53 protein-coding genes, 1 pseudogene and 1 riboswitch (1 of these 55 running past the window's edge) are annotated in these 57,671 nt (G+C 52.5%); of the genes and pseudogenes, 8 read left to right on the top strand and 46 right to left on the bottom strand.

Annotation, left to right across the window (positions count from 1 at the left end):
- From G5B42_RS04435 to G5B42_RS04370, 14 genes are all read right to left on the bottom strand, one after another.
- Positions 1 to 227 carry the 5' portion of a hypothetical protein gene (locus G5B42_RS04435; protein ID WP_331274039.1) on the bottom strand. The gene continues 211 nt to the left of window position 1, outside the view, so only the first 227 of its 438 coding nucleotides appear in the window; it begins with the start codon at positions 225 to 227; its stop codon lies off the left edge, out of view.
- A gap of 14 nt (positions 228 to 241) precedes the next feature.
- Positions 242 to 1,324, bottom strand: coding sequence for a M50 family metallopeptidase (locus tag G5B42_RS04430; RefSeq protein WP_181339246.1), 1,083 nt, complete (start codon positions 1,322 to 1,324; stop codon positions 242 to 244).
- Between the two features lie 46 nt (positions 1,325 to 1,370).
- Entirely contained in the window at positions 1,371 to 2,546 is a 1,176-nt protein-coding gene (locus G5B42_RS04425) for a 1-deoxy-D-xylulose-5-phosphate reductoisomerase (RefSeq protein WP_181339245.1), read from the bottom strand.
- A gap of 2 nt (positions 2,547 to 2,548) precedes the next feature.
- Positions 2,549 to 3,649, bottom strand: coding sequence for a sporulation integral membrane protein YtvI (gene ytvI / locus G5B42_RS04420; protein WP_181339244.1), 1,101 nt, complete (start codon positions 3,647 to 3,649; stop codon positions 2,549 to 2,551).
- A gap of 14 nt (positions 3,650 to 3,663) precedes the next feature.
- On the bottom strand, positions 3,664 to 4,461 hold the full coding sequence (locus G5B42_RS04415; protein ID WP_231133231.1) for a phosphatidate cytidylyltransferase: 798 nt from the start codon (positions 4,459 to 4,461) through the stop codon (positions 3,664 to 3,666).
- A gap of 23 nt (positions 4,462 to 4,484) precedes the next feature.
- On the bottom strand, positions 4,485 to 5,216 hold the full coding sequence (locus tag G5B42_RS04410) for an isoprenyl transferase (protein ID WP_331274043.1): 732 nt from the start codon (positions 5,214 to 5,216) through the stop codon (positions 4,485 to 4,487).
- A 72-nt stretch (positions 5,217 to 5,288) separates the two neighbouring features.
- Positions 5,289 to 5,810, bottom strand: coding sequence for a ribosome recycling factor (gene frr / locus G5B42_RS04405; protein ID WP_181339302.1), 522 nt, complete (start codon positions 5,808 to 5,810; stop codon positions 5,289 to 5,291).
- Between the two features lie 44 nt (positions 5,811 to 5,854).
- Positions 5,855 to 6,577: a UMP kinase gene (gene pyrH / locus G5B42_RS04400; RefSeq protein WP_181339242.1), complete on the bottom strand. Its 723-nt coding sequence runs from the start codon at positions 6,575 to 6,577 to the stop codon at positions 5,855 to 5,857.
- A gap of 81 nt (positions 6,578 to 6,658) precedes the next feature.
- Positions 6,659 to 7,618 carry a translation elongation factor Ts gene (tsf, locus tag G5B42_RS04395; RefSeq protein ID WP_181339301.1) on the bottom strand — a complete coding sequence of 320 codons (960 nt, stop codon included), beginning with the start codon at positions 7,616 to 7,618 and terminating at the stop codon, positions 6,659 to 6,661.
- Positions 7,619 to 7,875: 257 nt separating this feature from the next.
- Positions 7,876 to 8,682: a 30S ribosomal protein S2 gene (rpsB, locus tag G5B42_RS04390; RefSeq protein ID WP_181339241.1), complete on the bottom strand. Its 807-nt coding sequence runs from the start codon at positions 8,680 to 8,682 to the stop codon at positions 7,876 to 7,878.
- A 156-nt stretch (positions 8,683 to 8,838) separates the two neighbouring features.
- Entirely contained in the window at positions 8,839 to 9,654 is an 816-nt protein-coding gene (locus G5B42_RS04385) for an ABC transporter ATP-binding protein (RefSeq protein ID WP_181339240.1), read from the bottom strand.
- Positions 9,655 to 9,669: 15 nt separating this feature from the next.
- Positions 9,670 to 10,650 (bottom strand): FecCD family ABC transporter permease, encoded by a 981-nt coding sequence (locus G5B42_RS04380; protein ID WP_181339239.1) that lies wholly within the window; start codon positions 10,648 to 10,650, stop codon positions 9,670 to 9,672.
- Complete coding sequence (locus tag G5B42_RS04375) at positions 10,647 to 11,540, bottom strand: ABC transporter substrate-binding protein (protein WP_181339238.1); 894 nt, start codon at positions 11,538 to 11,540, stop codon at positions 10,647 to 10,649. Before G5B42_RS04375 ends, G5B42_RS04380 begins: the two co-directional genes overlap by 4 nt.
- A gap of 53 nt (positions 11,541 to 11,593) precedes the next feature.
- The gene (locus G5B42_RS04370; protein ID WP_181339237.1) at positions 11,594 to 12,502 is read right to left on the bottom strand and encodes a quinate 5-dehydrogenase; all 909 of its coding nucleotides are present in this window, start codon (positions 12,500 to 12,502) and stop codon (positions 11,594 to 11,596) included.
- 156 nt (positions 12,503 to 12,658) lie between these two features.
- Here G5B42_RS04370 and G5B42_RS04365 point away from each other — a divergent pair, with 156 nt between their 5' ends.
- Both G5B42_RS04365 and G5B42_RS04360 read left to right on the top strand, forming a co-directional pair.
- A complete protein-coding gene (locus tag G5B42_RS04365) occupies positions 12,659 to 12,862 on the top strand; it encodes a hypothetical protein (RefSeq protein ID WP_181339236.1) in 204 nt (67 codons plus the stop codon).
- An 85-nt stretch (positions 12,863 to 12,947) separates the two neighbouring features.
- Positions 12,948 to 13,364, top strand: coding sequence for a C40 family peptidase (locus G5B42_RS04360; RefSeq protein WP_181339235.1), 417 nt, complete (start codon positions 12,948 to 12,950; stop codon positions 13,362 to 13,364).
- A gap of 40 nt (positions 13,365 to 13,404) precedes the next feature.
- Here G5B42_RS04360 and G5B42_RS04355 read toward each other — a convergent pair whose 3' ends face one another.
- The gene (locus G5B42_RS04355) at positions 13,405 to 15,309 is read right to left on the bottom strand and encodes a type I glutamate--ammonia ligase (protein ID WP_331274037.1); all 1,905 of its coding nucleotides are present in this window, start codon (positions 15,307 to 15,309) and stop codon (positions 13,405 to 13,407) included.
- Between the two features lie 346 nt (positions 15,310 to 15,655).
- Here G5B42_RS04355 and G5B42_RS04350 point away from each other — a divergent pair, with 346 nt between their 5' ends.
- Positions 15,656 to 16,576: a cation diffusion facilitator family transporter gene (locus G5B42_RS04350; protein WP_181339233.1), complete on the top strand. Its 921-nt coding sequence runs from the start codon at positions 15,656 to 15,658 to the stop codon at positions 16,574 to 16,576.
- A gap of 24 nt (positions 16,577 to 16,600) precedes the next feature.
- Here the strand turns inward: G5B42_RS04350 and G5B42_RS04345 are convergent, their stop codons facing one another.
- From G5B42_RS04345 to G5B42_RS04300, 10 genes and pseudogenes are all read right to left on the bottom strand, one after another.
- Positions 16,601 to 17,203 (bottom strand): P-loop NTPase family protein, encoded by a 603-nt coding sequence (locus tag G5B42_RS04345; RefSeq protein ID WP_181339232.1) that lies wholly within the window; start codon positions 17,201 to 17,203, stop codon positions 16,601 to 16,603.
- Between the two features lie 207 nt (positions 17,204 to 17,410).
- Positions 17,411 to 18,274 carry a peptide chain release factor N(5)-glutamine methyltransferase gene (gene prmC, locus G5B42_RS04340; RefSeq protein ID WP_181339231.1) on the bottom strand — a complete coding sequence of 288 codons (864 nt, stop codon included), beginning with the start codon at positions 18,272 to 18,274 and terminating at the stop codon, positions 17,411 to 17,413.
- Positions 18,271 to 19,353 (bottom strand): peptide chain release factor 1, encoded by a 1,083-nt coding sequence (gene prfA / locus G5B42_RS04335; protein WP_181339230.1) that lies wholly within the window; start codon positions 19,351 to 19,353, stop codon positions 18,271 to 18,273. The genes prmC and prfA overlap by 4 nt, the downstream gene beginning before the upstream one ends.
- A 20-nt stretch (positions 19,354 to 19,373) precedes the next feature.
- Positions 19,374 to 20,282: a DUF1385 domain-containing protein gene (locus G5B42_RS04330; RefSeq protein WP_181339229.1), complete on the bottom strand. Its 909-nt coding sequence runs from the start codon at positions 20,280 to 20,282 to the stop codon at positions 19,374 to 19,376.
- A 183-nt stretch (positions 20,283 to 20,465) separates the two neighbouring features.
- Positions 20,466 to 20,672: a 50S ribosomal protein L31 gene (gene rpmE, locus G5B42_RS04325; protein WP_181339228.1), complete on the bottom strand. Its 207-nt coding sequence runs from the start codon at positions 20,670 to 20,672 to the stop codon at positions 20,466 to 20,468.
- 92 nt (positions 20,673 to 20,764) lie between these two features.
- Positions 20,765 to 21,949 (bottom strand): methionine adenosyltransferase, encoded by a 1,185-nt coding sequence (gene metK / locus G5B42_RS04320; protein ID WP_181339227.1) that lies wholly within the window; start codon positions 21,947 to 21,949, stop codon positions 20,765 to 20,767.
- Positions 21,950 to 22,004: 55 nt separating this feature from the next.
- Positions 22,005 to 22,107, bottom strand: a riboswitch (SAM riboswitch).
- Between the two features lie 76 nt (positions 22,108 to 22,183).
- Positions 22,184 to 23,183: pseudogene (pfkA, locus tag G5B42_RS04315) on the bottom strand (6-phosphofructokinase).
- 36 nt (positions 23,184 to 23,219) lie between these two features.
- Positions 23,220 to 24,188 (bottom strand): acetyl-CoA carboxylase carboxyltransferase subunit alpha, encoded by a 969-nt coding sequence (locus G5B42_RS04310; RefSeq protein WP_181339226.1) that lies wholly within the window; start codon positions 24,186 to 24,188, stop codon positions 23,220 to 23,222.
- The gene (gene accD / locus G5B42_RS04305) at positions 24,185 to 25,084 is read right to left on the bottom strand and encodes an acetyl-CoA carboxylase, carboxyltransferase subunit beta (protein WP_181339225.1); all 900 of its coding nucleotides are present in this window, start codon (positions 25,082 to 25,084) and stop codon (positions 24,185 to 24,187) included. Before accD ends, G5B42_RS04310 begins: the two co-directional genes overlap by 4 nt.
- Positions 25,085 to 25,188: 104 nt before the next feature.
- Positions 25,189 to 25,395 carry a putative signal transducing protein gene (locus tag G5B42_RS04300; protein ID WP_331274042.1) on the bottom strand — a complete coding sequence of 69 codons (207 nt, stop codon included), beginning with the start codon at positions 25,393 to 25,395 and terminating at the stop codon, positions 25,189 to 25,191.
- Positions 25,396 to 25,660: 265 nt separating this feature from the next.
- On the opposite strand from G5B42_RS04300, the gene G5B42_RS04295 reads away from it, so the two are divergent.
- The gene (locus tag G5B42_RS04295) at positions 25,661 to 26,713 is read left to right on the top strand and encodes a lysylphosphatidylglycerol synthase transmembrane domain-containing protein (RefSeq protein ID WP_181339223.1); all 1,053 of its coding nucleotides are present in this window, start codon (positions 25,661 to 25,663) and stop codon (positions 26,711 to 26,713) included.
- On the opposite strand, the gene ylqF is transcribed toward G5B42_RS04295, so the two are convergent.
- The 11 genes from ylqF to G5B42_RS04240 all read right to left on the bottom strand — a co-directional run bounded on the left by ylqF (position 26,688) and on the right by G5B42_RS04240 (position 39,340).
- Positions 26,688 to 27,533: a ribosome biogenesis GTPase YlqF gene (gene ylqF / locus G5B42_RS04290; RefSeq protein WP_181339222.1), complete on the bottom strand. Its 846-nt coding sequence runs from the start codon at positions 27,531 to 27,533 to the stop codon at positions 26,688 to 26,690. The genes G5B42_RS04295 and ylqF overlap by 26 nt on opposite strands.
- A gap of 132 nt (positions 27,534 to 27,665) precedes the next feature.
- On the bottom strand, positions 27,666 to 28,553 hold the full coding sequence (gene xerD, locus G5B42_RS04285) for a site-specific tyrosine recombinase XerD (protein ID WP_181339221.1): 888 nt from the start codon (positions 28,551 to 28,553) through the stop codon (positions 27,666 to 27,668).
- 133 nt (positions 28,554 to 28,686) lie between these two features.
- A complete protein-coding gene (spoIIM, locus tag G5B42_RS04280) occupies positions 28,687 to 29,325 on the bottom strand; it encodes a stage II sporulation protein M (RefSeq protein ID WP_181339220.1) in 639 nt (212 codons plus the stop codon).
- A 102-nt stretch (positions 29,326 to 29,427) separates the two neighbouring features.
- A complete protein-coding gene (locus tag G5B42_RS04275) occupies positions 29,428 to 29,964 on the bottom strand; it encodes an NUDIX domain-containing protein (protein WP_181339219.1) in 537 nt (178 codons plus the stop codon).
- A 27-nt stretch (positions 29,965 to 29,991) separates the two neighbouring features.
- The gene (locus tag G5B42_RS04270; protein ID WP_181339218.1) at positions 29,992 to 31,101 is read right to left on the bottom strand and encodes a DUF3866 family protein; all 1,110 of its coding nucleotides are present in this window, start codon (positions 31,099 to 31,101) and stop codon (positions 29,992 to 29,994) included.
- Between the two features lie 186 nt (positions 31,102 to 31,287).
- On the bottom strand, positions 31,288 to 33,996 hold the full coding sequence (gene ppdK, locus G5B42_RS04265) for a pyruvate, phosphate dikinase (protein ID WP_181339217.1): 2,709 nt from the start codon (positions 33,994 to 33,996) through the stop codon (positions 31,288 to 31,290).
- Between the two features lie 241 nt (positions 33,997 to 34,237).
- Complete coding sequence (folD, locus tag G5B42_RS04260; protein WP_181339216.1) at positions 34,238 to 35,107, bottom strand: bifunctional methylenetetrahydrofolate dehydrogenase/methenyltetrahydrofolate cyclohydrolase FolD; 870 nt, start codon at positions 35,105 to 35,107, stop codon at positions 34,238 to 34,240.
- A 27-nt stretch (positions 35,108 to 35,134) separates the two neighbouring features.
- Complete coding sequence (locus G5B42_RS04255; RefSeq protein WP_181339215.1) at positions 35,135 to 36,808, bottom strand: formate--tetrahydrofolate ligase; 1,674 nt, start codon at positions 36,806 to 36,808, stop codon at positions 35,135 to 35,137.
- Positions 36,809 to 36,826: 18 nt separating this feature from the next.
- Positions 36,827 to 37,636, bottom strand: a complete 810-nt coding sequence (murI, locus tag G5B42_RS04250; RefSeq protein WP_181339214.1) for a glutamate racemase — start codon at positions 37,634 to 37,636, stop codon at positions 36,827 to 36,829.
- Positions 37,637 to 37,811: 175 nt separating this feature from the next.
- On the bottom strand, positions 37,812 to 37,955 hold the full coding sequence (locus G5B42_RS04245) for a hypothetical protein (protein ID WP_181339213.1): 144 nt from the start codon (positions 37,953 to 37,955) through the stop codon (positions 37,812 to 37,814).
- A 62-nt stretch (positions 37,956 to 38,017) separates the two neighbouring features.
- Positions 38,018 to 39,340, bottom strand: a complete 1,323-nt coding sequence (locus G5B42_RS04240) for an MFS transporter (protein WP_181339212.1) — start codon at positions 39,338 to 39,340, stop codon at positions 38,018 to 38,020.
- 206 nt (positions 39,341 to 39,546) lie between these two features.
- On the opposite strand from G5B42_RS04240, the gene G5B42_RS04235 reads away from it, so the two are divergent.
- Positions 39,547 to 41,601 carry a SpoIID/LytB domain-containing protein gene (locus G5B42_RS04235; RefSeq protein WP_181339211.1) on the top strand — a complete coding sequence of 685 codons (2,055 nt, stop codon included), beginning with the start codon at positions 39,547 to 39,549 and terminating at the stop codon, positions 41,599 to 41,601.
- A 79-nt stretch (positions 41,602 to 41,680) separates the two neighbouring features.
- Here the strand turns inward: G5B42_RS04235 and G5B42_RS04230 are convergent, their stop codons facing one another.
- The 7 genes from G5B42_RS04230 to G5B42_RS04200 all read right to left on the bottom strand — a co-directional run bounded on the left by G5B42_RS04230 (position 41,681) and on the right by G5B42_RS04200 (position 49,820).
- Positions 41,681 to 44,143 (bottom strand): FlgO family outer membrane protein, encoded by a 2,463-nt coding sequence (locus G5B42_RS04230; protein WP_231133230.1) that lies wholly within the window; start codon positions 44,141 to 44,143, stop codon positions 41,681 to 41,683.
- 169 nt (positions 44,144 to 44,312) lie between these two features.
- Positions 44,313 to 45,374, bottom strand: coding sequence for a tetratricopeptide repeat protein (locus G5B42_RS04225; protein WP_231133229.1), 1,062 nt, complete (start codon positions 45,372 to 45,374; stop codon positions 44,313 to 44,315).
- A 47-nt stretch (positions 45,375 to 45,421) separates the two neighbouring features.
- Entirely contained in the window at positions 45,422 to 46,297 is an 876-nt protein-coding gene (locus G5B42_RS04220; protein ID WP_181339208.1) for an LPP20 family lipoprotein, read from the bottom strand.
- A gap of 1 nt (position 46,298) precedes the next feature.
- Positions 46,299 to 47,360, bottom strand: a complete 1,062-nt coding sequence (locus tag G5B42_RS04215) for a hypothetical protein (RefSeq protein ID WP_181339207.1) — start codon at positions 47,358 to 47,360, stop codon at positions 46,299 to 46,301.
- Positions 47,361 to 47,584: 224 nt separating this feature from the next.
- Positions 47,585 to 48,040, bottom strand: a complete 456-nt coding sequence (locus G5B42_RS04210) for an Hsp20/alpha crystallin family protein (RefSeq protein WP_181339206.1) — start codon at positions 48,038 to 48,040, stop codon at positions 47,585 to 47,587.
- A gap of 335 nt (positions 48,041 to 48,375) precedes the next feature.
- Complete coding sequence (locus tag G5B42_RS04205) at positions 48,376 to 48,819, bottom strand: GNAT family N-acetyltransferase (protein ID WP_181339205.1); 444 nt, start codon at positions 48,817 to 48,819, stop codon at positions 48,376 to 48,378.
- Between the two features lie 98 nt (positions 48,820 to 48,917).
- Positions 48,918 to 49,820 (bottom strand): putative RNA methyltransferase, encoded by a 903-nt coding sequence (locus tag G5B42_RS04200; RefSeq protein WP_181339204.1) that lies wholly within the window; start codon positions 49,818 to 49,820, stop codon positions 48,918 to 48,920.
- Positions 49,821 to 50,175: 355 nt separating this feature from the next.
- On the opposite strand from G5B42_RS04200, the gene polX reads away from it, so the two are divergent.
- Positions 50,176 to 51,915 (top strand): DNA polymerase/3'-5' exonuclease PolX, encoded by a 1,740-nt coding sequence (gene polX / locus G5B42_RS04195; RefSeq protein WP_181339203.1) that lies wholly within the window; start codon positions 50,176 to 50,178, stop codon positions 51,913 to 51,915.
- Positions 51,916 to 52,016: 101 nt separating this feature from the next.
- Entirely contained in the window at positions 52,017 to 52,787 is a 771-nt protein-coding gene (locus G5B42_RS04190) for an alpha/beta hydrolase family protein (protein ID WP_181339202.1), read from the top strand.
- On the opposite strand, the gene G5B42_RS04185 is transcribed toward G5B42_RS04190, so the two are convergent.
- From G5B42_RS04185 to G5B42_RS04175, 3 genes are all read right to left on the bottom strand, one after another.
- Positions 52,784 to 52,999, bottom strand: coding sequence for a hypothetical protein (locus tag G5B42_RS04185; protein WP_181339201.1), 216 nt, complete (start codon positions 52,997 to 52,999; stop codon positions 52,784 to 52,786). The genes G5B42_RS04190 and G5B42_RS04185 overlap by 4 nt on opposite strands.
- Entirely contained in the window at positions 52,947 to 53,405 is a 459-nt protein-coding gene (locus G5B42_RS12330) for a LiaF transmembrane domain-containing protein (RefSeq protein WP_407926902.1), read from the bottom strand. Before G5B42_RS12330 ends, G5B42_RS04185 begins: the two co-directional genes overlap by 53 nt.
- Positions 53,406 to 53,592: 187 nt before the next feature.
- The gene (locus G5B42_RS04175) at positions 53,593 to 55,107 is read right to left on the bottom strand and encodes an FGGY-family carbohydrate kinase (protein ID WP_181339199.1); all 1,515 of its coding nucleotides are present in this window, start codon (positions 55,105 to 55,107) and stop codon (positions 53,593 to 53,595) included.
- Between the two features lie 334 nt (positions 55,108 to 55,441).
- On the opposite strand from G5B42_RS04175, the gene G5B42_RS04170 reads away from it, so the two are divergent.
- Positions 55,442 to 57,493 (top strand): methyl-accepting chemotaxis protein, encoded by a 2,052-nt coding sequence (locus G5B42_RS04170; RefSeq protein WP_181339198.1) that lies wholly within the window; start codon positions 55,442 to 55,444, stop codon positions 57,491 to 57,493.
- Positions 57,494 to 57,671 lie beyond the last annotated feature (178 nt).

The raw sequence follows: 57,671 nt of genomic DNA, 5'->3' as shown, positions 1-57,671 counted from the left end.
GCTTTCACTTCGGTGGGGGCAAACCGGCCGCAACCAAGGCAGACCCAGTTCCGTTCTTTTTTCCTGATCATCTCTTGGACACAGAATTCACAAAGATTATACGCTTTTAAAATCCTGGTTTGCTGAACGGTATTCCCGCAACGGGCACAATACCGTTTTCCGCGCCTGCCCTTCGCCCGGCCTTCTTTGTTCGGGTCCAGCCACGGACTTTTTCGTTTTCCGGCCACGGTCAAAACCTCCTTTAACCCTTCGGCAGCAAACGCCGGAGCATACTGTTGAGGTCGGCACCAACCACCGTAAGATAAAAGGCCATAATCAAGACCAATCCGATGACTTGTGCCACGATTTTATGTTCCGCTTTAAACTCCCTTCCTCTTAACCCCTCCAGCAGAAAGATGACAATCCAACCGCCGTCCAGCAAGGGTAAAGGAATCGGCAACAAATTGAAGATCCCGAGAAAAAGATTGAAACTGGCCACCATGGTGAAGAACAGGTATAAACCGGACTTTAAAGCCTGGTCGATCATCCCCGCCATCCCGATCGGCCCAATAAACTGCGGCCGCATCTGACCGGCCAGCATCCTAAGGATACTGACCGGAATCGCCACCAGCTGCTGAGCAGTGATGGTCACCCCGTACCGGACGGCGGCAGGCCAGGGAAGTTTTTCTACGGCATAAGCCGGGTAAATGCCGATCCGGGCCACCTCCAAGGTGGCATCGTAGATAGGCATAAGCTCCCGGACAAAATGCTGTCCTCCTCTTACAAACTCGATCCTTAACCTTTGGTTGGCGGCCCGGTGGATCAAACCGGCCAGCTGCGTCCACTTCGTAACCGGTTGCCCGTTGATGGCAACAATCTCATCCCCGGCCGCCAGCCCGGCTTCGTAAGCCGGCGAATTCGGCTCCACAAAACCGATAACGGCCCGCTCACTTTGGAGCTGGGTGGGCAAGCCTAAGACCGCCGCAATGAAAATAAAGGTCAAAAGGGCGCAAAGGATATTGCTCAAGGGGCCGCTGAGCATCATCAAGATCTTCTTTCCATAGGAAAGGTCCCTGAAGAGGCGTTCGCCGGGCTGTGGTTTAGCCGCTTTCCCTTCCAGGACAATCTCCATCCCCGCCACTTTGACATAACCCCCGAAGGGGATCAGGCGTAAAGAATAGACAACCCCTTTTCGTTTGGTGCGGAAGACGGCTGGTCCCATGCCAATGGCAAACTCATGAACCGTGACCCCGAACAAACGGGCACAAAAAAAGTGGCCTCCTTCGTGAATCAGGACGATAAACCCGAAAAGAAGGATAAAAACCGGTATTGTCGTCCACGACAAACCAATTTGCCCCCTTTATCAATAGTCGCCCACGCCGGCAACCGTCCTAGCCTGATTCCCTGGCTATAAACTGCCTGGTTAACCGGCGGGTCCAAGCATCCACTGCCAATATGGTATCCAGATCAAGGCTTTGGCTACTCCCCCGCTCATAGGCGTTCATCGCGCGCTCGATCAGGCGGGGAATGGCCAAAAAACCAATCCGTCTCCCCAGAAACGCGTAGACCGCTTCCTCATTGGCGGCGTTTAAGACCGTCGGCAAGACACCCCCCGCTTTGCCGGCGGCGTAGGCCAGCTCCAGACAGGGAAACCGTTTAAAGTCGGGGGGATAGAACTGGAGATCGGAAAGCTGATACAGATCAAGCCGGGAAAAGGGGTTCGCTTTCCGCTCCGGATAGGTCAAAGCATATTGGATCGGCAACCGCATATCAGCCGGTCCCAGTTGGGCAAGGAGACTCCCGTCGACCAACTCGATCAGCGAGTGGATAATGCTTTGCGGATGGATGACCACTTTAATCCGGTCATAGGGCAGACCGAATAACCAGTGGGCTTCGATCACTTCCAATCCCTTATTCATCAACGTGGCCGAATCGATGGTGATCTTCCCGCCCATCCGCCAAGTGGGATGGGCCAGGGCCGCTTCAGGAGTAACGGTCTTCATTTCTTCCACTGTCCAGCGGGCAAAGGGCCCCCCTGAAGCGGTGAGGTGCACTTGTTTTAGATCCGTTTCCGTGACGGCTTGAAGGCATTGGAAGATGGCGCTATGTTCACTGTCCACCGGAATCAGCTCCGCCGAACTTTCCCCCTTGAGCGCGGCCATAATCAATTCCCCGGCCGCGACCAGGCTTTCCTTATTCGCGAGGGCTACTTTTTTCCCGGCTTGCAGGGCGGCAAGCGTCGGTTGGATGCCGGCGGCCCCTACCACCGCGGAGACGACTACATCCACCGCCGGGTCGGTCACCAATTCAAGCAGGCCGTCGGGGCCGGACAAAAGCTCCCCTTCCCAACCGGCCGTTGCGGCCAAAACTTCCTCGTACTGCTCGCTGTTGGTCACCACCGCTTTGCGGGGAGAATGTTTCCTGATCAGTTCCGCCAAGCGATCCCCCCGGTTGTGGGCGGAAAGGCCATAAACCCGAAAGTCGGCGGCCAGAACCCGGGTCACCACGTCCAGGGTTTGCTGCCCAATCGACCCCGTGGCACCCAGAATAACCAAGTTTTTTTGCATCTTTAATCACCTTGATTCAAGCCTAAAACGTTTTTCAGATTGTAGGTAAACAGACCTTGATACAAAGTACGAATCAGCACACAAAAGATGGACCCAAATAATAGCCCGCCAACCCCTAAGGTCTTAACCCCAATGTACAATGAGGCGAGGACCAGCAACGGATGGAGACCCAAGGTCGCCCCGACCAGCCGAACCTCGAGCAGTTGCCTGATGCCCAAGGTAAAAAGGAAAAGACACGTCAAAAAGCAAGCGCTCCTCATCTTTCCCACCGCCAGTTGCCATCCAATCCAAGGCAGGTAAACCAGGGCCGGGCCCACCAGGGGGAGAAAATCCAAAAGGCCGAGGAGGCTTCCGACCACCCAAGGTTTCGTAAAACCCAACACCGCCAAGCCCACCATCGAAAGCAGTCCGGTAATCATCGCCAGCAATAGCTGGGTTTTGAGGAAGCGCCACCCAGTCGCCAGGGTTTGCCGGTGGAGGGTGCTGATCGTCTGTCGCCAGTGGAAAGGAAAGAAGGAAAAAAAGAAGCGCCGAATTTTGTCCCGGTCCCGGCTAAGAAAATAGGCGGTAAAACCACTGAGTAGTAAGTTGAAGAGAAAGACGGGGAAGCCGCGGAATACATTCAAAACCCGGGCCAGGAGGCTGCTGACCGCATTCCGGAGATTCTCCATCCACAACCGGTCGTATTGCCAAAAATCTTCCGGCAATTGCAGCCGGGCGGCGAGCTCCATTTTCAAGCGTTCCCAGCCCTGACCTAGGCGCTGGATCTGCGTCGGCAACACCAGCAAAAGCTCCTTGGTCTCCTGGTAAAGTCCGGCAAAGAAAAGGGTCAACCCAAGACCAAGGAAGCAGAGGGTAAGCAACAAAACAATAATAACCGCCGGTTGCCGCGGAAAACCACACCACCGGCCAAGCAAAGTCACCGGCTTCTCGATCAAATAGGCAATTATAAGCCCGAAAAAAAAGGGTCTAACCAGCGGAAAAAGGTATTTGATCAGTAAAAATAACAGGAAGATGCACAGAAAAAAAACGATATTTAAACGGATTTGTTTCGGAACCGCCACCGCCACCACCCGGTTTAAGCATACGTCCGAAACGGGCAAATCATGCTCCGTATTTATCTAAGCAGAAATAAAGCCAGGTAGTAAACGACCGGTAAGGAAAACAAGGCACTGTCAAAACGATCAATGACGCCGCCGTGGCCGGGAAGAAAGCGGCCTGAATCTTTAACACCGGCAATCCGCTTCAGAAAAGAGGCAAACAAATCCCCGATCTGCCCGACAAAACTGGCCAAAATTCCGGTACCGACCAACCAGAAAAGGGGCAGCTGGAAAAAGAGGCCCAAAATAACGCCGGTGAGCGTCCCGACGACAAGTCCCCCCACGGCCCCTTCGACGGTTTTTTTGGGGCTGAGCCGGGGGGCAAGCGGGGTCTTCCCCATTGCCGAACCGATAAAATAAGCCCCGGTATCGGTTCCCCAGATCACCGCAAAAGCAAAAAGCAACAATTGCCATCCGTACGGGGTGGTCAGCTGCCGGATGAGGAGCGGATAAACAAAAAGAAAGCCGGTGTAAAACAGGATAAAAAGATGGCTGACGAGCGAAATCAAGTTTGCCTGGGTAATTCCTTTGCCCATTAACAAGAGGAAGGAGGTGAAAAGTAAAGTAAAGGCCACCAAAGCCAGCCAGTCACCACTGCTGAAAGAACTGCCGCTCGCCGCCGGCTGTCCCCAGAATGCTTTCCCGGCGAGCAGAGCCAGGTTAAAAAAGAGCACCAGCGAAAATCGGACATCAACTCCGGTCTTTTTAAAGATTTTCCCGACTTCCACCGCCGCCAGGACAGAAAGGACCCCAACGGCCACCGTCAGTAATATCCCGCCTTTGATCACGAGAAAAAGAAAAAGAATAGCCCCCATAATTCCCGATAGGATGCGTGTTTTCACTTTGTTCTCCCTTCCTTAATCCCCCCAAACCGACGGGATCTCGTTTTGTATGCCGCCAGTGCCGCACGGAACTCAGCCGGACTGAAATCGGGCCAGAGGGTTGAAGTAAAGTATAACTCGGTATAAGCGGTCTGCCAAAGCATAAAGTTACTGATCCGCTGTTCCCCGCTGGTCCGAATCAAGAGATCCGGATCGGGTTGGTCTGTTGTAAAAAGGAAACGGGCAAACTGTTCTTCCGTAATCGTTTCCGGTGCTAACCCTTCCTTTTGGGCCTTTTTGACTAATTCCCGCACCGCCCGGATAATTTCCGATCGGCCGCCGTAATTGATGGCCAGATTTAAGGTTAATTTTTTATTCTGCGCGGTTCGCGCTTCCACTTCTGTAATCAAGGCCGTCAATTTCGCCGGCAGTTGGTCCTTATTGCCAATAAACCGGATCCGCACATCTTCATTGTGCAATTCGGTGGCAACCTGCTGCAAACTTTGGTAAAAGAGGTTCATCAAAAAAGATACTTCCTGCTTCGGGCGTTTCCAATTTTCCGTCGAGAAGGCGTACAAAGTCAAATATTTGATCCCCAACCGTACACATTCCTGCGTAATCTCGCGGGCGACTTGCAAACCGGCTTCGTGGCCGGCGGTACGGGGTAAGTTCCGTTTCCGGGCCCAACGCCCGTTGCCATCCATAATAATGGCCACGTGGGTCGGCAGCCCGGGATCCCCCGGTTGGATGCCTTGGACCGCCGTTTTACCCCGGACCCGGTACCAAAGGCCTTTTGGGGAAAGGAAAGCTATTTTCAAGAATTAGACCTCCATAATTTCCTTCTCTTTATTGGCGGTTAAAGTATCGATCTCAGCTATGTATTTATCCGTCAATTTCTGGATATCATCTAACCCTTTTTTACTCTCGTCCTCGGTGATGTCGCCGTTTTTCTCCAGCTTTTTGATGCACTCATTGGCATCGCGGCGGATATTGCGGATCGCGACCCTTTTCTCCTCCGCATCTTTCTTCAAAAGTTTAACGAGCTCACGGCGGCGTTCCTCGGTCAACTGGGGAACAACCAGACGGATGACGTTCCCATCATTGGTTGGATTAAAGCCCAAGTCCGCTTTTAAAATTGCCCGTTCCACCTCGCCCAGGATGGACTTGTCCCATGGCTGGACCACAATCATCCTTGGTTCCGGTGCCGAAATATTGGCCACTTGGTTCAGGGGCATCTGGGAACCGTAATAATCCACGGTCACCCGGTCCAAAATCGCCGGATTGGCCCGGCCGGTCCGGATCGTGGCAAAATCACGTTTTGCCACTTCGATCACTTTTTGCATCTTTTGGTTGGTTTGTTCCCAAACCTCTTTAATGGCTTCCACAATCAATCATCTCCCTTCACAAAAGTTCCAATTTTCTCGCCCATTACGATTCTTTTAATATTTCCTTCCTCGTTAAGGTTAAAGACGATAATCGGAATTTTGTTGTCCATGCACAAGGAGGTCGCAGTAGAATCCATTACCCGCAAACGTTTATTCAAGATCTCAATAAAATTAAGATCATCAAATTTCTTCGCATCGGGATTGAGGACGGGATCCTGTTCATAGACCCCATCAACTTTGGTGGCCTTTAAGACAATCTCGGCTTCAACCTCAATCGCCCGTAGAGCCGCGGCCGTATCCGTCGAAAAGAAGGGATTACCCGTTCCGGCCCCAAAGATCACCACCCGTCCTTTTTCCAGGTGGCGGATGGCCCGGCGCCGGATATAAGTCTCGGCTACTTCCCGCATCTCGATCGCGGTTAATACCCGCGTGTCCAGTCCGATTTTTTCGAAGGCATCCTGGAGGGCTAAAGCGTTCATGACCGTGGCCAGCATCCCCATATAGTCAGCCGTTGCCCGGTCAATTCCTTGCGCACTCGCGGTCGCACCCCGCCAAAAGTTCCCGCCGCCGACCACCACCGAAACTTCGACCCCTAAATTGACGACCTCCTGGATCTGGCGGGCAATACTCATGATCACTTCATGGTCAAGACCAAACCCTTTCTCCCCGGCCAAAGCTTCGCCGCTGAGTTTAAGCATAATCCGTCGGTATTTAGGTTTTTCCATCCGGCTTTACCCCCAGTGCAAATTGATCTTCTCGCTCGTCCAAAAAAATCCTGCAAAAAAAGGGAACACCAACGGTGTCCCCTAAGCTTTGATCTGGGACATAACCTCAGCCGCAAAATCATCGGACTTCTTTTCGATCCCTTCACCCTTTTCATATCGGGCAAAGCGGACAATTTTGATCTCGCCGCCAAGTTTTTTCCCGGTCTCGGCTACCAAGGTCGCAATCGTCTGTGTATTATCTTTGACAAAAGCTTGCTCTTCCAAGCAGATCTCTTGATACATTTTGTTCAAACGGCCGAGAGTAATCTTTTCGGCAATGTGCGCGGGCTTACCTTCGTTCATCGCCTGGGCAATATAGATCTTTTTCTCCGCTTCAATCAACGACTCCGGCACGTCGGCGCGGCGAACAAACTGGGGTTTGGCCGCGGCGACCTGCATCGCCAGATCCTTGGCTAAAATCGCCAGTTCCTCTTTACTTCGCAGGCTGGAATCGCTAACGGCAAGTTCGATCAGGACCCCAATCTTACCGTTCATATGGATATACTCCTGCACAAAACCGTTGGCATCCGTTTGGTAATGGGCAAAACGCCGGACGGTCACCTTTTCCCCTGTCTTCGCCACAAGCTCAGCGACATATTCACCCACGGTTTGCTGTCCCTTAAAGGGTTGATCCAGTAAGTAGGGGGCTTGTGCTCCTTCGTCCTCAGCAGAAACCGATTTTGGTGCATGCTTCACGATATGTTCGGCCAGTTCCTGGACAAAACCATGAAAATCATCGGTTTTCGCCACAAAGTCGGTTTCGCAGTTAACTTCCACCAGGGCACCGTTGGTCCGGTCCGCATTGACATACGCACCAACCAAACCATCGGCCGCAATCCGCCCCGCTTTCTTCGCCGCCGAAGCCAACCCTTTTTCCCGTAAATACGCAACCGCTTTTTCCAGATCACCATTGCACTCATTCAGTGCCCGTTTACAATCCATGACCCCTGCCCCGGTCCTCTCCCGGAGCTCTTTCACCATAGTAGCGGTGATTTCCATCATATCCCTTCCTTTCACCGATTTTTGTCTCCGTACGGTCTTCTCCACCCTATTATCCCCATCATGGTCAGCACTGACACCAACGGCTTTGCTTTAAAACCAGCCCCTGCGTGACCATCGGCATCTGTTCAGGTCGGCTAAGCTTGTATTGACGAAGGGATTGGTGAAATAGCCGGATGTCCGGTGGAGAGGCCGCCAAACATATTGATTTGAAAAAAGGGTGAGGGAAGGCTTAATCACCCCGCCGCTCACCCCTTTTGTTAATTTTCCGCCGAGACCATTTCCTCTTCAGTCAGGGCGTCTTCGTCATCAAATTCGACTGGCATTTCCTCTTCAGCGGCCGCATCGGTTTCGTCACCGGCGGGTTGCGCTTCAGAGAACTGTTCGCCCTGACGGCCTTCGATCACCGCGTCGGCAATGGTCGCCGAAAGGAGCCGCACGGCCCGAATGGCGTCGTCATTACCGGGGATCACATAATCAACCTCATCCGGATCACAGTTGGTGTCGACAATCGCCACAATCGGAATATTCAACTTCCGTGCCTCCGCCACGGCGATCCGTTCTTTCCGCGGGTCAACTACAAAGAGGGCATCCGGCAACCGGTTCATCTCTTTAACTCCGCTCAGGAACTTCTCCAGTCTTTCCCGCTCTTTTTCCAACTGGAGTACTTCCTTCTTCGGAAGCACGGTGAAGGAACCATCCTCGGCCATCCGCTCAATCTTTTTCAACCGCTCGACCCGCGAACGAATCGTGGCAAAGTTGGTCAGCATGCCACCCAGCCACCGTTGGGACACGTAAAACATGCCACAACGGGTCGCCTCCTCACGGATGGCATCCTGCGCTTGTTTTTTCGTCCCGACGAACAAGACGGTGCCGCCGTTCGCAGCAGTCTCACGGATAAAATGATAGGCCTCTTCCACCATTTTTACGGTCTTCTGGAGGTCGATAATATAAATCCCATTCCGTTCCGTAAAAATGTAGGGCGCCATCTTGGGATTCCAACGTCTTGTCTGGTGACCGAAATGAACACCTGCTTCCAAAAGCTGTTTCATGGTGATCACTGCCACAGCTGGTCACCTCCTTCCTCCTTGGTTTTGCCTCCGCTTTCTTCCTCCCCTTACCAAACCCCTCTTGGGCACCTTGGTAAGGGTCCAAAAGCGTGTGTAATTTACACCACTCATGAGTATATCACGGTGCTTGGTTTCTGGCAAGCATTTCTTTTCTTAATTGGGACCGGAAGGCTCCTCTTGCCTCTGGTTTAAGGAAAAGAAGAGATGCGGCCGGCCGTTAAAAGGTTCCGCGCCCACCATCGTTTCCACCCCAAAGACCGCCGTCACGTTCGGGCTGGAAAGGACCTCCTCCGGCGCCCCTTCGGCGTAAATCCGTCCTTCTTTAAGCATGATTAATTGCTGGCAATAACGGGCCGCCAAGTTGAGATCGTGAAAGACCGCCAGCACGGTCAGGCCTTTGGACCGGATCAAGTCCGTAAGCAACGTGCAGATCTCCAGCGTCTGATTGACATCCAGGTAAGAGGTGGGCTCATCCAAAAGGAGAAGGCGGGGGGTTTGCGCCAAAGCCTGGGCAATCAGGACCCGCTGGCGCTCACCCCCGCTGAGTTCCGTAACCAAACGATCCGCCAGCTCCCAGGTGTTCGTAGCCCGCATTGCTTCCCGGACAACCACCCGGTCTTCTTGACGTTCGCCGGTCCATCGCCGGGTATAGGGGAAACGCCCCATCATCACCACTTCCCGGACGGTAAAGGCAAAAGGCGTCTCCCACTGTTGGGGAACCACCCCCATCCACCGGGCTAGGGCACGCAGCTTAATCCCGGCCAAATCCTGACCCATAAAGGTAATCCGCCCGCGCGTCGGGGTCAAAGTTTTATTCAGACACTTCAGTAAAGTGGTTTTCCCGGAACCGTTCGGTCCGACGATTCCGGTAAACCCTCCTTTGGGCACCGCGAAATTAAGATCGGTCAAAATTGGCCGCTTCCCGAAGGAAAAGGAAAGGCCCTCCACCGTAAGGATTGGTCCCGCCACGCCATCCGCTCCCCCTTAGTACCAAGCAGATCGACCCTTATGTAAGAGATATAGAAAGAATGGTCCGCCAATAAAAGAGGTTAAAACGCCAACCGGCAGTTCAACCGGGGAGAGTAAAGTCCGGGCCAGCGTATCGGCGACAAGCAGCAACAAACCACCGGCCAACGCCGAGGCCGGAAGCAAGGACCGGTGGTCGGGCCCAATCAGGAGGCGCACAATATGGGGAGCCACCATCCCGATAAAACCGATCGCCCCGCTGACACTGACCGCCGCCGCCACTAAAACAGAGGCTGTGATAACAAGCCGGCGCTGAAACTCCCCGACCGCCAACCCGAGCTGGTGAGCTTTCTCCTCGCCCAAGAGAAGCAGGTTAAGCTGGCGGGCCAAACTCCAACTGTACAAAAAGGCTCCGCCGAGATAAGGAAGGATGATGCCCACCTCGGCCCACCGGGCATAGGAAAACCCGCCCATCATCCAAAACATAATCTTGCCCAGCTCTTCCTGGCGAAAGAATAATAACAACGAGGTCATGGCCGAAAAAAAAGCGCCCACCGCAATCCCGGCCAAAAGCATAATCGTCAACGCGGGGCGTCGCCCGCTCCGGCCCAAGATATACACAAGGGCCGTCGCCAGTAATGCCCCGCCGAAGGCAAAGAGCGGGCGGGCACTCAGACCGAAGAAGCGGAAGTTAACCCCGGAAAGAACGGCAATGGTGGCGCCCAGCGCCGCCCCGGAAGAGGTCCCCAAGATGTACGGGTCGGCGAGCGGATTTCGGAACAAACCCTGAAAAAGAACACCGGCTACGGCCAAGGCCGCCCCCACCATTAGGGCCAGCAGGATCCGGGGTAATCGCAGATCAAAAAGGATCTTGGCCTGAAACGAATCGAGGGGAAAACTCAGTTGCACGGGGCCTAAACCCAAAGCAACCAGCCCGGTTAGGCCAACCCCTATCATCAACCCGGCCAGCAGCAGCCGGTATTTGGTTTTCGTCTTCATTCCTGAACCTGTTCCCCTAGGCGTGCCAGATCTTGCAAAGCTCCAATAAGCCTCGGCCCTGGCCGGGAAAAGATATCGATATTAACCTGGAAAACCTGGTTGTGCTTTACCGCTGCCAGCTCCCGGAAGAACGGATCCCGGGCAAAAACATCCGGTGTCAATTCGGTCAGGATCACCGCCGGGTTTTGCGCCAATATATACTCCAAACCGATCTGCCCCCAGCTAAAGCCTAACCCTCCGGCTATATTCTCCCAACCCAGAGCGGTGACGGCTTCATCCAAAAACGTTCCGGTGCCGGCGGTCCATAGATCCGTCATATCCTGACCAATCGCGATGAAAACCTTGGGTTTTGGTCCGGAGCGTCGCTCTTCCGGCCGCAAATTATCAAGGGCGGTCTCAAGCTCCTGCGCCAATTGCTCCGCCGCGTCCTCCGTAGCCGTCAAGCGGCCAACCAAGCGGATCGCCGCGCATAAGTCCGCAAAGGAAACCGGGTTAAGCGCAAAAGTCGGCACCCCCAACGCCGTAAGGTTTTCCACCGGTTCTTTCCCATTCAAATTGCAGGCCAAAACCAGGTCCGGACGGAGCGCCAGGACTCTTTCCACGTTCAAAGGTGTGATATTGCCAATCTTCGGTTTATTCTGCGCGGCCAAGGGATAATCACACCAGTCGGTAACCCCCACGATCCGGTCCGCAAGGCCCAAAGCAAAAAGGATCTCCGTATTGCCCGGCGAACCGGAGACAATCCGCGCGGGGAGCCGGTCCAGGGTGATCTCCCGTCCAAACTGGTCGGTAAGATGGAGAGGAAACTCCCCTGCCCCTATGCTTAAAGCCATAAGCAAACACAAGCCAATGACCATTCCCGTTCGTATCATCGTTTTTGGACGTGTCATCATCCTACCTCCTTGTCCGATGCTCGTCACGCCTTCCCAAGCAGGATTATTCATTAGTTTAAATGTTCAATCCGGGGCTTAAAGCCCAATTCCCGGGTCACCTGCACATACTCCTCATCGGTGATGGTTTCCGGGTTTTTCCCCAAGTAGGCCACGGTCACCGCCTGAATCAAATTACTCCCGAAAGAACGTCCCCCCAGGTTGGGGGTGGTGGTCACCAGTGTTTTTACCCCCCGGGCCTTTAAATCAGCCACGTTCTGTTGGGTTACTGTGTTGGTAATGATGATTTTACCGCCCAGGTCATCCGGCATAAAGCGTTGGATGTAAAGGTAATCACCGGCGATAATGTCGGCTTCTTGATAAAAACGGGCAAACTTGCGCGGGTCTTCCACCTGTTCTTCCCGCTTCCCGGTGGGATAAAGCCACGCAAAGGGCATCAGACAGACAACGGGCGCCAAAGTCCGGACCACCCGGTGCAGATTATGGAAACCACGGATTAAAACGGGCAAGCCAAAAGAAAAGACCAGGTCTCCGCAGCTTAATTCGCAGTCCAGTTCCGCAAAGGCCTGAGCCATACTATAACGGTCAAATGCCACCGTCAACAAAACTTTTTTCCCCCGCACCGGGACAACCCCTTCCCGGTCCAGATCAAGAATAACCTGCCGTTCCAAAACTCTTTTCCACCCGGTCCCATCGACCAGCGGGGTGTGGCGGGTCGCCTTCAACAACGGACGGGCACTCCGGAGCACATAGGTCTTGTCCCCCACCGGAAACAGACCGGTGATGCCACCAAGCCCAATGGCATCAACCTTGCCATCCAAGCGCTGGATGGTCTCGTGCAACTTTTTCATATCACCGTCCATCCCGATCCGTTCGATCACATATTCCTCTCCCAACAGTTCCATCTGCACGCGATGGTCACGGGTGGAAGAGCCAAGACTAACACTAACGATATGTTTCATCTTAGACCTCCTTAATATAAAAATTATTCCCCGGAGGTAAATTTTCCATCAACGATAAGGACCGGAACCAGTCATATTTTTCCACACGGTGGCATATCTTATTGGCAAAGGGCCTGTCCGCCCCGAACAGATTTGGGAACCGAAGGGGGTTTTCTGATGACAATTGAGATCTCAAATCTATTACGGCAAACCGATTTTAACCTGACCCGCTTTTTACACTACACTTTTGAGGGGAAATTACGCACCGCCACCCTCCTTTTGTACCTTGCCTGTCTCAAGGCTTTTCCCCACTGGGACCGGAAGGAACTCTATGAAGACTGTTATGCCAAAACAGTACTGATCTATAAATCCTTCTGTTAATTTATTCCTGTTTCCCGGTCCACCCACTAGCCGGCCGCATATAATACACCAAAGCAGCGCTAAAGCAGCAGAAAGGAAAAAGTCGATGGTCGCAAACAAGTACGAACAGATCGCCCGGCAGTTCCTGGGGATCCCTTACCGCCACGGTGGTCGTGACCGGGAAGGACTGGACTGTGTGGGCCTCGTCCACCTCTTCTACCGGGAACTTGGAATTAAGGTCCCGGATACGGATGGACGGCCATATTCGACCGATTGGTATAAAAAAGATCCGGAACGGCTCCTTCGTGGCCTGTTACAAGTGGGAAGACCGGTTGATTTGAAGACAGAACCATTACAACCGCTGGATTTGGTCTATTTCCGTATGGGAGGCGCCATTACCCACGCCGGGGTTATGATCGACCAACATTCCTTCCTCCATGTCCTCACCAGAAAGACCGTGCAAATTTCCTCCCTTAATCCCGCCTGGAAAAGACGGCTTCAAGGGGCACGGCGCCTTATCTAAACCAAGTTATACGGAGAAGCGGGCTTCACCCGCCTTTTTTTTATAAAAGATTCTTTTTATATTCATTGTAAAGCTGTTTGACCTTTTTCATCTCGGCGTCAATCTCCAGCTGTAAACGGGAGGCCAACGAATAATTCTTCTCCGCAATAGCCCGCCGTAATTGGGTAAACAAAGAGGTGTAATCAGGCCGGTCTTTCAGCAACCGGCAGCGCAGGTCATGCACCCGCTGCCAGCGTTCCTCGTCCAGGGCATTATGGACCGCCTGTTCGTCCCGGGACAGACTCCGGATCACCTCCGCATTTTCCGGAAGAATGCGGTCACAGAGTTCGGTCATCCATTGGTTGAGCATTGCCAACGAATAAGACTTGATGATCTGTTTGGTAAACACATCGCCTGCGGTTAAAACCGCGGTTTTCTCGGGATAGCGTTCCAGATTGGCCAGTGTCTCCCAGACGGTGGCCGGCGGAACACCAAAGCGGCGGTCCCGCTCCTCTTTGGTGTAGGCTTCAAAAACATCCTCCTCGCTCCGGTAGGCACGGTCGGTTTCCAAGTAGACCGCCGGTTCCCCCGGGTTTTTGGAGAATTCCCGCTCCAGTTCGGCACTGGTCCGCCCGCTGGTCAGGGCATACGTAATTCCGTCCAACATCCCTTGGTAAAGAGCAGCCAACGCCAGATAATTATTGGAGTGGGGGTTGGGCGACCGGACCTCAAAACGGGTCGCCGCCGGGTTGTTTTGTTCCCGGATCAAACCGACCAACACGGTACGGTTCCGTGAAGGAAGCGTAACATCATGGCCCACCGAGGCGACTATACAGACCGGTGCTTCAAAACCGGGTTGCAGGCGGTTGAAGGCATCATTGGACGCGGTAATGAAGGCTCCAATGGCCTCGTAATTTTTCAGAATGCCCATTAAAGCACCCCACCCGATTGGGCTCAAAAAGTCCTTGCTCAAATCGGCCGGGGTAAATAAATTCCGGACCGAACCGTCCTTAAGTTTTGCCGACAAGCCCACATGGGCGTGACCGCCGCTCCCGGCGACCCGTTCCATGGGTTTGGCCATAAACGTCACTTCCAGCCCGTGGCGGCGGAAAGCCTCTTTGATGACGATCCGCGCCAACAACTGATTGTCGGCCGCTTGGAGGGCACTGCTATAACGCCAGGTTACTTCCAGTTGTTCCATCACATGGGTTAATCCCCCGTCTTGCCCAATCTGCGCGGTAACCCCGCCGACTTCCTTGTGGCCCATCTCCGGTTCCAAGCCGTAGGCCTCCAACAAAAGGAGGGAGTATTCCAGAGCGGTCCGGACCACACCCTTGGTCCGCTTCCAATACTGTTCCTGCAAAACCTGGGAAACCGTCAGTTGCTCAATATCCGCCTTTTCATTGGGGGTTTTAACCCAAAACTCCAGCTCGGTAGCGGAGGTTAATAGGATCTCTTCGATTTGGTCAGGCATAATCCCCATCTCCAAAAGGGAGGCGGGGTGCCGGCGGATTAAATCGATCAGTTCCCGGTTCACCCGTTCCTCCACCCGCCGCAGAACCGACCGGGAATCGATCCGTTTGGTCCCGTGGATGAGAAAAGAAGGAATCCGTAAAGTCCCGACCGGTAAACGGGTTTGGGGGTCAAGATGCTCGTAGTTGTAATCGACAAACCATTTAACCGAGGTATCGGCCTCAAAATCGACTTTCCCGTCGTTTAAAGTGGCAATTCCCGGCAAGACCACACTGGAACCGTCGGTATGGATCTCACCCCGGAAAAACTTATCCGCATCTTTCAGAAAAACGGCCGTTGGAATCTTGGCATCGGTATCGTTCCCGCCAAGATCCACCCCCACCATCGAAACAAATTTAATCTCCGGCCGTTGGTGCAAAATTTTTTTCAAGATTTCCGGCTTACACTGGTCGGGGGTGATATAGTAAAGTAGCTGCGCAGCCAAACTTCTCACCTTCTTACGAATACAACTCTGCTTCCCGCCTGATTAAAATTACATTTAATTATAACATGAAGGCGCGGGAACGTCATTTAAAAAAAGTTAAAAGCGGCGTATAAACCGGTTGGTTCTACATATAATATAAATGCCCTCTTCTCAAGGAATCAAGGGCAAAAAAAGAAAGAACCCGGTTCTGGTGACCGGGTTCTTTCTTTTTCTCCTTTGAATTGAATTTCCTGGCATATTATTCTTAGTGAATTAATAATATATGCTTAATACGAAAAATAAAGGATTTTCGCCCGCACTGGCCAATAATGGACATAAACCAAGATCCCGTTAAAAACGGTTGGAGGAGTGAATTTTGGAGCAACGCTTAAAGCAGATTAAAACGGCCTCGGCCGTCGGCATTATAGGCAACACGGCCCTGGCCTTGGTCAAAGTAGTTCTCGGTTTTCTCGCCGGCAGTTTAGCCGTGGTTGGTGACGGGGTGGACAGCGCAACCGATGTTTTAAGCTTTATTATCATCTTTTTCGCCCTGAAAATTATGGCCAAAGAACCCGACGAAGAACATTCCTACGGCCACTACCGAGCGGAAGCCCTCGCCACCCTCTTTATTGCCTTCATGATCCTCTTCGCCGGGGTCCAACTGCTCATCTTCGCGCTGACCAAGATCGTTACGGCCGCCGCGAACCCGGTCCCTTCCCCGCTGGCCGTGGTGGTCAGTTTTGTCTCCATCGGCGGCAAACTGTTGCTTGCCCTTTACCAGTTTAAAACCGGGCGCAAGACAGAAAGTGCCATGCTGATCGCCAATGGCCGCAATATGCTGGCCGATCTCTATGTTTCCGTCGGCGTCCTTTTAGGCACGTTTGCCACGATTACCCTCCGGATCCCTGTGATCGATCATTTGGTGGCCATGTTCATTGCGGTCTGGATCATCTGGACGGCCGTCCGGATTTTTCTGGAGGCCAATACCGAATTGATGGACGGAGTCAAGGATACCTCCATCTACCAAGCGGTCTTTGACGCCGTGGACCAGGTGGAAAATGTCGCCAATCCCCACCGGACCCGCATCCGAAAGCTGGCCAATCTCTATCTCATCGATCTCCATATTGAAGTCGACGGGACACTTACCGTCGCGGAAGGGCACCGGCTGGCCATGGAAGTGGAACACGTTTTACGGCAGAAGATTGACAACCTTTATGATGTAGCCGTACACGTCGAACCCCTTGGGAACATGGAAAAGGAGAAATATGGGCTGTCACCCCAAAAATTAACCGACTAATAGCTTGCAAATACCCGCGATTACCTAAAACGACGACAGTTCCGGGAAATTGGGGGGATACGGCAGGATGCAGCTCTCTTCAACATCATGATAACCAAAAAGCTTAAGCACCCAGCTTCGCCAATTGTCGAGCCCTACCCCACTCCGGCAGGAGAGCTTCAATAAGGGAACACCGGGATTAACCGTCCTGAGCCGATGCTGAAAGCGAGAGACGGAAAAATTAGTAAACGGCAAAAGATCGATTTTATTAAGGACGACCAACTCCACTTCTTTGAACAGGCGGGGGTACTTTAGCGGTTTCTCATCGCCTTCGGTGACACTGAACACAAAGACCCGCAAATAATCATCGTTGTTCTTCGGCAGCGAGTAGCCGGTGCGACCGGAAAATTCATAAAACACAAGTTCCCGCTGGTCATCCGGTGACCCGGTGTCCGGAACCTCTAAATTGCCGTTGTTCATTACCGCCGGAATCCCCGCCGCGCGAAGCCGTTCCAGGTCAAAAATGGCTTGTGGCTGGTTATAAACGGCCCGAATCGTCAGCCGTCCGCCGAGGGTCTCGTGGGTCCGCCGGATCAACTCCGTCTTTCCGGAGCCGATGTTTCCTAACAAATAAACAATCTTCGCCATCAAATCACCCCTTTCCGTATTTATTATTACGCAAACACCCCATTTTTAAGCAAAAAAATGGCTTTACAGGACAATCTTTCCTGTAAAGCCATTTATCTGTCTTTAACCCAGGTGGAACGGGCCGTTTTTATTCTTTATTCCACCGGTTTAGGATTTCGTCTTTCCCTAAGACCACCATGGTTCCGGGTAAAATTTGTGTGTCACCAATCAAGAAAGGTTCCGTTGACAAACGGCCACCCGTGGCCATCCGGAATAATCCCGATAAGATAGGACAGTCGTATAGCCGGCGGCCTTCGCCAGTTTTTCAATCTCGGGAAACTGGTCATACCCGTGTTCCAAAGCCAGAAACCCATCTGGTGCCAAATAGGCAGGGGCTTCGGCAATAATCCGGGCGATCACCTCGGTCCCGCTCGGACCGCCATCCAAAGCCTGCCGCGGTTCATTTTGGACTTCCGGGGCCAAAGTTGGGATGACTGCGGTCGGGATATAAGGCGGGTTCGTAATAATACCGGTGTAAACCGGCCGGTCGCAGCCGGCCAGGGCTGCAAAGAGATCGCCGCAGTAAAAATCGATCCGGTCCGTCAGCTTGTGTGCTTCGGCATTGGCTGCGGCCACTTGCAAAGCGGCCGGTGAAACATCAACAGCATCAATCTGAAAAGCCGGTAAGTAATGCGCCAGGGCGATGGCAATCACACCGCTGCCCGTTCCCAATTCCAAAAGACGTCCCTTGCCCCGCGGCCGGCACAACTCCACCGCCTTTTCGACCAGGATTTCGGTCTCCGGCCGGGGGACCAAAACGTCGGGGGTAATCTGAAACTCCCATTTTAAAAAGGATTTTTTCCCTGTAATGTAAGCCAGCGGTTGCCCGGACAAACGCCGGCGAATCAGTTCCTTATAGGCACTGATCTCGCCGGCGGTCAATGGACGGTCGCTGTCAATATACAACCGGATGCGATCGGTCGCCAGGAGATGGGCCATTAACAATTCTGCTTCCAGCCGGGGCACTTCCAAACCCCGTTTGGCAAAGAAACGAGCCGTTTCCCGCAGCACTGTCTCTACGGTCAGGCTCATGCCACTCCGCCCTCATTTATCGCCTGCAATTTCTCAGTCTGTTCCGAGAGACGCAGCTTCGAAATTAACTCCTCCAAATCGCCGGCGATTATGCTGTCCAAGCGGTAAAGGGTTAAATCGATCCGGTGGTCGGTGACCCGGTTCTGGGGGAAATTATACGTCCGGATGCGCTCGCTCCGGTCACCGGACTTGACGATACTCCGCCGGGTGGAAGCCAATTCTGCCTGTTGCTCCTGTTGCAACTTGTCAAGAAGCCGCGCACGCAAAATTTTTAGGGCTTTTTCCCTGTTTTTATGCTGTGATTTCTCGTCCTGACAGGTAACCACCATGCCGGTGGGCAGGTGGGTAATCCGCACCGCCGAGTCGGTCGTATTGACACTCTGTCCACCGTGGCCGGAAGAACGGTAAACATCGATCCGCAGGTCATTGGGGTCAATCTCCAGTTCAATCTCTTCCGCTTCCGGGAGGACCACCACCGTGGCCGCCGAGGTATGGATCCGCCCGCCGGTTTCGGTTTCGGGAATCCGTTGGACCCGGTGGACTCCACCCTCAAATTTTAATTGGCTATAGGCACCCTTACCCTCAATCATAAAGATTACTTCTTTAAACCCGCCCAGCTCCGTCGGGCTGGAACTCATTACTTCGATGCGCCAGCCCAGCTTCTCCGCATAACGGGTATACATGCGGAAGAGATCGGCGGCAAACAAGGCGGCCTCATCGCCCCCCGTCCCCGCCCGGATCTCAACCAGCACGTTCTTTTCATCATTGGGGTCCTTGGGGAGAAGCGCCACTTTCAAGTGGTCTTCGGCCTCTTTCAGCTGCCGTTGGAGGCTGGCAATCTCCTGTTCAAGCAGTTCGGTTTCCTCCGGATCAGGATTTTCCTTTAACAACTCTTTCGCCGCTTCAAGATCGCTTTCCAACTGGCAATAACGCCGATAAGCCGTAACAATGGGCAGTAATTCGGCATGGCTCTTTCCTAATTTGCGCATCTCTTCCGGATTGGCGGCAACCGCCGGATCCGCCATGCTGCGCTCGAGTTCATTAAATTTTTCGTTAAGCGCCTTCAGTTTGTCAAACATCAAACTACCTCTCCCACCATTTACGCCTCTTGTTGATTAAGCGGCAAAACATTCGTACTATTATTCTCCAACGCCAGAACTTCTTTTAACGCCAAAATGGCCACTTCCAACTGATCGTTATCGGGTTCGCGGGTCGTTAACCGCTGCAGCATCAAACCGGGCCAGCTCAGAGCCCGCCATAAAAACATCGACTGGTGTCTACTGGAAATTTTTATGATCTCGTAGGAAACGCCGGCAATTAAAGGCAACAAGAGAATCCGCGAGATAAAACGCATCAGCAGCGTCTGTTCACCAAGGAAGGAAAAGAGTACCGCGCTGACCACCACCACATAGAGGAGAAAACTAGTTCCACAGCGGGGGTGCAACGTCGACTTTTTGCGGGCGTTTTCAATGGTCAACTCTTCACCCGCTTCGTAAGTGTGAATCACCTTATGCTCGGCGCCGTGATAGGCAAAGACCCGTTGGATATCGGAGAGTAATGAGATTACCGTAATATAAAGGACCAGAATTACCGCCCGCATAAGTCCTTCAAAGAGATTGCGCCACAACGTTCCCGGCAACACCCTGGCCACCAACCCGCGAAGGAAAAGCGGAAGAGCAATAAAGAGAACGATGGTCAAACCAATCGCAAAAAGCACCATCAGCGTCATCTCCCAAACGGAAAGCTCTTCGCCTTCACTCTCCATTACTTGGTTGGCGGAATACTGTAAAGCTTTTAATCCGAGCACCAGGGATTCCGCCAAGGCAACAACCCCGCGGATAAACGGCAAACGGAGAACCGGGTGTTTTCGGGTATACGAGCCTAAACTCTCTTTAAAGACACAGGTTTCTTTATTCTCTTTCCGCACGACCACCGCGTAGTGGTGCCGGCCGCGCATCATGACTCCTTCAATGACCGCCTGCCCACCATACTGGTAATTTTCCGCCACCAGATCACCCCTTTAGAAAAGAGCTCTCGCCACTTATTGCTGGTCACCCGTCGTTCATCGGTATGATTTTGTTTGTCCGTAATTGTTTTCATCGCTCGTCGGCATGTGCGACGAACGTGCGCGACATGTAACCAGGTGGCTGACACATAGTTTAAAACAGAGCAGATCTGCTCTGTTTTAAACTTACTTTCCGGCTTTCTCCATTCTTTTCTGGAATTTTTCGACCTGGCCACCAGTGTCAATAATCTTCTGTTTCCCCGTAAACAAGGGGTGGCATTTTGAACAGATCTCAACCCGGATCTCTTTTTTGGTTGACCCCGTCTCAAAGGTTTCGCCACAGGCACAGGTCACGATTGCTTTACCATACTGCGGATGAATATTTTTCTTCATCAGGGTTCACCTTCTTATTGAATTTTGACTATGTCATTATAACACAGGCTTGGGTTTTCCGCAATAATCCCTCTTCGCCCGTTCTTACCGTCTTAACAACCGGCCTTTTTCTTTAAAACCTCAACTTTGTCCAGGCGTTCCCACGGCAGATCCAGGTCGGTCCGGCCAAAATGCCCATAACTGGCCACCTGGCGGTAGATCGGCCGCCGCAGGTCCAGGTTTTTAATGATCGCCGCCGGACGCAGATCAAATACCTCCTGGACCAGCGCTTCCAGTTCACCCGAAGGCAAAAGACCGGTTCCGAAAGTATCAATGGTGATCGAGACGGGTTTCGCCACCCCGATCGCATAAGCAATCTGGATTTCGCATTTCCGGGCCAGCCCGGCCGCGACAATATTTTTGGCCACGTAACGGGCGGCATAAGCACCCGAACGGTCCACTTTCGTCGGGTCCTTCCCCGAGAAGGCCCCCCCACCATGACGGGCCATTCCACCGTATGTATCCACAATAATCTTGCGGCCGGTTAACCCGGTATCCCCTTGGGGACCGCCCACCACAAAACGGCCGGTGGGATTGATATAATATTTGGTCCTCTCATCCAGGTACTCCGCAGGAATGACTGCTTTAATCACTTCCTCACGGATCCCTTCTTCCAGGGCGCTCCGCTCCAGATTTGGGTTGTGTTGGGCGGAGACGACAATGGTTTCAATCCGGACAGGGCGGTCTCCTTCGTACTCCACCGTCACCTGGGTCTTCCCGTCCGGACGGAGCATGGGCAGAATCTTATTTTTCCGGACATAAGCGAGCCGCCGCGCCAGGCGGTGGGCCAAAGCAATCGGCATCGGCATAAACTCGAGAGTTTCATCGGTGGCGTAGCCAAAGACCATCCCCTGGTCCCCGGCACCGATGGTGCTCTCCTCGTCCTTCGAGCCGGTTTTCACCTCTAAAGCTTGGTTGACACCAAGCGCAATATCGGGTGACTGTTCGTCAATGGCGGTCAAAACCGCACAAGTATCCCCATCGAAGCCATATTTTGCCCTGGTGTACCCAATCTCTTTCACCACTTGCCGGGCGATCTTCGGGATCTCCACATAGCATTTGGTGGTGATTTCGCCCATGATTATGATCAAGCCGGTCGTTACCGCCGTTTCGCAAGCGACACGGGCTTCCTGGTCCTCCGCCAGAATAGCATCGAGAATGGCATCGGAGATCTGGTCGCAAATTTTGTCCGGATGACCTTCGGTCACCGATTCCGACGTAAACAGACGACGTTCCAAATTTCCAACCTCCTTTAAGTCAACAAAAAACCCTTCGTTCAGGAAGGGTTGAGGATACTCATCTTCCAGAAACTGGAGGGAATTAGCACCGTTTGGAATCCTGTTCCAAGGTTGCCGGGTTTCATCGGGCCCCTTCCCTCCACCGCTCTTGATGAGTAGTTTATTAATTTTAATTTAGATTATAAAGCTTTTATAGCGACACGTCAAGCGTCCCCAAGGCCTTGTTTTTGGGAGTCAGGTTGTAGCTAAGACTTCGATTAATTGGTATAATTTGGGGTCAATCTGTTTTTTGCGGGCAATCGCTTCCTCCATCGGCGATACCTTAAGCTTGTGGTCGACCCAACCAACCATCATATCCTTTTCCCCGGCCAAGAGCAGTTCAACGGCTTTGGCGCCAAACTGCGTCCCCAAAGTACGGTCAAGCGCCGACGGCGAACCGCCCCTTTGAATATGGCCCAAAATCGTAACGCGGATATCCTTTTTGACTTTCAGGTTGATATAATTGGCCACCTTAAAGGCGGCGCTGTCGTAGATGGAAATACCGGTCAACGGCTGGCCAAACACCCCTTCCGCTACCAACACGATACTATGGCGTCGGCCAACGGTATTCACCTTTTGGATCAGATTGACCACTTGATCCAGGTCCGGTTGGATCTCCGGAACCAGAACCGCATCGGCGCCTCCCGCCAACCCGGCATAAAGCGCAATAAATCCGGAGTTCTTGCCCATCACCTCCACGACATAGACCCGGTCATGGGACAGGGCCGTATCGCGGATTTTATTGATCGCATCCAGCACCGTATTCAAGGCCGTATCGAAACCGACGGAAAGGTCGGTACACTCAATATCATTATCGATCGTCCCCGGGATCCCCACGGTGGTGAAACCCAACTTGGACAGCTCCCGCGCCCCCCGGAAGGAGCCATCCCCACCAATCACGACAATACCGTCGATGCCAAGGTCGTGGAGTTGTTTGGCGGCCTTTTCCCGCCCCTCCTCTGTCCTGAACTCCTGCGACCGGGCGGAGTGCAAAATGGTTCCCCCCCCGGTGAAGAATATCCGAGACCCCCATCGACGTCAGTTGGATGATCTCACCCGTGATTAGCCCCTGAAAACCCCTGATGACCCCAAAAACCTCACATCCGGCTTTGATCGCAGTTAAGGTCGCCGCCCGGATCGCCGCGTTCATCCCGGGAGCATCGCCGCCGCTGGTGATAATCGCTATTCTTTTCATGTTTATATACCTCCTGTATAACTGCAGAATAATCCCTTATTCTTCAAGATAACGACCAAGCCGCCGGAATTTTTGATAACGTTTGGTTACCAACTCGTCGGGATCCATATCAATAATTGCGTTCAGATTTTCCAGGATCCGCTCTTTCATTGTTTTCGCCATTTCCTCCGGCGCCGTATGGGCGCCGCCCAAGGGTTCAGGGATAATCTCATCAATCACGTTGACCGCCAGGAGATCATTGGCCGTGATCCGTAAAACTTCCGCTGCTTCCGCCGCTCTTGACGCGTCTTTCCAAAGAATGGAGGCGCAACCTTCCGGTGAGATCACGGAGTAATAGGCATTCTCCAACATCAAGATCCGGTCGCCCACCCCGATCGCCAGCGCCCCACCGCTTCCACCCTCGCCGGTGATGACGACAACAATCGGCACCTTCAATCCCGTCATTTCCTTAATGGCCTTGGCCACTGCCTCGCCCTGCCCTCTTTCCTCCGCTTCTTTACCGGGATACGCGCCTGCCACGTCAACAAAGGTAATGATCGGCCGTCCGAACTTTTCCGCCTGTTTCATCAGGCGGATCGCCTTCCGGTAGCCCTCGGGATGGGGCATCCCAAAATTACGGTAGATATTCTCCTTTGTATCGCGGCCTTTCTGGTGCCCCAAAATCGTGACGGGGATGTCTTCCAAATAGGCGAGACCACCGACTAAGGCCGGATCATCACGGTACAACCGGTCACCATGCAATTCAATAAAGCCATGAAAAATATGATCAATATATTCTAAAAAAGTAGGCCGTTTGGGATGCCGGGCAATCTGTACTTTTTGCCAGGGGGTCAAATTCTTGTAAATCTCCGCTTTTAAACTGCGGGCTTTCTCTTCGATCCGCGCAATCTCTTCCGACATGTCAATCTGCTTTTCTTCGGCAAAAAGGCGAATTTCTTCGATCCTTCTTTCCAGTTCCTTCAACGGCCGTTCAAATTCCAAACTATACTTGCTCCCGTTTTTCATTGGTTGATCACCCTTTTCCGTCTCTGGTGGTAGCGCAACAGCCGGGCAAGAGTATTTCTGAGTTCCTTACGGTTGACGATCATATCAATCATCCCGTGCTCCAAGAGAAATTCGGCCCTTTGAAAACCGGGCGGAAGGGTTTCGCGCGTTGTCTGTTGGATGACGCGGGCACCGGCAAAACCAATTAACGCCCCCGGTTCGGCGATGATAATATCACCCTGCGAGGCAAAGCTGGCAAAGACACCGCCGGTCGTCGGGTCGGTCAAAACCGAGATGTAAAGCAAACCCTTCTCGGCCACACGGTTTAAGGCCTGACAGGTCGCGGCCATCTGCATTAAAGACAGGATCCCCTCATGCATCCGGGCCCCACCAGAAACGGCAAAAGTCACCACAGGGAGACCATGCTCGGCCGCATACTCAAAGATCCGGACCAGCTTCTCACCGACGGCCGACCCCATCGAGCCGCCGATAAAACTGAAATCCATAACGCCCAAAGCCAGGGGAACGCCCCCAATGTTCCCCACCCCGGTGACGACCCCTTCCGACAAATCCGTCGCCTTCCGCACCTTCTCCAGCTTTTCTTGATAGCCGGGGAAATTAATCGGATCACAAGAAGTAATATTAGCAAATAATTCCTGAAAACTGCCCGGATCGAGCAGGTAATTGATTCTTTCCCAGGCGCCGATGCGGAAGTGGTATTGGCATTTGGGGCAGACCTTGAGGTTTTTCACAAGATCTTTATGATAAATCATTTGGTTACATTTCTCACATTTTACCCATAAACCATCGGGAAGCTCTTTCTTTACGGAATCGGTCGAGGGGAGCGCGTGATCCGGAACCTCCCGTTGTCTGATCGTTACATACTTTTGTTTAGAACGAAAGAGATCTTTAAACACCCAGTTATCGCCTCCTTCTTCCTCAGGCTCAATCAACGGACGAAAGATCATTTCCGTATAGTTTAACTCTTTCAAGTTATTGTTTATTCCCCATCACTTCTCTCTTATTCACAATACAAACGGACTTGCAAAGCTTGGTTCAAGACTTCCTGTGCTTCTTCAATCTCCGCTTCGGTGACCAGGATCTCGTAGTTGGTATAACTTCCTTCCGAACGTAAACCAATCGGCCGGAGGCGAACCAGGATCCCTTCGGTTTCCATGTAGTCTTTAATCCGGTAAGCCGTCGTTTGGTTCGGGGCCACGTACAGCACTGTCCACAACTTCCATACCTCCACAATTGTCAATCTTGACGGGAAAAGTTACCTATCATATGTTTTTTCGCCCTGACGTCCTATTTTCCTGCACCAAAGAAAAATTACTCCGGGACTCCCCACCATTGCTTATATCTTTTGCCAGCAGGAAAAAAGGGTTGGCAAAAAGAAAAGATCAATATAATTCAATTTGGAAGAGACACACTAACATGCGGATAACCGTAAACATATAGAAGTTCATGTGTTTATTGGGGGTTTATCCATTTTGACCACGAAAAAAAGGTTAACGCCAGGCTTGATCCGAAAAGGAATAGCGATCACGTTTATCATCGGCTTGTTCACCATCGTCGGCCTCCTTTTTTCGTCTACCACCCCGGCCACCTGGCGCAGTCTCCGCATGATCCATCCGAAAAACATCTGTCTCATGGTGGGGGTCGTTGTCGTTTCGTGGTTGGTGGAAGGATGGCGCGTAAAAACCATCGCCTATCTTTTGGGTGAACAAATCAGCTTCCTGGACACCCTCCGCATCAACCTGGCCACCATCTTTTCGGGTAATATCACCCCGCTGTATTCCGGTTCAGTGCCAACCCAGGTTTACCTCCTGCATCAGCAGGGCATTTCCATCGGCAAGGCCTCGGCCATTGTCACCATTCGCGTCACCTTCACCAGCCTGCTGGTGTCGATTGGCGGTCCCTTCCTCCTTTTTCTGTTCCGGGGAAAACTGTTAAACGAGATTGGCCTTGTCGGCCTGGCCGGATTCCTTAATTATATCATAATCGGCGCCCTGATCTTCGCCGGTGTTCTCCTTTTCTTTCTCTTCCGGCCAACCAAGGGCTCATTTCTGATCAAAAAGTTTTTCCGGCTTAAACCCGTCCAAAAAATCCTCGGTCCGAGCGCGGAAACCTATTGTCAAAAGCTCCTCACCGAATGGGAAGAGTTTCGGGCAAGTTTAAGCACGCTGGCAAAGGATAAGATCCTTCCGCTTTTGTTCGTGATCTTCTTGACCCTCTGTTCCTGGTTGTCCACGCTTTTGATGGCACCGGTGGTCATGATGGCCTTTGGCGTCAACATCCACGGGAAGATCTTCCGTATCCTGCTCCTGGAGTACGTCATCTATTTCTTACTCTCGTTTGTCCCCATTCCGGGCGGCAGCGGGGTGGCCGAGATCGGTTTCTTCTCCCTCTTTGCCATTTATCTTCCCAAACACCTGCAGGCCATCTCGGTGACTATCTGGCGGCTTTTGAGTTATTACCTTAATACCCTGGTTGGCGGGGTCTGTTTCCTCCGCCTGTTCACGGCAAAACATGAGAAGCACTAGTTGTTTCCAGGGTAATGGCCCCCAGTTTCCCCTGGCGAAAATCATAGCCGATTAATTCGGCCGTCCGTCGCAGGTCGACTTCACCACCGCGGCGGAGGCAACCGCGGCGTTTGCCAATCACCTGCAGGACAGAATAGGGTTCTCCGGCCACCTCCGGTGGCGTGAGACCATAATTACTCTGTAAGGCAACCGGGTAATTTTCTTGTAGCCAGCCAAGCAAATTGAGGACCAACTCTTCCGGATCGAGGTTCTCCGGCTTGATGGTCCCAACCCACGCCAACTTCAAACCGGTCTCCACATCGCCAATCTTCGGCCATAACATCCCCGGCGTGTCCAGGATCTCCCATTTTCCCCTTTTTACCCACTGCCGACCCCTGGTGACGCCCGGCCTTTCCCCGACCTGCGCGGCGCTTCGTCCTGCTAAACGGTTTAAAACAGAAGACTTCCCACAGTTTGGTACCCCAACGACCCCCAACCGCCAGATGGGCTTCGGGGCCAAAGTTTCCCGTCCTACCTGGTTGATCAGGTCTTCCAAAGCGGCAAGCTGCTCTCCGGTCCGGGCATTAAACGGGATGACCCTCTCCCCGGACAGCCGGTAGTAATTAACCCACTGGTCGGTCGCAACGGGGTCGGCCAGGTCAACCTTGTTCAACAGTAAAAGACGGGGTTTATTCTTGGTTAAACTTATTAAATCCGGATTTCGGCTGCTTTTCGGAATCCGGGCATCCGTCACTTCTATGATAATATCCAAAAGCGGCAGAATCGCCTTAAGCTCACGCTTGGCTTTGGCCATATGCCCCGGATACCACTGAATTTCCACTGTTCTCCCCCCTCTGCCCTTTCAGTTTAACCGTAATCCGATTCGTTGTTTCCTTTGGAATTCCTCCCATAAAAAGAAACACACCCTTTTTACAAAGCGTGTGTTCCATATAACTTCGTTTGTCGGTCCGTTCTAAGCACGGGGATGTGCTTTTTCGTAAACATTCTTTAATCTGTTTTTCGTCAGATGGGTATAGATTTGGGTTGTTGAGATATCGGCATGGCCCAGCATTTCCTGGACTGCCCGTAGATCGGCACCGTTCTCCAATAGATGGGTGGCAAAGGAGTGTCTGAGCGTATGGGGAGTAATCAAATCTTCCGCCCCGATCATCTCCGCATATTTTTTGATAATCTTCCAGAAGCCCTGTCTGGTCAAACCATGCCCATGGTGGTTTAAAAACAGAGTGTCTTCCGCCGGATCGGAGGCTAAAAACTTACGGGCGTGCTCCAGGTAAAACCGGAGATACTTGACGGCCACTGTCCCTAGGGGCACGATCCGCTCCTTCGATCCTTTCCCCACACACCGGATGTAACCTTCTTCCAGGTTAACATCGGAAATTTTAAGCGAAACCAATTCGGTCACCCGTAAACCGGTCGCATATAGCACTTCCAGCATCGAACGGTCGCGAATTCCAGCCGGGGTTTTCAAGTCCGGCTGCTCCAGGAGTTCTACCACTTTTTCCACCGAGAGCACCCGCGGTAATTTCTTTTCCTGTTTCGGGGCATCCAGATTGATTGTTGGGTCACGCTGGATAATCTGCTCACGGACGAGAAAATGGTAGAAAGCCTTGATCGCCGCCAGCGAACGGGAGATGGTTGAAGCAGCCCGTCCCTTGGCTTGTAAATAGAGCAAGTAGCCGCCGACCGTTGCTTGGGTGGTTTCTTTTAGCGCAATACCCTTTTTTTCGCTCAGATAATCAAGATATTGGCGCAAATCCCTCCCGTAAGATTCCAGGGTGTTAGGAGCCAATCCTCGTTCCACCGCAATATAGTTATTAAATGCTTCCAAGTAATCCTGCAAATTTGGTCAACCCCTTACCCATAACGTTGTCGTCGCTTTCCTTGTCTTTCAAAGTCTTTCAAATATTTTTCGACATCCCGTTTTGAAAATCCTTTTTTCATTTTACGAGAAAGATTTCCAAAGCATGAAGGGATCAGAACAGTTTGGCCACCCAATAAATGAACATGGGGGAGACAAACCCCTCGATCAAGCCGGAAACGGCTAGGATGACCATGGCCAGACCGCTAATCCCGAGCCCTTGAAGTAAATCGAGGGAAACTGGCCGGCTCACCTGGCCAAACCGGCTGCGCAGAAGAGCACCGGCCAGATCAATATTGGCCACCCCGGCCAGCATCAAAGCCGGGATAATAAGGACATAATGGGGAAAGACCGAAGTGACGGTAAAGAGGAAACCTTTACCCGCCAGCTGTTGAAGGAGAAAGCCAATGGTGAAACCAAGAATGTACCCTTTGGCAAAGAGTAAGAACAGGATCAGAGGAACCCCGATGACGCTGATCCCCAACAGGATAAAGAAGAAAACCGTCTTTAAATGATTAAAGATGGCATTACCCGCCAAAACCGCGTCGGTGACCGGCGCGGCCTCCTGTTTCATTCCTTGGAAGAAAAACTGGATATACTGCAGCAACTCGGTCTTCTGTCCGTACTCTAAATTTTGAGCGGAGAGGGTCCCGAAGACAATACCCATGGTAAACAACAAACCAACCAGGATAAAAAGAAAAAGCCGCTCTTCAATGTAGAGACCAATTACCCTTCGCCACCTCCGCAGAAACAACGAAACCACCTCCTTGTCCCTGTAACTAAATATTATGACGGCAAAGGAGATGGTATGACCTTTGCTTCTCCTACCGGCTGCACCATCATTTCCCCATGGCTCTTAGATCAGCCCCTGTAACCGGGCTAATAAAAAGGCGGTTACGGTCTTACCGTCTTGAATCTGTCCCTCCGCAATACGCTGAAAAACTTCGGCCACGGGGAGCCGTAGACAATTAATGAACTCCTCCGCATCGGGATGGGCGGCTCCCGGAACCGGGTCCTTGCAAAGATATAAATGGATCACTTCATCGGTGAAACCGGGCGTGGTCACCACCGCCCCGATCTTAACAAACTCACCCCCCACCAAACCGGTCTCTTCACTCAGTTCCCGGATGGCACAGTCCAAAGTCGACTCGCCGGGATCGAGTTTTCCGGCGGGAATCTCCAGCATCACACGGCCCAGCGGATAACGAAACTGCCTGACCAGAAGGGTCTCGCCGTTTTTAAAGACGGGAATAATTGCGGAGGCGCCCGGATGGTTAATCCATTCGCGGAAGGCTTCTCTCCCGTCGGGCAGCTCGACCCGGGTCCGTCGCACTTTCAGAAGGGTCCCGTCAAAGACCAGTTCCTCGTCGCGCTTTTTTTCGACCAAATTCATCTGCCTCACCTGTTTCACAAATTAGTTTTATTCGGTTCCCAGCCAAGCTGGTAGTCTTGCCACCCCGCCGTGAAGATGGTGGGCGGCCAATACCCCGGCGCCGGCCGCCGCCTCAAAAAACGCGGGGTCCTCCCGGACAGACCGGCCCATGGTTTTGACCTCCAGATGACGGGCGGAGAGCAAAGACTCAACCGCCGGAATTTCCACCTCGTATAAACGGTGTTTACTGACCCCGCTTTCCCGGAATTGGCGGGTCAGAATCCGCCGTTTTTCTTCATCCCACCGCGGCAAACCCAACGCCACCGGGGTCGCGGTCAGCTCCCCCAAGACCGTTTGCGTGTGGTGGCTCAGGCCCCAGTGCCGGGGGCGCTGGTCGGCAAAACTGATCCGGGGAATGGCAATCGGATAACCCCCCAGTTTCGCTACAGCTTCCAGAATGTAGGCCTGCTCAATCCCGGAAAAGCCGTACTTGGTGCCGGTCCCGACGATCCCCGGTCCCATGGCAACGATGATCAGATCGGCGGCCGCCACCGCCTTGGCCGCCACCAAACCCGAATAAACGTTAACCGCCTCCAGATCCCCACCAAAGGCATGACCGGAGGTGATCGTTTGGGCCAGCAACCCCTGGTCTTTTAATTGGCGGACCAGATTGCTGAAGCTTAAGGGTAAAGCCGCGCCGTCGGTCATCAGGTAAACGACCCGCCGGCCTGGTAAGACCGCATGAAAGGCCAGCACCGCCGGGGCGATCATGCTGTGCAGCGTCCCTACGACAACCGGCGTGCCCGCCAGGGAGGTAAACCCCTTGATCCGCTCGTGCATCACCGAACCTTCTTCTTCAACCGCCGCCACCGCCACTTGCCACGGGGTATAACGCAGTTTCATAATATGCCCCGGCGGCGTATATACCCGTTCCAGACGCCCCTCGATGCCTTGGACAAAATGGAAACCCCCGGTCCCCAGGTTCAGGTCGACCGCGGTCGTATTTAACCAGACCCGGTCGCCGACCCGGACCGCTCCGGTCAACGGCGGGTAAGCGATGGCTTTTGCTTCCACCCCGTCAATTTCTACGGTCATCTCTTGGTAGGTGGGGAGAGCCCGGATCATCCGCACCACGGTTCCCAGCTTGCTGCTGAACATCTTTCCCCTCCATTTTTCGGCCTTTTCTGGTGTTTTCCTGCCGGTGATAACCTTAAGATCCTATTTTCCCCCTCCTGTCCACTAACCAATCAAAAAAAGAAGGCCAAGGGCGCTTCGTTCACGCCTTGGCCTTCTTATCGTCCGATCCTTTCCGGTATTTGATTCCGTCTTGACGGATCAGTCGTCCTATTTCCGGCGCGGATTCTTCAGTTCCGCTTGGGCGGCGGCCAACCGGGCAATCGGTACGCGGTACGGCGAGCAGGAAACGTAATCCATGCCGATCTTATGGCAGAACTCGATCGAACTGGGATCGCCACCGTGTTCGCCGCAGATCCCAACTTTTAAGTTGGGCCTGGTCGCCCGGCCTTTGGTCAACCCGATCTCAAGGAGTTGCCCGACACCCTCTTGGTCCAGTTTTTGGAAGACGTCGTCCTTGAGGATCTTCTGCTCGACGTAGGTCGGGAGGAACCGTCCGGCGTCGTCCCGGCTGTAACCAAAGGTCATCTGGGTCATGTCGTTGGTCCCAAAGGAGAAGAAATCGGCATACTCCGCAATTTGATCGGCAATTAAAGCCGCCCGCGGCAGTTCGATCATGGTCCCGATCAGGTACTCCAGTTTGACCCCTTCCCGGGCCATAACCTCCTCGGCCACCTTCACACTGTACTCCCGGATCTTTTGCAGCTCGCCGGTGGTACCGACCAACGGGATCATCACTTCCGGAACGACCTTCTGCCCTTTCTTGGCAAGGGCACAGGCGGCTTCAAAGATCGCCTGGACTTGGGTGGCAAAGATCTCCGGATAAATAATACCGAGACGGCAGCCGCGGAAGCCAAGCATCGGGTTGAACTCGCTCAGGGCATTGACTTTTTCGATTACCTTCTCCACCGGAATTCCCATCTCTTTGGCCATTTCTTCCTGGCCTTTCCGGTCATGGGGGAGGAACTCGTGGAGCGGCGGATCAAGCAGCCGGATGGTCACCGGTAGATCCTTCATGGTTTCGAAGATCGCGATAAAATCAGCTTTTTGGTAGGGAAGGATCTTGCTCAGGGCTTTCTTCCGGGCTTCGCCGTCCTCCGCCAGGATCATCTCGCGGACGGCCTTAATCCGTTCAGGCTCGGGACCGAAGAACATGTGCTCCGTCCGGCAGAGCCCAATACCCTGGGCCCCGAAATCACGGGCCACTTTCGCATCATGGGGTGTATCCGCATTGGTCCGTACCTGCAAGGTCCGGACCTCGTCCGCCCAAGTCATTAAGGTCTGGAAGCTACCGGCAATTTCCGGTTCAACCAAGGGAGCTTGCCCGAGAATGACATCACCGGTGGAGCCGTTCAAGGTCATCCAATCGCCTTCCTTGAAGACATGACCATTGATGGTCACCTTCTTATTGGCTTCATCCACCACGGCTTCACCGCAACCGGCGACACAACATTTGCCCATTCCCCGGGCTACCACCGCCGCATGGGAAGTCATCCCCCCGCGGGCGGTGAGGATCCCCTGGGCCACATGCATACCGCTGATATCCTCCGGTGAGGTTTCCGTCCGCACCAGGATCACTTTATGGCCTTGTTCATGCCAGCGTTCGGCGTCTTCGGCGGAGAAAACCACTTGCCCGACGGCCGCACCAGGGCTGGCCGGCAAACCTTTACCCACGATGGTCACCTTCGCCTTCGGATCAATCATGGGGTGTAAGAGTTGATCCAGTTGCTCCGGTTCCACCCTGAGCAGCGCGGTTTTCTTATCAATCAAGCCCTCTTCGACCATGTCAACGGCAATTTTAATCGCCGCCTGACCGGTCCGTTTACCGTTTCTGGTTTGGAGCATATACAATTTCCGGTTTTCAATGGTAAACTCGATATCTTGCATATCTTTGTAGTGTCCTTCCAGCTTCTTGCGGAGTTCCAGCAGCTGTTGGTAACACTCGGGCATATACTCTTCCAGGGAAGGATACTTCGCTTTGCGCTCCTCTTCGGAGATGCCGTTTTCCTTTGCCCATTGTTGCGAAGCGGCCAAGCTAATCTCCTGTGGTGTTCTAATCCCGGCCACCACGTCTTCACCCTGGGCGTTGATGAGGAACTCACCATAGAAGACATTTTCCCCTGTCGACGGGTTACGCGTAAAGGCAACCCCGGTGGCCGAATTGTCCCCCATATTCCCGAAGACCATGGCCTGGACGTTAACGGCCGTCCCCCACTCCTCAGGGATCTTGTGCAGCTTCCGGTAGGTGATCGCCCGCGGGTTCATCCAGGACAGGAAGACCGCGTTGATCGCTCCCCGTAACTGCTCCCAGGGATCAGTGGGAAATTCCCGGTTCAAATTTGCTTTGATCCAGGCTTTATACTGAGCAACCAAGTCCTTCAGATCTTCGGCGGTTAATTCGTTATCAAGGGTAACGCCCCGCTCTTTTTTCTTCTCTTCGATGATGGCCTCAAACTTACTGTGGTCGGCACCAAGCACCACGTTGCTGTACATCTGGATAAAACGGCGGTAACTATCCCAGGCAAACCGCTCGTTCCCCGAGCTCTTGATCAACCCTTGAACCGTTTCATCATTCAAGCCCAGGTTCAAAATGGTGTCCATCATACCCGGCATCGACACCCGGGCGCCGGAACGGACCGAGACGAGCAAGGGATTGTTCACATCACCAAAACCCTTCCCCATGGCCGCTTCGACTTTTTTCATGTTTTCGCGGATCTCTTCCTCCAACCCGGCAGGCCATTGTCTATTGTTTTGATAATAGGCGGTGCAAACCTCGGTCGTAATGGTAAACCCAGCCGGCACAGGAATACCCAAATTGGTCATCTCGGCCAAGTTGGCCCCTTTGCCGCCGAGAAGGTTTCTCATCTCAGCAGTGCCGTCGGCGCGACCGTTGCCAAAAAAATAGACATTTTTCGACATGCTACTCCTCCATTCTTATGTATAAATTAACCATGAAATTCATGGTAGGTTGCTTCATCCAATATTCCTATTTTCCCCATTTTTTCCGGGAGTAATCCTGGGTTCTGATTTTGTTGCTACGTTAGCAGCTTCATTTGTTTTGGAGCTTTGGCAGCGCACCTGCTTGTCCCCGTTCATGGCCTAGTCACCGGTTTTTTGAAAAAGATCCACTAAGTAATATACTGTATTCTTACAAAAAAGTCTAGTCTTTTGCTAATTTCTCTCCGTATTGTAATAAAACGGCTTCCACTGTGTTTTTCATCAACATGGCAATGGTCATTGGTCCGACGCCGCCGGGGACCGGGGTAATGGCCCCCGCTACCTCCTGAGCAGACGAAAAATCGACATCACCGACGACTTTTCCGGAAGGCAAGCGGTTAACCCCCACATCAATCACCACCGCGCCGGGTTTCACCATTGTTCCGTCGATCAAACCGGCTTTCCCCACGGCCACCACCAGGATATCGGCGCGCCGGGTCACCGTGACCAAGTCCGGTGTCCGCGAGTGGCAGACGGTAACTGTCCCGTGCTCTTGCAGCAGGAGATGGAAGACGGGCTTGCCCACGATATTGCTCCGCCCGACCACCACGCATTCCCGGCCTTTGACCTCAACCCTGCTGGCTTTGATTAACTCCATAATTCCCGCGGGGGTACAGGGCCGGATTCCGGGTTCCCCCCGGAGCAAACGTCCCAGATTAACCGGGTGAAAACCATCCACATCTTTCTCCGGTTTAATCCGGTCCGTGATCTCTTTCTCCCTTAGCGGAGCGGGCAGCGGGAGCTGAACCAGAATGCCATGGACATGCGGATCCGCATTTAGCCGGTCGATGAGAGTCTCCAGTTCCTCCTGGGTCGTGGTGGCCGGTAAACGGTAGACTTCGGATTTAATCCCCAGTTCTTGGCAGCTCTTTTCCTTGTTGCGCACATAAATCTGGGAAGCCGGGTCGTCACCGACCAACACCACGGCCAGACCGGGAACAATGCCGGCAGCAGCCAATTTTTCCACTTCTCCTTTAACTTGCTGCTTAACCTCATTCGCCAGCGCTTTTCCGTCGATGATCTTGGCGCTCAAAAAATCGCCTCCTTAGCCTTCTTAGACTTAAAAGAGCCCGACAATCCTCCCATCGGGTAGCAGATCAACCTTCTGCGCAGCCGGAGTCTTCGGCAAGCCGGGCATGGTCAGGATGTTACCGGCCAAAACGACGATAAAACCGGCTCCGGTCGAAAGTTTAAGGTCCCGCACCGTCAATTCCCACCCTTGGGGGGCTCCTTTCAGTCTTGGGTTATCGGAAAGAGACATCTGGGTCTTCGCCATACAAACCGGAAGGTGGTCAAAGCCCAGCTCTTTAATCTCCGCCATCGCTTTCCGGGCTTCCGGGGTATAGTTCACTCCGTCGGCCCCGTAAACCTTGGTGGCCAAGAGCTTAATTTTCTCTTCCAGCGGCGTGTCGCTCCCGTAGAGTGGAGCAAAGCGATTTTCCACATTCTCCAACGTAGCCAACACCTGCTGGGCCAGTGCGATTCCACCCGCCCCACCGTGGGCCACCACTTCGGAGACGGCTGCCGGAACCCCTTGCCCGCGGCAGTAATCCAGGACCACCGCCAGTTCCTGCGGATCATCGGTAGGAAACTTATTCAGCGCCACCACTACGGGTAAGCCGAAAACGTCGCGCAGATTGGAAAGGTGTTTCGCCAGATTGCCGACCCCCCGCTCAACGGCGGCCGGATCGGGCACGGTAATCTGTTCCATTGCGACCCCACCGTGGTTTTTCAGGGCCCGCACGGAAGCAACCAGTACCGCCACCGCCGGTTTCAACCCGTACCTTGGGGCCACCAGATCAAAAAATTTCTCCGCCCCCAGGTCGGAAGCGAAACCGCCCTCGGTGACCACATAATCGGCCAGCTTGAGAGCGAGCTTCGTCGCCAGAATACTGTTGTTCCCGTGGGCAATGTTGGCAAAGGGGCCGCCGTGGATAAAAGCCGGTTGTCCTTCCAAGGTCTGGACCAGGTTGGGTTTTATGGCTTCCTTGAGGAGCACCGCCAAGGCACCCACCACGCCCAGATCCCGGACAAAGACCGGTGTCTTTTGGTAGGTATAGGCCACCAGGATCGACCCCAGACGCTGCTTAAGATCGTTTAGATCGGTAGCAAGACAGAGAATCGCCATGATCTCCGAGGCCGCCGTAATTTCGAAGCCGCTTTCCCGCATGACTCCGTTGCTTTTGTCCCCCACACCCACGATAACTTGACGAAGCTGGCGGTCGGAGATGTCCAACACCCGTTTCCATAACACCCGTTTGGGATCGATCCCCAATTCGTTACCGTGGTGAAGATGGTTTTCAATAACCGCGGCCAACAGGTTATGGGCGGCCGTGACTGCATGGAGATCCCCGGTGAAATGCAAGTTAATCTCGTCCATCGGTAAAACCTGCGCATAACCGCCACCGGCGGCGCCACCTTTTACCCCGAACGTCGGGCCGAGGGATGGCTCCCGCAAAGCAACAGCTGCTTTTTTCCCCAGACGCCCCAAGGCTTGGGTCAATCCCACCGCGGTACAGGTTTTCCCCTCCCCGGCCGGCGTCGGGGTGATTGCCGTAACGTAAATCAATTTTCCGTCCGGAATGCTACCTCTTTTCTCAAGTGCCGTCAAAGCCACTTTCGCTTTATAATGACCGTAGGGTTCGTATTCCTCCTCACCCAAACCAAGCTCCGCCGCCACCGTACTAATCCGGCGCATCTTGGCTTGCTGGGCAATCTCAATATCACTTAACATCCTATTCCTCCTCTTTCCTTAAGCTGAATACGGTTCGGGAAGACCGGCGACTCCTTCTCCTTTCCCACCCCAAAGGCGCTCAATTACCGCACCAACCACCAACGGATCCCCGGAGGTATAGAACCATTCTTTTCCCGCCCGTTGGTTTGGCGTGAGGAGATTGTTTTCCGCCAGAACCCGCTTGGTTTGCTTCGCCACCGGTGTTCCGGTGTCAATGACCTGGACCCCGGGAGCCACTAGTTTCTCCACCAGCGGCCGGAGAAAAGGATAATGGGTACAGCCCAAGACCACCACGTCAACCCCCTTCTCCAGGAGCGGCGCCAGGTACTTTTGGAGCAACATTTCCGTACTCGGCGCGCTGACCGCTCCCTTTTCCACCGCTTCCACCAGCCCGGGACAGGCCTGGTTTACCACGGTAACACCACTCCCATATTTCTCGACAAGAAAAGTAAAACGATCACCGGAAAGCGTCAGCCCGGTCGCCAAAACACCAATCTTCTTGTTTTTTGTAAATAAGGCCGCCTGCTTAACCGCCGGTTCCACCCCGACGAAGGGGACCGTAAATTCGGCACGCAGCTGTTGAAGGGCAGCCACCGAAGCAGTATTACAAGCCACAACAATCAATTTGACGCCCTGCGCCAACAGGAACGCGGTGATTTTCCGGGCCCGCTCCTGGATCTGGGCCGGGGTCTTCTCGCCATAAGGGCAAAACTTCGAATCGGCAACGTAGATCAGATCCTCCTGCGGTAACAGCCGTCGCACCTCTTTCATGATGGAAAGCCCGCCCACCCCGGAGTCAAAAAGACCAATCGGATCCTGGGCTGCCAAATCGTCATCACCTTCTTACCGAAATCCTATTTTCCCTCTCCCATTATACCTTAAACCTTAATCTGGTCAAACTACTTTACCATAATGTTCCGCCGCGCCCTCCGGACCGTCTAAGTCAACCGGTTGTTTAAAATTACTCCGGTTTTTACACGAATAAAACCTGCCTTACGCAGGTTTAACGGTGGAGATAGTCCTCTGCTTCCTTTGCCGTGCGCTCATGATGGCATTCGACGCAAACCGCACCTTCATCGTAGAGATAACAATTGGGCGGATTGATCTGTACTTTTTTCCCACAAAAAACACAAACCCAAATATCCATTGCCGGACTCCCCCCAACTTCTTTCCTCTCTAACCATGAGCCCTGAGGAAAAAAGTCAATGATCACATCTTAATTCGCGGCGGAGAAAAGGAATCCTTTCGCCATGGTAAATTTATCTTCGGCAGCACTGTTTTTTTCTCCATAAAAGCATAGAGGAAGAGGGCCGCCACGCAAAGGAGAAGGATGACAAAGGAAAAGATATAGATGTTAACCGGAGCTGCTTCATAGAGTTGTCCCGAATAGAAACCGGCCAGGGCACTCAAGACCGAAGTCAAGGTATTGTTCAAACCGTAAAGCCCCGCCCGTTCTTTCCCCTCAGTGATGTCGGCAAACAGGGTATCAACCAACGGGCGGAACAGTCCGAACCCCAAACTATAACAGATAATGGCGACGACGACCGGCCAGAACCTCCCGGGTGGACTCCAGAGCAAAAAGGCTTGGGAAACAAGTTGAAAAACCAATCCGAGCAGGAGAGGAAAGAGCATATGGTGTAAACGGGGGAGCAAAATAACAAGCACCAGTAACATGGTAACAGCGTTCACCACGCCCAAAAGTGAAACCAAAGCTTCGTTCAGGTCTAATTTCTCCGTCAGGTAAGGAACAAAATACATGCTGTTAATCGTTCCAATAGGTAAATAGACATTAAACAGAATAACCAGCATCATCCCGACCAAAACTGCCGGTCTCTGCTTTAGGTAGCTGAAGGTATTCCCAAACAAATTCAACCGGAACCCGATAAACTGTTTTTTCTCTTGGGCCGCACGTAAAATCTCCTGTCCGATCCGGGTTTCCACATAATAGTAGTTCCGCCCGAAGAACATTACCGTCATGCTGATGGTCGCCAAAAGCAAGAGAATCCGTTCCGCCGGGATAATCCCCAGCCGGTCGACGAGCACGCCGGCCAAAGGAACAAAGGTGCCGGAAAGGATACCGATAATGTTGCTTATGGTAAAGGCCGCCTTCCGTTCTTCATCATTGGCGTCTTCAACCATCATCAGCGTGGAAGAAACATTGACAATACGCGCCACATTGTTAAAGACCGAAGCTAAAACAAAATGCCAAAATTGGGTGGCAAAAAAGTAAATCATGAGGGAGAAGGGCCAAGCAATCAGATCAAAGATCAAAGTAGTGCGCTTTCGCCCCAAAAAATCCGTAATCGCACCGCTGAACACGGAAAAGAAGGCGCCGGAAACAAAACCGATGGCGATCAGGTAACCAATCTGCTGATCAGTAACTCCCCGCGCCTTCATGTAAAGGCTCAAATAAAAGTTGAACAAGGCAAAGGGAACATTCCATAAAGGAAGAAATATAACGGTAACACGTGCGTTCCCCTTTAAAATCAGAAAGGAATCTACCAGCGCCCGATAAAAAGGTCTTTTCCCCATCACGCGACCACCCTTAAACCTTCGCTCATGATCTTTTCGGACACTTGGTTACTTACATGACAAATACCCTCTTTGAGCAGTCCGTTTTCTGTTTTTACCAACTGGAACCCGGTCTCCTTTCATTGACTTTCAAGGTGTTAAGAAATAAAATAAAACCATCAAGTCCATACAATATTAGCTGATTTTGGTAAAGAAAGGAAGGAAAAATGCAACGCTTAACTTCCACCCGTTTTTATGGCGTCTTACTGTTGCTGGTAATCGTCGCCGTCATTACTTTAATCGTAGCCGCGTATGAAGACGCGACCCCCACGACAATGGACCGGTATCAGAAGGCACTTGATCTTTACTACCAAGGTGAATTTTACCAAAGCCTTGACCTAATGGCAACAGTCGTTCGGGCCAATCCGGCGGATGAAGGAATCCGTTTTGACTTAACCTATCTCCTGCGGGAGGCCGGCCGGTTCGACGAAGCCATCAGCCACCTCACCCATCTGGTAAACACCAACCCAAACCAAACGGCGTACTGGAATGCGTTGCTGGCTACCACCTATCTGGCCGGGAACTATTACCAGGTATTGGCGATCAAACCGCCGGAAGCTTCGGCCGAATCCGCCTTCTGGAAAGGGTTGGCCGCCTATGAACTTGGTGTTTATGTTCTGGCTAAGGACCATTTGCAACAAGTCATAACGCTTTCGCCCTTTCACCCATTGGCCTACTACTTTTTGGGCATGATTAACTTGGCGGAGGAAGATTTCGCCAAGGCCAAGACCAACTTGACACAAGCCTTAACCCAAGACCCCAACCTCTTTGTGGCCCTCTATGAGCTGGCCCGCGCCGATTTGGGGTTGGGCAATTACAAAGCAGCATACAACCGTTTGAAACAAGCGGAAAGGGTGGCGCCGGGGAATCCCCAAATCCAAGCGGAGTTGCAAAATCTGGTGGCCGCCCATCCGCAGCTGGTGGTTGAAGAGGAAAAGGAAGCCGCCACTCACCGGAAAACCGCCGCCGCCCCCCGCGCCGTGCCCTTGGCGGGAGATCCAACCGGCATGACCACCGTCCGGATCGGCCTGGCCGAACAAGTGCATACCCTTTGGGCAAAAACCGGCGGCCCCTTCCGTCTGACCGCCGCCTCCGGTACCGAAATGCTCACCGGCGCCCCCCAGACCATTTTAAGGTTTTCCTTTAGCCCGCAAGGCCGGATTCAGGTCTATAATGACCGGGATCACCTTCTCCTTGAAAGCGCGGAGCCGGTTAACCTTTCCTACACTGACCCTGGTGCCACCACGCTTCTGTTTCAGATGGAATATGGGCGCGGTTACTTCTGGGCGGGCGAAGCAACCCGGGCGTACCGCGGAACAATTCAACTCCTCCCCTTCTCGGCGGGGATGACCATCGTCAACCAGCTTACCATGGAGGAATATCTGTATGCCGTCGTTCCTTCCGAGATGCCTTCCTCCTGGCCCGCGGCAGCCCTGCAAGCTCAAGCGATTGCCGCCCGAACTTACGCCTACGCCAACCTTGGCCGTTACAAGCAACGCGGTTTTGACCTGTTAGGCTCCGTGGCTTCCCAAGCCTACAACGGCGTGACCAGCGAAAACGCCGCGGTACGGCAGGCAGTAGACGCCACCCGGGGGCAGATCTTGACTTTTAACAACAAACCGATCTCGGCTTTTTACTCCGCTAACTCCGGCGGGTATTCGGCCGTGCCGCCGGTCACTTGGAATTTTTACCCGCCCTACTTACAGGCCGTACCGGACAAGCTGGTGGAAGCCCACAATGGGCTCCTCTCGCCGGCCAAGTTGGCCGACTGGGTGGCGACCCGGATTCCTTCCTATTCGTCCAACCCGAAATATAGCGCCCGGAGCGCTTACCGGTGGCGGGTGATCGTTCCCCGCAGCGAAATTGAACATCGCCTGCAGAAGAGGGCCAAGATCGGCCAGATCACCGGGATCATCACCGTCGGCCGGGCGGCCTGCGGTCGGGTGGAACATGTGCTGATTTTAGGAACCGAAGGGCAACTCAGGATCAGCGGTGATGCGATCCGATCCAGCTTAGGCGGGCTAAGAAGCAACCTGTTTATCGTCGAGCCAAAATTGGGCCCCGACGGGCTCCCCGCCTTCTTTATCTTCACCGGTGCCGGGTTCGGCCACGGGGTAGGCATGGACCAAAGCGGCGCCGCGGGGATGGCCGCCGACGGCTATTCCGCCCAAGATATCCTTGGCCATTATTATCCCGGAACCACCATCACCAAGCTCTACTGATAACCGTTGATCTTCTGGAATTACAATGCCAAAAGAAAAAGACCCTTCTATGTGAGGGTCTTTTTGGTTTGAGCAATTCCTACCGGACGGGCAAACCAAGATTAACCCCAAACGCTACCGTACTTTCCCCTTCGGGGTAAAAACGGTATTCGGAACCGATCGTGAAACAGAAACGGTTAGCCTCGCCAAAATAAAACCTTAGGCCGGTCTCAAACCCGAAGTAAAAGCCGAGGTCCAGGTAATCACCGGTGCCCTCGTTCATTCCATAGACACCGTATACTCCCCCACCCAGTAAAACATACCAACCAAGAAACTCCGTCGGCGGAAAAATATCGCCTTCCCACGCCAATTCCCCGCCGGCTTCAGCCCGCCAGAGCTCCGAAGAAACCCCCAACCGCAGCTTTAATCCGGTAAAGGAAGTGAAAGGATGGCCCTCTTCCGAACCGATCTTCAGCATAAAATAGGGCTCTTCGACCGTGGAATCCATGGTGACCGCCAGTCCGTACATGGACCGGTGTTGTTTGGAGAGGCGTTGATACAGGGTGTTGCACTGTCGATACCAGTAGTAGCGTTCGGAAACATTCGCCTCGGCCCCGCGCCGGAGCGCCTGTTCCAGATAAAACATGGCGGTCTTCCGCTCTCCCTTTTGGTGGTATACCCGCCCGAAAGCATAGTAAATCCAACCGTCCCCCGTGGGGTCTTCCTTTAACGCCTCCGCTTGTTGTAAGAGCGCCAAAGCCTCCGCGGTCCGTTCGGTACCGAGCTCCGTCAAACAGTATCCTTTCACGGCGTAGCCGGTGGCATATTCGGGAAGGAGTTCAATACTGGCTTCGGCCAAGACCAGATAATAGCTGATATTACCGCCCCGCAAGCGGAACTGGTTAAAAAGCTGGTCATAGCTTTCCGCCAAGCGCTGGCGGCCGTCGGCCACCCATTCCGGTGCCAATCCCGCCTCTTCGGCTTTGCGCAATGCTTTCCCCAGCGCGTCAACGGCGGGACCATGCCGCCCGTTACGCTGGTATGCCCAACCCAACAGGTATTCCGTCCACCCCGGTTCCACCGGTGCTTCTTCCAGAGCTACTGCCTTTTCCAAAACTTCAAGGGCCCGCCGGGGCGCTTTTTCCGTCATTAGATAAGAGTACCCTAAAACTACATAAGCGTAAGCATAATCCGGAACGAAGGTAATAACCCCTTCCAGAAAATCGATGGCCTCGTCATACTCCCCGTTCACCAGGAAGGTTTCGATCTTCCCTTCGTAACAATAGCGCAAAAGGCGAAGACAATCGGTTTTCCAATCGGGAGAGGAAAGCACCGCAGACTGTTGTGCGCTGGCCACTGCCCGTTCTAAAGCTTCCTGCGCTTTATCTTTGTCCCCCGTTTCCCAATAGGCCCAACCCAGCAGATAATTAGTCCAGCCATCCCCATACGGTCGTTCGGCCAAGGCCAATGCGGCTAAAAGAGAGTTCAACGCCTCCGCGGCCCGTACCGGTTTGCTTTTCAGAAGGGAATAACCCTTGGCCGTATAGGCAAAAGCGGGGTTAAATTTGTCAATCACTTGCTGACTAAGATTTATAGCCCGGGTATAGTCCTGTTCCGCCCAGCACGCCTCGATCTCCTCCCGGTACAATTCCAGGCACATCCGGACCGCCTGGTTGAACCAATCCTCCGGTGACCGTCTGATGCCGACGGCTTGGTGGCGCAGGGCCGCCTTCTCCAGCGCCGAGCGGGCTTCGAGCCGACGCCCCCGGTTGGCATAGATCCGGCCCAATAAATAATGGGCAAAACCGTCACCCCATGGATCCTCGGCTAAAGCCACCGCCTTTTCTAAAGCAAGAAGCGCTTGTTCCTCGTTGGCCGGTTTGATCCGCAGATAAGTATAGCCCAGCGCGGCATGGGCAAAGGCAAAAGCGGGAAACTTGGCCAGCGCTTCCTGGCAAAGGGAATGGGCTTTCAGGTACTCGCCGCTACTCAACGCCTGTTCGATGCGGTCTTTATAGGTCTGCTCCTCGCGCCCCGCAAAACCTCCCCCCAGGTTATCGCCGCTGTCCACCGGTGCGGAGTGTCCCCCAAGCCCCTCCCCCGGTCGTCCCGGCAGGGTGGCCCCGGGGTCGGAAAAGATACCGCCACCGGGCGGAACCATAGTCTGCAGCAGCTGCATAACCCCCTCGTCCTTCGACAACTCGATCGAAGCAGCCGCCACAATCTTCCCGGTTGATGTGGTAATCACGCGGGCGTTCACCCGGACAGTCGTCGCCAACTGGGAAAGGGTTCCGGAGACCACCGCCGAAACACCAAGGAGCTTCCCTAGTTCCTGCGCCGAGGATGAATCGACGAAACCGGCCGCGCTTAATTTTAGCTCATCAAGGACTTTATTGAGCAGCTGGCGCTCGATGACCTCAAAACGCCGGGTTAAAAACAAGCGCGTCGTTAATTCTTCGGCAACAAACCGCCCCAACCCGGTTACATTTCCCCCCAGATCGGGAAAGTCCAGGACGGCAATGCGCATCTTCTCCGTCCCCCCCCGGCGAACCGGTGTTTTCATCCATGAGTTCAACAATACGGGCCGCCAGCAGATCAAGGCTCCGGTCTAGGTCAGCCTGGGCCAAGCATGGAAAGTTGTTAAGCAACAAAAAGGTGAACGACACGACAATAACGAGAAAATATCGGCTTACTCTTTTCATCGAAAGCATCCTTTACTCTAGTTCAAATTCTTAGTTAAGTCGTTTGGCAAGTTCGGTAGCGAGTTTTGGTAACTCGTCCCGCCAGTTCGCCGCCGTGGCGCCCCGGGCAAAAGTATAGGTGAAAGGTTTGACTTCCTTATTAACACGGCCGGTGGGAATCTGAAGCCTTTTCGCGGAGACTTCAATGCGGACCCGGTTGCGCACCTCAAAGGAATGAATTGCCCCGATGACCACTTCGTCCACACCGAGGATCCGGCCAAGATCCAGGGCTAATTTTTCGTCCAATTCACCGCCTAAGGCGGCGGCTTGTTCGGTCAGGACCGCTTGCGTCCTGGTGTAATCCAACATCACATATTTACCATTGGCAGCCGCTTGCATTTGCTGTTGTAACTCCCGGGCTAGAAGCTCCTCAACCCCGGCGGTGGATGTATGATTGATAAAGAACAAAACGGTTCTGAGCGGTAGATTCTGGTCCGCGTTGGCCTTCGCCCGGCGGTAATGGTCGGCAAACTCGCTTATTTCCGGGGCCAATAAATAAGCCCGTTCGTACTCCTGTAAGGCTTCCGGCCAGCGGTTAACCGCTTCATAGCTTAAGCCCCGCCGGTAGTGTACCCAGGCCAGTTCCTGGGCTAACTGGTTCAGTTTCTGGCGCGCTTCGGTCGAGGCCGGGATGTACTGTAAAGCTTGGCGGTAGTATGCCTCGGCCGCTTCCAATTTCTTTTCCTTCCAGGCCTCGTCGCCCAAGCGCAAATACATTGTCCCCGCCTTTTCCTTCGCCTCCGCCAGTTTTGCGGCCACATCCTTATAATCCGGGTTCAGTTCCCAAGCTTTGGTATACGCCTGAACTGCGCCCGGCCAGTCGCCGGCCGCCGCCAATTTCTCCCCTTCGTGGTATAGTTTCCCGGCCTTCCCGTTGATAATCGCGGTACGGATCAGACAAACCGCCCCGACCACAACCGCCGTGGCCACGCCAATCTTGATTACCATTTCCCCGGTGTCCGATCGTGTGTTCGCCGCGGCGACCGGGAAAGAATTAAACACCAACAAAAAGACCAGCGTCAGACAGGTTATTTTCATTATCCCTCTCATCATCACCGTTGGTTCCCTTGACGAACCAACTCCCCCCTTCCTCCAGCCCGTTAGTCGATGACAAAAGCCACGGCCCCGTTCTTGATTACCTCGGGATTCAGTCGCCGGAACTGACGCGTCGCTTCCACCCCGAGAACCAAATCGGTCCGTTCACCTTCCGCGGGAACCGCACTGTCCGCCGTTAAGACCAGTGGGTTTGTCCCAAGACGGGGCAGGTTACGGGCTAAATCAACCGAACGGGCGTAAGCCACGATGGTGGTAAAGCCCGGCCGTGCCATGTTGACCATGGTGGCCGCGTAGAGAAGATTCCCTTCGTAGTCAAAAACTTGCGGGTAAAGGGCAGGTTTTATTCCCAAATTACGGGCATCAATGATTACCCCGGTATAAGGCGCAGAAACCCCGGTCGCGGGATACTCATAAAACGCCGGGGAAGAAGGACTGATCCTCTCCGCAATTTCCGGGCGGTTCAGCAAGGAGGTGAGTCCGGCTTGTCCGCCCAAGGGTAACTCAATCGTGAGTTCAATCGTGCCGTCCAATAGTTGGTTGACATTGATGATCCGTGCCCCCTGGACAAAACCTTCAACCACAACCCTGATCTCGTCACTTTGCATCACATAATTTCGAACGTAGGTCTCACTGTTCACCCGGACCCCGTTCAATACTTCCGCCGCATTACGGTAGGCATCGGCCTTTGCCGCCCCCCGGGCCATCAATCGGGCCTGCGGTCCGGAGACTCCCTTTGGTGGAGCCCCATAACCGACCACATAGATCAGGCCGTTACCCCAGTCAATCCGGCCCAGGCCAACCTCTTCAATCATTCCTTCGTCCTGTCCGCGGGCCAGGGAAGTCATAACCAGAAAGAGCAGGCAAAGCAAGGCCAATAAGGAGTATTTTCTCTTACGCGTGGCAACCACCCCCTGTTTCAATTTATGGCTTCCAACCACCGTGAAAGATCAGTTTGATCAAAAATTGAGAAACACCGGTAATCTCTATATCCATCCCCCGCCCACCGGCCAGCTGGTCGGCAAGCTGTGGTGCGGTAAGCGTTGTTTCCACGGACAGCAGCGCCTTGTGCCCGGCATATTCCCGTAATTGCACCGCCTTCACCATCGGGGTCTCCTTTAACTGCTGCTGAAACTGCATTAGCTGTTGATAAGAAACGTTGTCGACAACCACCGTCAGGAGACGTGCTTCGGTGATTATTCCGGCCAGGTCGGTAAGGAGGGCGGGGAGTAAATTCTCGCCGGCGAGACGCATGGCTTTTTCCGCCGCCGCCGCGGCGGTCAGATCTACGGCGGTTTGTTGCCAGTTTTGAACCGCCAAGACTTCGCCGGTACCGGTTTTAACCACTTTCGTCTCCAAAAAAACCCGGCAGGAAACAAAGCCGTGGAAACGACCGAGTATTTCACCGAGGACCATTCCTTGAACCAATAGGTCGTGTTGTGCGCCACCCGCCTGCTGCCCGCCGGCGGTGACCACCTGGTATCCGGCCTGTCTCAGCCCATCGACCAGTTGGGTTTCCAAGCCAGCGGTTGCCAGGTCCCGGTTTATGGCCACCACCGAGACCAGCAAACGGGGGTCCCCCGCCAGCTTCAAATTGAGCCGGAGTTCCTGCAAATCTTCGATCATTCTCCCTCTTTTAATCCCAACCGTAAGCAGAACTTTACAGACATTCTGTTCCACCCAATAATCAATGATCTCATAACTTGATACATAACCGGCGGAGCGGAGGCGGATCGAATCCCTGATTAACTCATAATTCTCCACCTGGGTCTCGCTATAAACCAAAATACCGACCGCCTGTTCTACTGCCTGTTGTAAACCGTTCGCCACCGCGAGCTCACGAGCCTTGGCTATATCACCGGCGTTGAGCAAGGCTTCGCCCACAACCTGAAGCACAATCGTCTCCTCCTCGGCCAGTTCCGAAGCCACCGGAGAAACGGCTAGGAAGAGGAAAAAACAGAGCCAGATGAGGCGGAATTTCTTCATGGGCTAACCTCCAAAAGTGGAATACCAGAGAACACCGTTGCTGTTTATTTAACTAATTCCATTTCACGGAGAATTTTTCCTTTCTTTAAATCATTCTCTTTACCTTTTTTCTCTTTTCAACAGTTCGGAAGCGGTGAAAATCTTTGCAAAAAAGGCCTGAAAACCAAGCCCAATAAATAAAAAAGAAGACCCAAACGGGTCTTCTGCCGAGGGGACGGTAATCCCTATTGCACAGGGTAGTCGTCTCCTTCGATTTTTAGCTTATAACCGCGGTTTTTTGCCGAGTCCGCTTTGGGTACCCGCACTTCCAAGACACCATTCCGGTATTTCGCACTCGCCTGCTCGGCCTTGACTTCCACCGGCAACTGAATGGCCCGGTAGAAAGTGCCGTAGCGACGTTCTGTTAAATGGTACCCCCGTTCCTCCTTAGTTTCGTTCCGTTTCATTTCCCCTTTAAGGATAATCTGGTTATGATCCACGGTGATCTCCAGATCATCCCGGTTCATACCCGGCAGATCCGCTTCGAGAATGATCTCCTGATCGGTCTCCTTTAAATCAACCGAAGGCCCGAAACTGGCTCCGCGGAAAAACTCACCAAAACTGCGCGGAAGTAAATGGTTAAAGAACCGCTCACCCCAAAAATCATTGTTGATCGGACTGAGCCAATTACGACTTTCCAAACCAACACCTCCTTACTTTTGAGATTTAGTTTCCCCGCTTTTTCCACCCATATACTTCTATGCTTCTTCCATTTGCGCTGCTAAAACCGGTTCCCGGGATGGTTTGATTTTATTCCTTCAGCCTTAAAACAAATAAGAAAGAAGAACATAAAATGGTACCAGAGTGAAGATCGGCCGATAGAAAGGAGAATAGTGATGAGCACAACTACTGGATTTCATAATTTCTTCCCATTTTTGATCTTTTTAATCCTCATCCTCCTGGTGTTGGGTTCAGTTTACTATTAATACTACTTAAAAATATAGCCCCCGTCATCCGGGGGCGTTTTTGCATATCCTTACTTAGGCAGCTCTTTTCGAAAAATATATTGGGTCTTGGTTCGCTGGTAGCCAACGGCTTGATAAAATTGGTGGGCTCCCTCGCGCGTGATATTCGAAGCCAAAGTCACTTGGTCACAACCTTGATTTTTTGCCCATTCTTCGACGGCGTCCAAGAGCTTTCGCCCGATCCCCATCCGCCGGTAACTTTGGTCGATAACAAGCCCGGCAATCTCCACGGTCGTGTCTTTGTGCAAGGGGCGGTTTATAAAAGCATGAACCCAACCGGCCACCTTCCCACCGACTTCCGCCACCAAAACCTTATGGCCATCCCGTCGCAAGAGATCAAGCAGACGGGTTTTGATTTGCTCACCCTTCGCTTGATGCCCCAATTGCCAAGCCAGTTCGGTGAGGGATGAACAGTCTTCCAGGACGGCTTCTCTAACCACAGTTTGTTTTTGCATTGTGCTCGCTCCTCTGCCGTATTTTTTCGTCGTCCATTGCCCGCCAACGTCAATGTCTACAATTGTCCCGTTTCCAATTCAAAGTGTCAAGGCGAAAATTACTTCTTGCCTACCAACAGATCAAAAGCTACGGTAATGCTTTTTAGCCCGCTGTTGATGATCGCCCTGATCTTTTCCTGATCCGCATTCCAAGTTAAAGGAGTCATTTTGATCAAGTGTTCCAAGTTTTCCTCTTTAAGCACTACTTTATAATGAATCTGCTGTTCCTTAACGAGTTGAAAACTGTTGGCAAAAAGCTTTTTCACGCTGTCATTTTCGTATAACTCCCGGTCAGTCCCCTTGAAGAGAATTTCCCGGAGTTCAATAAGATAATTGGCGGTAGGCAGGATCTTCAGCAGTACGCCATGGTCCTTTAAAACCCGCTTGAATTCCCCATAATTCGCGGGCGAAAGAATGTTAAGGACAATATCAAACTGTTCGTTTTGGAGCGGTAACTTTGTCAAGTCCGCCACACACCAAATGAGATTAGGGTACGCTTTAGCGGCAGCCCGGATGCCCTCTTTCGAAAGGTCAATCCCCACTCCCCAGAGATCAGCAAACCTCTTTTCCTTTGCCTTTAAATCCTGACATATCCAGGCTAAATGTGAGCCTTCACCACAACCGGCATCCAAAATACTAGCCCTGGACCAATCTTCTTCCTCTCCGATTTCCCAGATCAGTTTACTGATGGCTTTCCGCATCGGATCAAAAAAGCCACTGTCGCTGATCACTTTGCGGGCCGCATACAACTGTTTATCATAACCGCCTTTTTCCTGTTTCAAAAGAAGATTAACATAACCTTGCCTCGCCAGGTCAAAATTGTGTCCTTTGGCACAATACAAACTATTTGACCTGCTCAAGGCAAGTTCTTGCTCACAGCTCGGGCAACGAAAGAGTCTGCTGTTCTTAAGAAGCAATTCTTTCATTAGGTCAATCTTTTTCTTCTCTTTACCAGTAGACATCTTAGTTGCAACCCCCTGCTCTGCTATTTTTCACGTCTTTTTCTTGTCAAAGACATGTCCCTTTTCGTCCGAACAACCTAACGTGCAAGGATAATGATCTAAAATTTCCATAATTTTCGATTAATGTATGTTCTTCGCTAAAAAAGTTTAAACTCCTGTTTTCTTTTGGCGCCGACGGCCTCCGACCATTTTCCCGGCCGCTCCGGGATCGTCTTTGTCCTTAAATCGTAACCATCCTTATGCTTGTGGGCTTTTGGGGTTTAACGCCAATTCCCATTTTAACTGTTCCTCTGGTGAACAGGTCAACAAAACGATATAATTAGGGAAGAAGGCATAAGATACGGGGTGTGACACAATGAGTAATAAACAGGAATTGGCCGCCCTTTTTAACCAGATTGGGACCCTTTTGGAAGTCAGAGGGGAAAATCCGTTCAAAGCAAGGGCCTATTACAAGGCGGCCCAAACCATCGAGAGTTTAGAGACGGATCTGGACGAGTTAATCCGTAATGGTCAATTAAAAGAGGTCCCCGGTTTTGGTCCGGCCATAACCCAAAAGATCCTCGAATGGAAAGAAACCGGGACAATTGGTTATTATGAAGAGCTGAAGAAAACCACCCCTTTGGGCCTGTTGGACCTGTTGCGCGTGCCCGGCCTTGGGCCCAAAAAAATAGCCGTTCTTGCTTCCACCCTGCAGATCACCGACCTGGAAATGCTGGAAGAAGCCTGCCGCGAAAACAAGTTGTTAACGGTTCCCGGGTTTGGCCCGAAAACTCAGGCCAAGATCGCTGCCGGACTGGAGTTTATCCGGGCTCACCAGGGCAGTTTTCTCTGGATGCAAGGGATGGAATGGGCTATAAAATTCCAAAACGCACTGGCCGCCCATCCGGCGGTCAGCCGCGTGGAAATCGCCGGAAGCCTACGCCGCTGTCTCCCGTTAAACAATCGTATTGACCTGGTGGCCGCGTCCACGAGCCCGTCCGAGGTGACGACTTTCTTTACCAGTTCCGAGTTGGAAAACAAACTGGAGTTATACGGTAAAATAGTAATCCAACAAACAGCGGAAGAAAGCACCATTACTTTCCAGCACGACTATAAAGTGCACCTGATCGTCGTTCCCCCGGAGGAGTTTCCATTTGCTCTTTGGTTCCACACCGGCAATGAAGGACATAAGCAGGCCCTGATCCAACGGGCAGCAGAGCTTGGTTATCAACTCCGGCCAGACGGCTTGAAAAAGGAAACAACCCGCGTCGTTTGTCAGAATGAAGCCGAACTCTACCAATACCTCGGCCTCGCCTATATCCCGGCGGAACTCCGGGAAAACTGCGGCGAACTGGAAGCGGCCGCGGCCAACCGCCTGCCGGCGCTGGTCGAACCCGAAGACATCCAAGGCTTGTTTCATGTGCACACCAAGAACAGTGACGGACTAAGTACGTTGCGGGAATTGGTGGAAGGCGCCATCAACCGTGGGTACCATTATCTCGGCATCGCCGACCATAGCCAAAGCGCCTACTATGCCCATGGCCTGACCAAAGAAGCCCTCCGCCGTCAGTGGGAGGAGATCGAACAATTGAACCGGGAGTATCCCCACTTTCGGATCTTCAAAGGAATCGAGTCCGATATTCTGCCCTCAGGAGAGCTGGACTACGATCCAGAAACTTTGGCCCAGTTCGATTTTGTCATCGGATCGATCCATAGCCATTTCCAGATGGGGGAAGCCGAAATGACGGAACGGATCCTAAAAGCAATGGACAATCCCTACCTCACCATGCTTGGCCACCCGTCCGGCCGGATTTTATTGTCCCGCCCCGCCTACCAGGTCAACCTGGAACCGATCATCGAAAAAGCCGCCGAAAAAGGGCTCATCATTGAATTTAACGCCAATCCCTTCCGGATGGATTTAGACTGGCGCTGGTGCCTACGGGCCAAACAACTCGGGGTCCCCATCGCCATCAATCCCGATGCCCACACCGTTGGGGAACTGGACCTTGCCCGCCTCAGCATTCCGGTGGCCCGCAAGGGTTGGTTGGAAAAGAGCGATGTTTTCAACACGAAAACAACCGCCGAGATTGCCGCTTATTTTTCCAAAAAGAGATAAATTTGGAATATATGTCCCCCAATTTTATATAAAAAGTTATATAATATAGCTGAAGATAAAAAGAGTTTAGTTCATTTAAGAAGAAGGAGAGATGAGCAGAGATGCAAAAACCCATTGAATTGGTGGTCAAAGGGAAAACCTTACGGGGTATGTACCACTACCCAGATGGCGACGGTATCTATCCGACCGTTATCCTTTTTCACGGTTTTACCGGAAATAAGCTGGAGCCCCACCGCATCTTTCTCAAACTATCCCGGCGCTTGACCGCCAGCGGACTGGCCGTGATTCGTTTTGACTTTTCCGGCTCCGGCGAAAGTGACGGCGATTTCGAGGAGATGACTTTCAGCAGCGAGGTTTTTGAAGCGCAGGAGATCTTAAAATTCGTCAGTTATTTGCCGACCACCGACGCGGAGCGCATTGGCTTAGTGGGCTTAAGCATGGGGGGCGCGGTTGCTTCGATTATTGCCGGGAATAACCCCTCAACCGTGAAAGCATTGGTCCTCTGGGCCGCCGCCGACATCGATACGATTATGGGAATTTACCGCCAACAAGAAAAAAAAGGTTATTTTCTCCGGAACGAGCATGGACAGATCGACATCGGCGGTTTGTGGCTGAACGAAAATTTCTACGCCGATTTAGGCAAGTGGAACACCTATGAAACACTGCAGGCCTACCAGGGTCCGGCCTTGATCTTACACGGAACCGGGGACGAAGTAGTACCACCAACGACCGCCGAACAATATCAAGCCGCCCTCGGGGGACGGGCGCGCCTGATCTACATCCCGGAAGCCGATCATACCTTCAACCGTCATGCTTGGGAGGAACAAGTGCTAACGGAAACAACCAAATTCTTAACGAATACGCTCTTTTAATCTTTTAGTTCAATTCCACCAAAGACAACCAAGGCATTAATGAGTAATTTGGGCTCGTCAGCCCCCGCTGTTCCTATTTCCTTTTTGCGTTGATCGTCAATTCCGCCGAAAAGCGGAACCCCTCTTATTTCTACACTCCACCCGGCGGGCAGGATTAGTTCAACCCCACCGAACACCGCCTGGACATTCAGAACATTTGTGCCACTCGCCATCTCCGAGCCCCGCAGGTCGAGGGTCACCCCCCCCAAACAATGCCGTCACATTTCCCCCGCGGTAACTGGGCGAGATAATCCGCCGCTCCATACCGCCAAAAATAACCACGTCATCGCTGGTAGTATTGGGTTTTGTCTCCGCCGCCCGCCGACTGGTGCCGCCAAAATTAAACAGCAAGATTACGCCGAACAAAATAAGAAGGAGCGGCCAAAATAAGCGCATTTGGCCATGGTCGATGAGCCCCAGTTTGCGCAATTGCAGAGCGCCACCTACAAAAAGAAGGATCAGGCTGAAAAGGTTGGTAAAACGGGAACTAACCAATTGGTGCAGGCCAATGACCACAAAAAGCAAGGGCCACCAAGTACCAAACGTCAGAACAAAAGAGGCAATCCCAAGGTTGTTCATGAGAAGGAGAAGACCAAAAAAAATCAGTAAAAAGGCTAAAAAAAAGTGGTTTTGGTTTTTGGGCGTACCGTTCATTGCCAAACCTTCTTTCCTGCAATATTATTAAAATTATTCCAGGCGTTTCCTCTTTTTCCTTTCTTCCGCCAACATTATTAACCAGCAACCGTCGCCGCAAAAAAAGTAGCGGCTAATCTTTACCGGCGGTCCGAAAGTACTGGCGAATTGGGTGTTGGAGTTTTAAATAGCCTTCCTCGAAAATCTGACGGTACCGCTCTTTGCTTTCCTCCCAAGGTGCTACCACTTGGCTTTCCGCTTCCAACTCGAGACCGGCCACGGCCTCCTCGGTGTTTTGGAAAAATCCGGCGCCAATGGCGGCCAGTAAAGCCGCCCCCAGTAAAGTGGCTTCCTCGACGGGAGGAATACGGATCGTACAACCGGAAACCGTAGCTTTAATCCGCATCCAAGTATGGTTCCGCGTCCCACCGCCGACTGCCACGAACTGTTCAATCTCATCATCTGTTACCTGCGCGGCAGCCCGGCGGATCGCTTCCATTTCATAAGCCGTCCCTTCCAGGATTGCCTTCAAAAGATCTGCTTTCCCGTGTTCGGCACTCAAGCCAATCAAAGCTCCCCTGACCTTTGGATCGGGCAACGGTGCTCCGCTTCCCGACAAGTAAGGATAATAAATAATCCCGGTGGGCTCCGGGCCCGTCGATGCCAGCAGGGTTTCGATCTCCCCGTAACTCAAAGGTTCATCCCCAAGCTGCCGGCGCAGCCATTCGAGGGAACCGCCGGACGCCGAAAGGCCACCGATCCAGACCATCTTCCCCGGAACGACATGGCAACCAAAGGAGAGGCGGGAATTATATTCTTTCTCCCCCAAAACCCGTTGGTCAAGGGTCCCAATGAGGGATTCCGCCGTCCCAATCGAGTCAAAGACGACCCCCGGTTTGATCGCCCCCACGGCCAAAGCGGCACAAAGGTGGTCATGGCCGGCCACGGCGACTTTAATCCCCGGCGGAAAACCGAGTTCGCCGCGGACTTCACCCAGGGGGGAACCACTCGCTTTCACCGGTGGAAAAAGGTCGGCCTTCAACCCGAAGGCGGCCAACCACTCCTTGTCCCATTCTTTTCGGTCAATCCGGTAGGCATAGGTGCGGGCCGCCAGCGTGTGATCAGTGCCGAACTTGCCGGTGAGACGGAAGGCAAGGTAGTCGGCGGCTGACAACCAGATCCCATCTTCCAACAGCGAGGGTTCCTGCTCTTTAAACCAGAGGATTTTGGCCAAACCATGTTTGAAGCTGGGATATAAACCGATACGCGAAAAGAGGGTGCGTACGTCCCCTTCCTGAGAGATACGTTCGTATTGTTTCATTGTCCGCCGGTCATACCAGGGAACAATCTCTGTTTTTGGTTTTCCCGTCCCTTTATCAACCAACAAACCGGCTTCTGCCATACTGGCAATGCCGATCGCCTGGACTTCTCCTGGTTTCGCCGGAGCAAGGACTTGCTTCAACATCCCGGCGAATTGCTGCCAAAGCTCCTCCGGATCGTAGGACAAACGGCCATCGGCGCTTTGGTGGGTGATCGTTGGCTGCTTTTCCAGGTGAAGCAACCGCCCCTTTGCATCGAAGAGCCCGACTTTACAATGGGTGGTTCCAATATCGATCCCAATCAGCTTCAACTTTTGCTCTTTTTCCATATTAAATTGCCCCCTTGTTCTTTAGCCTGCCGCTTTGCCGGACAAATCACCGTCTTTTTTTGGGGGTTTTTGTCGTATTTTTTCCCCTTGTAAACCCTGTTTTTGAGTGACTACCCTCGCTAATCCGCATCTTCAGTGTTGCATTGGCAAAAGAATTTTTCTTCAATTCGCCCAAACAAGCATTAAGATCTATTGCAATCTACCGATAATAGATGTAGATTTATTTTGACAAGACTAACGAAAAGGTGATGGTTTAAAAATGTTTCCTAGAAAATCCAAACATAACCCAGGCTCAACCTCCGGACAGAACACAACCGCTTTCACTGAATTCTATATGAGAATATTTCGCCGCTTTATCGATTATATGTGGCGTTTTACCATCCGGAACCGTTTGATTGCCTACTTTTTGATCCTCTCAATCCTAACTACTGTTTCGGTCGGTACAGTTTCTTACTTTATTGCCCGCCGTACAGTTACCAACAAAATTATCGAGTATTCGCTACAAAGTCTGGTTCAAGCCGGTACCACCTTGGATTTGCAGCTACAAAAATACGAAGATTTGAGAGTCCTGCTCCAAGTTGATCTTAATCTCCAAAAACGAATCAAAGATTTTTTTGACAACAACTCGACCGAGGCGAGATTATATATCCAAGATCTCTTCAATGATGTGCTTTCGTACGACAATACCGTCAATTATATTCTTTTAAGCGATCTCAACAGCGATTCCCTTGTCGGAATCGGAGTAAGCGACATACGGAGTATGCTTGCCAAAGTTAAAGCATCCCCTTTATACCAGGAAGCGCTGGCCTCCCCCGGTCAACTCTGTTGGGGTGTGGTCGATTCCAACTTAACAATGATCAACATTGTGAAAAGCCTCTCGGAAAACCGGCCACTTGCCGCTTTCGTTGTGATCTATAGCGGGGTTAACATTAGCAAGTTGATTAATAATGATCAGTATGCTGATCTGAACGAAAACCGTCCTTATTCCGTAATCGTGCAACAGAGCGGAGAAATTCTGGCTTCCCCTTATACCGATCAAGTGGGTGTCAACATCATCGATTTGCTGGCTTCGGATAAAATTACTAAAATTATTGAAGACCGCACCAATAAACGGGGATACTTTACCGACCGCTTAAACAAAAAGCCCACCCTGGTGACCTACAATCTAATAGGTTCCAAAGGTTGGTACGTTATTGGGCTCGCCCAACACAATTATCTTTTCCGCGAGCTCTATTACCAGGGATTATTAAACTTAATCATTATTATACTCGTTGCTTTAATCGCCATCTCCTTCTCCTACGGCGTCTCGCTAAGCATCTCCCTTCCCCTGGAAAAAGTGATCGCCGCAATGGAAAAGGCCAAAAACGGTGACCTAACGGCAAAAGTGAATATTGAGACCCAGGACGAACTGCAGGAACTCGGGAACAGCTTTAATATGATGGCGACCCAAATCGGTCAGTTGGTCAAAGATACACAAGAAGCAGTCGATTCCATCTCCAAACACAGTTGGGCGCTGGAATCCAGTTCGATTCAGTCGGCCCAATCAGCTGAATCGGTGGCAAATGCCGCTGCGGAAATTACCAAAGGAACAATCGAGCAAACAAACGAAGCCGAAAAAACCGCCCGCCAAATGACTGTCTTAGCGGAAGAAATTGAAGTGGCCGCCACCAAATTCAAAGACGTTGAGCTTATTTCCAATCATACCAGAGATATTAGTATGCGTTCCAAGTCAATTATGGACGATTTGATCCAGAAGGCGAATGAAACGAACCAGATTACCGCCACCATTAACAATGATATCACCGAACTTAACAAGCGTTCCGAGGAGATTAGGGATGTGACCAACTTAATCTCCGAAATTGCCGAGCAAACAAACCTCCTGGCTTTAAATGCGGCCATTGAAGCTGCCCGCGCCCACGAGTTAGGTTCCGGGTTTGCCGTGGTTGCCGATGAAGTCACAAAACTGGCCCACCGGACCGATACCGCCGCGAAAGTCATCCGGAATCTTTTGAAGGGAATTCAGGACAAAGCGATCAACTCCTCCGCCAATGTGGCGAAGGCCCATGGCATCGTCCTTGAACAGCTTAACGTCGTTTCCCAAACCCAAGCAACCTTTGATGAAATTATTAAAGGGATGGAATTAATCGTCTCGCGCATTGCCGACGTGAATAACCACGTCCGGAGAATTAACGAAGTCAAAGACGAGACCACCCAATCAGTCTTAAATATCAGCGCCATTTCCGAGGAATCGGCCGCCTCCTCCGAACAGGTAGCCGCTTCCATCGAAGAGCAGGCCGCCATCGCCGAACACGTTAAAGAAATGGCCAATGAATTACACGCGATGGCCGATAAATTGGTCCAGGCCATCTCCAAATTCACCATCTAAAACTAATTTGGTGATAACCACCGTTCAGCGAAGAAGCCTCCGGACATCATCCGGAGGCTTTTCATGTTACTCAATTTAACTGTCTTCATTCGATATTTTCTTGATAATACCTTTTTTCTTTTAAAATTTATTTTAATTTAGAACTTACTACAGTAGACGCGAAATACGGTTCATCTCG

This window comes from Capillibacterium thermochitinicola (genome assembly GCF_013664685.1).
In the GTDB taxonomy this organism is placed as follows: Bacteria; Bacillota; UBA4882; order UBA10575; family UBA10575; genus Capillibacterium; species Capillibacterium thermochitinicola.
This window is presented reverse-complemented; position numbering and strand designations above follow the sequence as displayed.

What these genes read in the sequence shown, in the direction of transcription:
- G5B42_RS04365 (WP_181339236.1), top strand. Translation starts at nt 12,659, where the DNA reads ATGACAATTGAGATCTCAAATCTATTACGGCAAACCGATTTTAACCTG.
- G5B42_RS04375 (WP_181339238.1), bottom strand. Translation starts at nt 11,540, where the DNA reads ATGACACGTCCAAAAACGATGATACGAACGGGAATGGTCATTGGCTTG.
- G5B42_RS04230 (WP_231133230.1), bottom strand. Translation starts at nt 44,143, where the DNA reads ATGAAAACACCGGTTCGCCGGGGGGGGACGGAGAAGATGCGCATTGCC.
- G5B42_RS04425 (WP_181339245.1), bottom strand. Translation starts at nt 2,546, where the DNA reads ATGCAAAAAAACTTGGTTATTCTGGGTGCCACGGGGTCGATTGGGCAG.
- G5B42_RS04345 (WP_181339232.1), bottom strand. Translation starts at nt 17,203, where the DNA reads ATGGCGAAGATTGTTTATTTGTTAGGAAACATCGGCTCCGGAAAGACG.
- G5B42_RS04235 (WP_181339211.1), top strand. Translation starts at nt 39,547, where the DNA reads ATGCAACGCTTAACTTCCACCCGTTTTTATGGCGTCTTACTGTTGCTG.
- pyrH (WP_181339242.1), bottom strand. Translation starts at nt 6,577, where the DNA reads ATGGAAAAACCTAAATACCGACGGATTATGCTTAAACTCAGCGGCGAA.
- G5B42_RS04175 (WP_181339199.1), bottom strand. Translation starts at nt 55,107, where the DNA reads ATGGAAAAAGAGCAAAAGTTGAAGCTGATTGGGATCGATATTGGAACC.
- G5B42_RS04310 (WP_181339226.1), bottom strand. Translation starts at nt 24,188, where the DNA reads ATGAAAAACGGGAGCAAGTATAGTTTGGAATTTGAACGGCCGTTGAAG.
- G5B42_RS04380 (WP_181339239.1), bottom strand. Translation starts at nt 10,650, where the DNA reads ATGAAGACGAAAACCAAATACCGGCTGCTGCTGGCCGGGTTGATGATA.
- G5B42_RS04270 (WP_181339218.1), bottom strand. Translation starts at nt 31,101, where the DNA reads ATGTTCAGCAGCAAGCTGGGAACCGTGGTGCGGATGATCCGGGCTCTC.
- G5B42_RS04205 (WP_181339205.1), bottom strand. Translation starts at nt 48,819, where the DNA reads ATGCAAAAACAAACTGTGGTTAGAGAAGCCGTCCTGGAAGACTGTTCA.
- G5B42_RS04275 (WP_181339219.1), bottom strand. Translation starts at nt 29,964, where the DNA reads ATGAATTTGGTCGAAAAAAAGCGCGACGAGGAACTGGTCTTTGACGGG.
- G5B42_RS12330 (WP_407926902.1), bottom strand. Translation starts at nt 53,405, where the DNA reads ATGAACAACCTTGGGATTGCCTCTTTTGTTCTGACGTTTGGTACTTGG.
- tsf (WP_181339301.1), bottom strand. Translation starts at nt 7,618, where the DNA reads ATGATGGAAATCACCGCTACTATGGTGAAAGAGCTCCGGGAGAGGACC.
- G5B42_RS04370 (WP_181339237.1), bottom strand. Translation starts at nt 12,502, where the DNA reads ATGAAACATATCGTTAGTGTTAGTCTTGGCTCTTCCACCCGTGACCAT.
- rpmE (WP_181339228.1), bottom strand. Translation starts at nt 20,672, where the DNA reads ATGAAGAAAAATATTCATCCGCAGTATGGTAAAGCAATCGTGACCTGT.
- G5B42_RS04185 (WP_181339201.1), bottom strand. Translation starts at nt 52,999, where the DNA reads ATGGCGAGTGGCACAAATGTTCTGAATGTCCAGGCGGTGTTCGGTGGG.
- G5B42_RS04225 (WP_231133229.1), bottom strand. Translation starts at nt 45,374, where the DNA reads ATGATGAGAGGGATAATGAAAATAACCTGTCTGACGCTGGTCTTTTTG.
- G5B42_RS04360 (WP_181339235.1), top strand. Translation starts at nt 12,948, where the DNA reads ATGGTCGCAAACAAGTACGAACAGATCGCCCGGCAGTTCCTGGGGATC.
- frr (WP_181339302.1), bottom strand. Translation starts at nt 5,810, where the DNA reads ATGCAAAAAGTGATCGAAGTGGCAAAACGTGATTTTGCCACGATCCGG.
- prfA (WP_181339230.1), bottom strand. Translation starts at nt 19,353, where the DNA reads ATGTTTGACAAACTGAAGGCGCTTAACGAAAAATTTAATGAACTCGAG.
- G5B42_RS04415 (WP_231133231.1), bottom strand. Translation starts at nt 4,461, where the DNA reads ATGGGGGCTATTCTTTTTCTTTTTCTCGTGATCAAAGGCGGGATATTA.
- G5B42_RS04255 (WP_181339215.1), bottom strand. Translation starts at nt 36,808, where the DNA reads ATGTTAAGTGATATTGAGATTGCCCAGCAAGCCAAGATGCGCCGGATT.
- G5B42_RS04190 (WP_181339202.1), top strand. Translation starts at nt 52,017, where the DNA reads ATGCAAAAACCCATTGAATTGGTGGTCAAAGGGAAAACCTTACGGGGT.
- prmC (WP_181339231.1), bottom strand. Translation starts at nt 18,274, where the DNA reads ATGAGCCTGACCGTAGAGACAGTGCTGCGGGAAACGGCTCGTTTCTTT.
- G5B42_RS04170 (WP_181339198.1), top strand. Translation starts at nt 55,442, where the DNA reads ATGAGAATATTTCGCCGCTTTATCGATTATATGTGGCGTTTTACCATC.
- G5B42_RS04245 (WP_181339213.1), bottom strand. Translation starts at nt 37,955, where the DNA reads ATGGATATTTGGGTTTGTGTTTTTTGTGGGAAAAAAGTACAGATCAAT.
- G5B42_RS04215 (WP_181339207.1), bottom strand. Translation starts at nt 47,360, where the DNA reads ATGAAGAAATTCCGCCTCATCTGGCTCTGTTTTTTCCTCTTCCTAGCC.
- G5B42_RS04240 (WP_181339212.1), bottom strand. Translation starts at nt 39,340, where the DNA reads ATGGGGAAAAGACCTTTTTATCGGGCGCTGGTAGATTCCTTTCTGATT.
- polX (WP_181339203.1), top strand. Translation starts at nt 50,176, where the DNA reads ATGAGTAATAAACAGGAATTGGCCGCCCTTTTTAACCAGATTGGGACC.
- G5B42_RS04200 (WP_181339204.1), bottom strand. Translation starts at nt 49,820, where the DNA reads ATGTCTACTGGTAAAGAGAAGAAAAAGATTGACCTAATGAAAGAATTG.
- ppdK (WP_181339217.1), bottom strand. Translation starts at nt 33,996, where the DNA reads ATGTCGAAAAATGTCTATTTTTTTGGCAACGGTCGCGCCGACGGCACT.